General features: G+C 60.8%; 55 protein-coding genes and 4 pseudogenes. 33 read left to right on the forward strand and 26 right to left on the reverse strand.

Annotation, left to right across the window (positions count from 1 at the left end; all coding sequences use genetic code 11):
- The 3 genes from ILFOPFJJ_RS25470 to ILFOPFJJ_RS25480 all read left to right on the forward strand — a co-directional run.
- Positions 1 to 238 (forward strand): substrate-binding domain-containing protein (locus ILFOPFJJ_RS25470; protein WP_173513359.1); only part of this gene is annotated, 238 nt, incomplete at its 5' end.
- A gap of 472 nt (positions 239 to 710) precedes the next feature.
- Entirely contained in the window at positions 711 to 1,019 is a 309-nt protein-coding gene (locus tag ILFOPFJJ_RS25475) for a type II toxin-antitoxin system RelB/DinJ family antitoxin (RefSeq protein WP_173513360.1), read from the forward strand.
- Positions 1,016 to 1,309: a type II toxin-antitoxin system RelE/ParE family toxin gene (locus tag ILFOPFJJ_RS25480; RefSeq protein WP_173513361.1), complete on the forward strand. Its 294-nt coding sequence runs from the start codon at positions 1,016 to 1,018 to the stop codon at positions 1,307 to 1,309. Before ILFOPFJJ_RS25475 ends, ILFOPFJJ_RS25480 begins: the two co-directional genes overlap by 4 nt.
- Before the next feature lie 488 nt (positions 1,310 to 1,797).
- Here the strand turns inward: ILFOPFJJ_RS25480 and ILFOPFJJ_RS25485 are convergent, their stop codons facing one another.
- On the reverse strand, positions 1,798 to 1,983 hold the full coding sequence (locus tag ILFOPFJJ_RS25485) for a hypothetical protein (RefSeq protein WP_173513362.1): 186 nt from the start codon (positions 1,981 to 1,983) through the stop codon (positions 1,798 to 1,800).
- 539 nt (positions 1,984 to 2,522) lie between these two features.
- Here ILFOPFJJ_RS25485 and ILFOPFJJ_RS25490 point away from each other — a divergent pair.
- Both ILFOPFJJ_RS25490 and ILFOPFJJ_RS25495 read left to right on the forward strand, forming a co-directional pair.
- Positions 2,523 to 2,981, forward strand: coding sequence for a hypothetical protein (locus tag ILFOPFJJ_RS25490; protein WP_376741450.1), 459 nt, complete (start codon positions 2,523 to 2,525; stop codon positions 2,979 to 2,981).
- A gap of 5 nt (positions 2,982 to 2,986) precedes the next feature.
- Positions 2,987 to 3,199 (forward strand): hypothetical protein, encoded by a 213-nt coding sequence (locus ILFOPFJJ_RS25495; RefSeq protein ID WP_173513363.1) that lies wholly within the window; start codon positions 2,987 to 2,989, stop codon positions 3,197 to 3,199.
- Positions 3,200 to 3,465: 266 nt separating this feature from the next.
- Here the strand turns inward: ILFOPFJJ_RS25495 and ILFOPFJJ_RS25500 are convergent, their stop codons facing one another.
- The 7 genes and pseudogenes from ILFOPFJJ_RS25500 to groES all read right to left on the reverse strand — a co-directional run bounded on the left by ILFOPFJJ_RS25500 (position 3,466) and on the right by groES (position 10,516).
- Positions 3,466 to 3,780: a DUF982 domain-containing protein gene (locus ILFOPFJJ_RS25500; RefSeq protein WP_173513364.1), complete on the reverse strand. Its 315-nt coding sequence runs from the start codon at positions 3,778 to 3,780 to the stop codon at positions 3,466 to 3,468.
- Between the two features lie 57 nt (positions 3,781 to 3,837).
- Positions 3,838 to 4,791 (reverse strand): ABC transporter permease, encoded by a 954-nt coding sequence (locus tag ILFOPFJJ_RS25505; protein WP_173513365.1) that lies wholly within the window; start codon positions 4,789 to 4,791, stop codon positions 3,838 to 3,840.
- Positions 4,781 to 5,719, reverse strand: coding sequence for an ABC transporter ATP-binding protein (locus ILFOPFJJ_RS25510; RefSeq protein ID WP_173513366.1), 939 nt, complete (start codon positions 5,717 to 5,719; stop codon positions 4,781 to 4,783). Before ILFOPFJJ_RS25510 ends, ILFOPFJJ_RS25505 begins: the two co-directional genes overlap by 11 nt.
- Positions 5,716 to 6,903 carry an NEW3 domain-containing protein gene (locus ILFOPFJJ_RS25515; RefSeq protein WP_173513367.1) on the reverse strand — a complete coding sequence of 396 codons (1,188 nt, stop codon included), beginning with the start codon at positions 6,901 to 6,903 and terminating at the stop codon, positions 5,716 to 5,718. The genes ILFOPFJJ_RS25510 and ILFOPFJJ_RS25515 overlap by 4 nt, the downstream gene beginning before the upstream one ends.
- A 43-nt stretch (positions 6,904 to 6,946) precedes the next feature.
- Positions 6,947 to 8,290: a DegQ family serine endoprotease gene (locus tag ILFOPFJJ_RS25520; RefSeq protein ID WP_173513368.1), complete on the reverse strand. Its 1,344-nt coding sequence runs from the start codon at positions 8,288 to 8,290 to the stop codon at positions 6,947 to 6,949.
- Between the two features lie 197 nt (positions 8,291 to 8,487).
- Positions 8,488 to 10,171 (reverse strand): annotated as a pseudogene (groL, locus tag ILFOPFJJ_RS25525) (chaperonin GroEL).
- A gap of 30 nt (positions 10,172 to 10,201) precedes the next feature.
- Complete coding sequence (gene groES, locus ILFOPFJJ_RS25530; RefSeq protein WP_173513369.1) at positions 10,202 to 10,516, reverse strand: co-chaperone GroES; 315 nt, start codon at positions 10,514 to 10,516, stop codon at positions 10,202 to 10,204.
- Positions 10,517 to 10,979: 463 nt separating this feature from the next.
- Between groES and ILFOPFJJ_RS25535 the strand changes: the two genes are divergently transcribed.
- The 3 genes from ILFOPFJJ_RS25535 to ILFOPFJJ_RS25545 all read left to right on the forward strand — a co-directional run bounded on the left by ILFOPFJJ_RS25535 (position 10,980) and on the right by ILFOPFJJ_RS25545 (position 12,477).
- A complete protein-coding gene (locus ILFOPFJJ_RS25535) occupies positions 10,980 to 11,441 on the forward strand; it encodes an Hsp20 family protein (RefSeq protein WP_173513370.1) in 462 nt (153 codons plus the stop codon).
- Between the two features lie 101 nt (positions 11,442 to 11,542).
- Entirely contained in the window at positions 11,543 to 12,049 is a 507-nt protein-coding gene (locus tag ILFOPFJJ_RS25540; protein ID WP_173513594.1) for an Hsp20/alpha crystallin family protein, read from the forward strand.
- Positions 12,050 to 12,114: 65 nt separating this feature from the next.
- Complete coding sequence (locus ILFOPFJJ_RS25545; RefSeq protein ID WP_173513371.1) at positions 12,115 to 12,477, forward strand: NADH dehydrogenase ubiquinone Fe-S protein 4; 363 nt, start codon at positions 12,115 to 12,117, stop codon at positions 12,475 to 12,477.
- 227 nt (positions 12,478 to 12,704) lie between these two features.
- Here the strand turns inward: ILFOPFJJ_RS25545 and ILFOPFJJ_RS25550 are convergent, their stop codons facing one another.
- A complete protein-coding gene (locus ILFOPFJJ_RS25550) occupies positions 12,705 to 13,007 on the reverse strand; it encodes a DUF982 domain-containing protein (RefSeq protein WP_246299778.1) in 303 nt (100 codons plus the stop codon).
- A gap of 381 nt (positions 13,008 to 13,388) precedes the next feature.
- Positions 13,389 to 13,904: a PDZ domain-containing protein gene (locus tag ILFOPFJJ_RS25555; protein ID WP_246299779.1), complete on the reverse strand. Its 516-nt coding sequence runs from the start codon at positions 13,902 to 13,904 to the stop codon at positions 13,389 to 13,391.
- A gap of 353 nt (positions 13,905 to 14,257) precedes the next feature.
- On the opposite strand from ILFOPFJJ_RS25555, the gene ILFOPFJJ_RS25560 reads away from it, so the two are divergent.
- On the forward strand, positions 14,258 to 15,175 hold the full coding sequence (locus ILFOPFJJ_RS25560; RefSeq protein WP_173513373.1) for a DnaJ C-terminal domain-containing protein: 918 nt from the start codon (positions 14,258 to 14,260) through the stop codon (positions 15,173 to 15,175).
- A complete protein-coding gene (locus ILFOPFJJ_RS25565) occupies positions 15,172 to 15,510 on the forward strand; it encodes a chaperone modulator CbpM (RefSeq protein ID WP_173513374.1) in 339 nt (112 codons plus the stop codon). The genes ILFOPFJJ_RS25560 and ILFOPFJJ_RS25565 overlap by 4 nt, the downstream gene beginning before the upstream one ends.
- Positions 15,511 to 15,528: 18 nt before the next feature.
- Here the strand turns inward: ILFOPFJJ_RS25565 and ILFOPFJJ_RS25570 are convergent, their stop codons facing one another.
- Positions 15,529 to 15,759: a hypothetical protein gene (locus ILFOPFJJ_RS25570; RefSeq protein ID WP_173513375.1), complete on the reverse strand. Its 231-nt coding sequence runs from the start codon at positions 15,757 to 15,759 to the stop codon at positions 15,529 to 15,531.
- Positions 15,760 to 15,854: 95 nt separating this feature from the next.
- The gene (locus ILFOPFJJ_RS25575) at positions 15,855 to 16,217 is read right to left on the reverse strand and encodes an SPW repeat protein (RefSeq protein WP_173513376.1); all 363 of its coding nucleotides are present in this window, start codon (positions 16,215 to 16,217) and stop codon (positions 15,855 to 15,857) included.
- A gap of 324 nt (positions 16,218 to 16,541) precedes the next feature.
- Here ILFOPFJJ_RS25575 and ILFOPFJJ_RS36270 point away from each other — a divergent pair.
- Positions 16,542 to 16,646, forward strand: a pseudogene (locus ILFOPFJJ_RS36270) (Hsp20/alpha crystallin family protein); the annotation flags it as partial.
- A complete protein-coding gene (locus ILFOPFJJ_RS25580) occupies positions 16,610 to 16,903 on the forward strand; it encodes an Hsp20/alpha crystallin family protein (protein WP_312032736.1) in 294 nt (97 codons plus the stop codon). The pseudogene ILFOPFJJ_RS36270 and the gene ILFOPFJJ_RS25580, both read left to right, overlap by 37 nt.
- A gap of 347 nt (positions 16,904 to 17,250) precedes the next feature.
- Here the strand turns inward: ILFOPFJJ_RS25580 and ftsH are convergent, their stop codons facing one another.
- The gene (gene ftsH, locus ILFOPFJJ_RS25585) at positions 17,251 to 19,086 is read right to left on the reverse strand and encodes an ATP-dependent zinc metalloprotease FtsH (protein WP_173513377.1); all 1,836 of its coding nucleotides are present in this window, start codon (positions 19,084 to 19,086) and stop codon (positions 17,251 to 17,253) included.
- A gap of 590 nt (positions 19,087 to 19,676) precedes the next feature.
- On the reverse strand, positions 19,677 to 21,071 hold the full coding sequence (locus ILFOPFJJ_RS25590) for a sensor histidine kinase (RefSeq protein WP_173513378.1): 1,395 nt from the start codon (positions 21,069 to 21,071) through the stop codon (positions 19,677 to 19,679).
- A 401-nt stretch (positions 21,072 to 21,472) separates the two neighbouring features.
- Between ILFOPFJJ_RS25590 and ILFOPFJJ_RS25595 the strand changes: the two are divergent.
- From ILFOPFJJ_RS25595 to ILFOPFJJ_RS25605, 3 genes and pseudogenes are all read left to right on the forward strand, one after another.
- Positions 21,473 to 22,167 (forward strand): annotated as a pseudogene (locus ILFOPFJJ_RS25595) (molybdate ABC transporter substrate-binding protein).
- Positions 22,168 to 22,302: 135 nt separating this feature from the next.
- On the forward strand, positions 22,303 to 22,659 hold the full coding sequence (locus ILFOPFJJ_RS25600) for an SPASM domain-containing protein (RefSeq protein WP_376741451.1): 357 nt from the start codon (positions 22,303 to 22,305) through the stop codon (positions 22,657 to 22,659).
- A 220-nt stretch (positions 22,660 to 22,879) separates the two neighbouring features.
- Positions 22,880 to 23,872 (forward strand): PQQ-dependent sugar dehydrogenase, encoded by a 993-nt coding sequence (locus tag ILFOPFJJ_RS25605; RefSeq protein ID WP_173513379.1) that lies wholly within the window; start codon positions 22,880 to 22,882, stop codon positions 23,870 to 23,872.
- 94 nt (positions 23,873 to 23,966) lie between these two features.
- Here ILFOPFJJ_RS25605 and ILFOPFJJ_RS25610 read toward each other — a convergent pair whose 3' ends face one another.
- Positions 23,967 to 26,036 carry an ATP-dependent helicase gene (locus tag ILFOPFJJ_RS25610; protein WP_173513380.1) on the reverse strand — a complete coding sequence of 690 codons (2,070 nt, stop codon included), beginning with the start codon at positions 26,034 to 26,036 and terminating at the stop codon, positions 23,967 to 23,969.
- A gap of 354 nt (positions 26,037 to 26,390) precedes the next feature.
- On the opposite strand from ILFOPFJJ_RS25610, the gene fixL reads away from it, so the two are divergent.
- The 7 genes from fixL (at position 26,391) to ILFOPFJJ_RS35210 (ending at position 32,103) form a co-directional block, all read left to right on the forward strand.
- A complete protein-coding gene (fixL, locus tag ILFOPFJJ_RS25615) occupies positions 26,391 to 27,908 on the forward strand; it encodes an oxygen sensor histidine kinase FixL (RefSeq protein ID WP_173513381.1) in 1,518 nt (505 codons plus the stop codon).
- Positions 27,901 to 28,515, forward strand: a complete 615-nt coding sequence (gene fixJ, locus ILFOPFJJ_RS25620) for a response regulator FixJ (protein WP_173513382.1) — start codon at positions 27,901 to 27,903, stop codon at positions 28,513 to 28,515. Before fixL ends, fixJ begins: the two co-directional genes overlap by 8 nt.
- A gap of 103 nt (positions 28,516 to 28,618) precedes the next feature.
- Positions 28,619 to 28,960 (forward strand): transcriptional regulator, encoded by a 342-nt coding sequence (locus tag ILFOPFJJ_RS25625; protein ID WP_376741452.1) that lies wholly within the window; start codon positions 28,619 to 28,621, stop codon positions 28,958 to 28,960.
- Positions 28,961 to 29,096: 136 nt separating this feature from the next.
- A complete protein-coding gene (locus ILFOPFJJ_RS25630) occupies positions 29,097 to 29,735 on the forward strand; it encodes a helix-turn-helix domain-containing protein (protein WP_173513383.1) in 639 nt (212 codons plus the stop codon).
- A 202-nt stretch (positions 29,736 to 29,937) separates the two neighbouring features.
- The gene (gene ric / locus ILFOPFJJ_RS25635) at positions 29,938 to 30,612 is read left to right on the forward strand and encodes an iron-sulfur cluster repair di-iron protein (RefSeq protein WP_173513384.1); all 675 of its coding nucleotides are present in this window, start codon (positions 29,938 to 29,940) and stop codon (positions 30,610 to 30,612) included.
- The gene (locus tag ILFOPFJJ_RS25640) at positions 30,609 to 31,979 is read left to right on the forward strand and encodes an NnrS family protein (protein ID WP_246299780.1); all 1,371 of its coding nucleotides are present in this window, start codon (positions 30,609 to 30,611) and stop codon (positions 31,977 to 31,979) included. The genes ric and ILFOPFJJ_RS25640 overlap by 4 nt, the downstream gene beginning before the upstream one ends.
- Complete coding sequence (locus ILFOPFJJ_RS35210) at positions 31,879 to 32,103, forward strand: DUF6522 family protein (protein ID WP_246299781.1); 225 nt, start codon at positions 31,879 to 31,881, stop codon at positions 32,101 to 32,103. The genes ILFOPFJJ_RS25640 and ILFOPFJJ_RS35210 overlap by 101 nt, the downstream gene beginning before the upstream one ends.
- Before the next feature lie 97 nt (positions 32,104 to 32,200).
- Here ILFOPFJJ_RS35210 and ILFOPFJJ_RS25645 read toward each other — a convergent pair whose 3' ends face one another.
- Positions 32,201 to 32,386, reverse strand: a complete 186-nt coding sequence (locus ILFOPFJJ_RS25645) for a hypothetical protein (protein WP_173513385.1) — start codon at positions 32,384 to 32,386, stop codon at positions 32,201 to 32,203.
- Positions 32,387 to 32,952: 566 nt separating this feature from the next.
- Here ILFOPFJJ_RS25645 and ILFOPFJJ_RS25650 point away from each other — a divergent pair.
- Complete coding sequence (locus ILFOPFJJ_RS25650) at positions 32,953 to 33,156, forward strand: hypothetical protein (protein WP_173513386.1); 204 nt, start codon at positions 32,953 to 32,955, stop codon at positions 33,154 to 33,156.
- Between the two features lie 91 nt (positions 33,157 to 33,247).
- Here the strand turns inward: ILFOPFJJ_RS25650 and ILFOPFJJ_RS25655 are convergent, their stop codons facing one another.
- The 6 genes from ILFOPFJJ_RS25655 to ILFOPFJJ_RS25680 are packed head-to-tail and all read right to left on the reverse strand — an operon-like array spanning position 33,248 to position 39,753.
- Positions 33,248 to 34,237, reverse strand: a complete 990-nt coding sequence (locus ILFOPFJJ_RS25655) for a TIGR03885 family FMN-dependent LLM class oxidoreductase (RefSeq protein ID WP_173513387.1) — start codon at positions 34,235 to 34,237, stop codon at positions 33,248 to 33,250.
- A gap of 1 nt (position 34,238) precedes the next feature.
- On the reverse strand, positions 34,239 to 35,873 hold the full coding sequence (locus ILFOPFJJ_RS25660) for an alpha-amylase family protein (protein WP_173513388.1): 1,635 nt from the start codon (positions 35,871 to 35,873) through the stop codon (positions 34,239 to 34,241).
- On the reverse strand, positions 35,870 to 36,268 hold the full coding sequence (locus ILFOPFJJ_RS25665; RefSeq protein WP_173513389.1) for a sensory rhodopsin transducer: 399 nt from the start codon (positions 36,266 to 36,268) through the stop codon (positions 35,870 to 35,872). Before ILFOPFJJ_RS25665 ends, ILFOPFJJ_RS25660 begins: the two co-directional genes overlap by 4 nt.
- Positions 36,269 to 36,276: 8 nt before the next feature.
- Positions 36,277 to 37,506, reverse strand: a complete 1,230-nt coding sequence (locus tag ILFOPFJJ_RS25670; RefSeq protein WP_173513390.1) for a D-arabinono-1,4-lactone oxidase — start codon at positions 37,504 to 37,506, stop codon at positions 36,277 to 36,279.
- Between the two features lies 1 nt (position 37,507).
- Entirely contained in the window at positions 37,508 to 37,885 is a 378-nt protein-coding gene (locus tag ILFOPFJJ_RS25675) for a sensory rhodopsin transducer (RefSeq protein ID WP_173513391.1), read from the reverse strand.
- A gap of 53 nt (positions 37,886 to 37,938) precedes the next feature.
- Positions 37,939 to 39,753, reverse strand: a complete 1,815-nt coding sequence (locus tag ILFOPFJJ_RS25680; protein ID WP_173513392.1) for a thiamine pyrophosphate-binding protein — start codon at positions 39,751 to 39,753, stop codon at positions 37,939 to 37,941.
- Between the two features lie 121 nt (positions 39,754 to 39,874).
- Here ILFOPFJJ_RS25680 and ILFOPFJJ_RS25685 point away from each other — a divergent pair.
- Positions 39,875 to 41,522 (forward strand): annotated as a pseudogene (locus ILFOPFJJ_RS25685) (phospholipase D-like domain-containing protein).
- On the opposite strand, the gene ILFOPFJJ_RS25690 reads toward ILFOPFJJ_RS25685, so the two are convergent.
- Complete coding sequence (locus ILFOPFJJ_RS25690) at positions 41,420 to 42,358, reverse strand: lysylphosphatidylglycerol synthase domain-containing protein (RefSeq protein WP_173513393.1); 939 nt, start codon at positions 42,356 to 42,358, stop codon at positions 41,420 to 41,422. The pseudogene ILFOPFJJ_RS25685 and the gene ILFOPFJJ_RS25690 sit on opposite strands and share 103 nt — an antisense overlap.
- Before the next feature lie 84 nt (positions 42,359 to 42,442).
- Between ILFOPFJJ_RS25690 and ILFOPFJJ_RS25695 the strand changes: the two genes are divergently transcribed.
- Positions 42,443 to 43,216: an endonuclease/exonuclease/phosphatase family protein gene (locus ILFOPFJJ_RS25695; protein WP_173513394.1), complete on the forward strand. Its 774-nt coding sequence runs from the start codon at positions 42,443 to 42,445 to the stop codon at positions 43,214 to 43,216.
- A 76-nt stretch (positions 43,217 to 43,292) separates the two neighbouring features.
- Here the strand turns inward: ILFOPFJJ_RS25695 and ILFOPFJJ_RS25700 are convergent, their stop codons facing one another.
- Together ILFOPFJJ_RS25700 and ILFOPFJJ_RS25705 are read right to left on the reverse strand one after the other, a co-directional pair.
- Entirely contained in the window at positions 43,293 to 43,682 is a 390-nt protein-coding gene (locus ILFOPFJJ_RS25700; RefSeq protein ID WP_246299782.1) for a hypothetical protein, read from the reverse strand.
- Between the two features lie 368 nt (positions 43,683 to 44,050).
- The gene (locus ILFOPFJJ_RS25705; RefSeq protein ID WP_173513395.1) at positions 44,051 to 45,085 is read right to left on the reverse strand and encodes a glycoside hydrolase family 25 protein; all 1,035 of its coding nucleotides are present in this window, start codon (positions 45,083 to 45,085) and stop codon (positions 44,051 to 44,053) included.
- A gap of 317 nt (positions 45,086 to 45,402) precedes the next feature.
- Between ILFOPFJJ_RS25705 and ILFOPFJJ_RS25710 the strand changes: the two genes are divergently transcribed.
- Positions 45,403 to 45,951, forward strand: a complete 549-nt coding sequence (locus ILFOPFJJ_RS25710) for an iron transporter (protein WP_173513396.1) — start codon at positions 45,403 to 45,405, stop codon at positions 45,949 to 45,951.
- A gap of 298 nt (positions 45,952 to 46,249) precedes the next feature.
- Positions 46,250 to 47,650, forward strand: coding sequence for a 4Fe-4S binding protein (locus ILFOPFJJ_RS25715; protein ID WP_173513397.1), 1,401 nt, complete (start codon positions 46,250 to 46,252; stop codon positions 47,648 to 47,650).
- Between the two features lie 20 nt (positions 47,651 to 47,670).
- Here ILFOPFJJ_RS25715 and ILFOPFJJ_RS25720 read toward each other — a convergent pair whose 3' ends face one another.
- Positions 47,671 to 48,732 carry a LacI family DNA-binding transcriptional regulator gene (locus ILFOPFJJ_RS25720; protein ID WP_173513398.1) on the reverse strand — a complete coding sequence of 354 codons (1,062 nt, stop codon included), beginning with the start codon at positions 48,730 to 48,732 and terminating at the stop codon, positions 47,671 to 47,673.
- A gap of 323 nt (positions 48,733 to 49,055) precedes the next feature.
- Here ILFOPFJJ_RS25720 and ILFOPFJJ_RS25725 point away from each other — a divergent pair, with 323 nt between their 5' ends.
- From ILFOPFJJ_RS25725 to ILFOPFJJ_RS25750, 6 genes are all read left to right on the forward strand, one after another.
- Positions 49,056 to 50,312: an amino acid ABC transporter substrate-binding protein gene (locus ILFOPFJJ_RS25725; protein ID WP_246299784.1), complete on the forward strand. Its 1,257-nt coding sequence runs from the start codon at positions 49,056 to 49,058 to the stop codon at positions 50,310 to 50,312.
- A gap of 73 nt (positions 50,313 to 50,385) precedes the next feature.
- Complete coding sequence (locus ILFOPFJJ_RS25730; RefSeq protein ID WP_173513400.1) at positions 50,386 to 51,132, forward strand: ABC transporter ATP-binding protein; 747 nt, start codon at positions 50,386 to 50,388, stop codon at positions 51,130 to 51,132.
- A complete protein-coding gene (locus ILFOPFJJ_RS25735; protein WP_173513401.1) occupies positions 51,132 to 51,860 on the forward strand; it encodes an ABC transporter ATP-binding protein in 729 nt (242 codons plus the stop codon). The genes ILFOPFJJ_RS25730 and ILFOPFJJ_RS25735 overlap by 1 nt, the downstream gene beginning before the upstream one ends.
- 10 nt (positions 51,861 to 51,870) lie before the next feature.
- Positions 51,871 to 52,749, forward strand: a complete 879-nt coding sequence (locus ILFOPFJJ_RS25740; RefSeq protein WP_173513402.1) for a branched-chain amino acid ABC transporter permease — start codon at positions 51,871 to 51,873, stop codon at positions 52,747 to 52,749.
- Entirely contained in the window at positions 52,749 to 53,792 is a 1,044-nt protein-coding gene (locus ILFOPFJJ_RS25745; RefSeq protein ID WP_173513403.1) for a branched-chain amino acid ABC transporter permease, read from the forward strand. Before ILFOPFJJ_RS25740 ends, ILFOPFJJ_RS25745 begins: the two co-directional genes overlap by 1 nt.
- Before the next feature lie 75 nt (positions 53,793 to 53,867).
- Positions 53,868 to 54,641 carry a glutathione S-transferase family protein gene (locus tag ILFOPFJJ_RS25750; protein WP_173513404.1) on the forward strand — a complete coding sequence of 258 codons (774 nt, stop codon included), beginning with the start codon at positions 53,868 to 53,870 and terminating at the stop codon, positions 54,639 to 54,641.
- Positions 54,642 to 54,650: the final 9 nt, after the last annotated feature.

Here is a 54,650-nt window from a genome sequence, read left to right on the forward strand (position 1 = left end):
CTCGCGCCTGAAGAGTGGTGAAGTCGATGCCTTCATTGGCAGCGAAATCTACTACTCCATGGCCGAACAGAACGGCGCCAAGGATCTGATCAATCTGCAGGACTACAATTTTCCGATCGCAGGTTCCGGGGTGAACGTCGACCGCGCCTGGCTCGCCGACCACCGCGAGGAGACGGTGAACTTCCTCAAGGCGATGATCGAAGCCTATGCACTGATGAAGAAAGACCGCGAACCCTGATCCGCCCATCGCTATGCGACCTACGTCATGGAGGGCGCGGCTGTGACGCGGGCCGCATCGCAACGCGAATCTTAGGCCAGGCGCTCGCACGGCTCGTGTTGGCGCACAGAAGTCGTTGCGTCAAACCAATGCGATGGCCGCTTTCGGTCCGAGGTAACAACTGCCTCTATGACCGGCAAGAGGGCGCAAACCTGCGGTCCCCGCGCAACGAATGGCAGTCCGCTTCGGGCTAAATCGAGATCGCCTGCGACGCCAAAGTCCGCGGCGGTCGAAGGGAGCCGTACTTCACGAGCCGCGTGCACGGCTTGTTGCGAGGATGTTCACGTTCTGGGCCAACGAGATCGCATAATGTATCAACAGGAACCCACGTTGCGGGCCCGAGTTCGCATGAAAGCGGGACGCGACGGAGTGCGCTGCGGCTCTGGATTCTGTCATGCATGTGCATTACATTGCCCGTGAAGGAGATTAGCGCATGGCTTCAAATGCACTTGTTCAGACTCGGATCGATGCCGACGTCAAAGAGCGCGCCACGGCAGTTCTGGAAAACATGGGCCTGACAGTTTCGGACGCCGTTCGAATTCTGTTAACCCGGACAGCGAATGAAGGCGCCCTGCCGCTGGAGCTTGTCTCCCACAGCGAAGCTCACGACGCCTGGTTCCGCGCGAAGGTATTGCAGGCTCTCGAGGACACGCGCCCTGATCTCGATGACGCCGAGGCCGATGCGCGCTTTCGCGAGCGCCGGGAGGCCGCCTTGCGTAAAGCAGGGGCGGGTGACCGATGAGGCTTGTCTGGGCGCAATACGCGCTCGACGATCGCGAGACCATCTTCAGTTACATTGAACGAGAAAATCCGAGTGCTGCGGTCCACGTGGACGAAGAGATCGTCCGCGCCGTACGCCGTCTTCTTGACTTTCCGGAAAGTGGTCGCCCTGGCCGGATTGCCGGGACTCGAGAGCTTGTTATCCCGCGTACACCTTTCATTGCAGCCTACACTGTGATGGCCGACAAGATTCGCGTTTTGCGTGTTTTGCACGGCGCCCAGATGTGGCCCGTCGAGTTCAATGACGAATAGACGCAATCCGGCACAAGTTTCGAGGGGTCTCAAGTTCTATTCCCTTCAAGGCGAGGGATTCAGAGTTTCCGAAGGCGCCAGTCCATCGGTGCGCCACTGATCGTCTGGAATCGCGTGGGACAGGGGTCGTTCAGCTACCCGTTCGGAACGAGCGACTTGCGTCCAGAAGCGGTCATTCGCACGGGGTCGATGGCTTGCAGACTTGCGGCCGTTTGCCGTCCGGCAGCCTTCAGGCGTCGCAACCGCGAAAGCGGACACAGCCGCGGCAGCACAGGGGCTTGGTCTGGTCGCAATCGGGTCGACAGTGCTGGGAGCAGCCGAACGTAGCGTTGCTCCTACGCACAATGGAAGAGATGCCACGGCCAACCCGCTGGGTGAATTTTGACAGGCGTATTCGCAGGAGCGCTACGGACGCCGAGGACCATGCGGAACCTCTCTCCAGACTGCCCTCGCATGATCCTCATGCACTGCCCGACCTTCAACTCACCTTAGGGTTTAGCTGGGGGAACCAGAGGATTGAGCGCATTGGCAAGCTCGACGGCCATCCCTTGGTCCAGCTTCCCGAGGACGATACCGTTTACGTTAGCGGTCCGTCCGGTGTGCATGTCGTGGACCGACCATTGCTTCCCTTTGACCTGCATCGGGGTATAGCGGGGGTTGATACGGATCCGCATGGATTTTCCTTTCGGTTGCCTGAGGAGAGTATGAGGGATCACCTTGGCGAGCGGTACCCGGCCACACGCATAGCTGCCATTCAAGGCTTTCCCTTAGGCCACGTTAGGGCTCCCCGTCTGGTGGCATCCGCGAGGTTGAGCAGATCGAGCACGTCATCGGCTTCTTCAGCGGTTAGCCGCATCGCGAGACTATCGTCCAGCACAGCGGGCAGCCCGGTGAACACGTCAATGACAGTGCAGGTCCCGTCTACTTCTCGCCTTAAGTCGTATCTCCGGGTGATCATGGCGGACAGCTTAGGAACACCAGGAATGTTTGGAATAAATTTATGAGCGGGGGATCGGATTGGCGGCTCGCGCGATGGTCCCCTTGCCCCTTCAATCTCCTAACAGTCGCGCCCTCCGCCTTCCTTCAGGTCATCATTGAGGCCACAGAAACAGACTACGCCGTTGGTTTTGTTGAACAACGTAGGGGTTGACGATCCCACAAGTCATGAGACGAGCGATAGGGGCTCTTGAGGTGCATTGAAGGAGCTTTGACGTTGGAATGTTCCGGCGTCTGTCCTTGGCTTTCGCCGACAACGGCGCACAAGAGGTGCACGATCGGCATCGATCGCGCAGAAAGACAAGCCGAAGCGCAGGACCTACAGGAGGACGAGCGTGCAGACGTCAAGAACCGCGACGACGATCGGCCGATCGAAGAAAAGGACAAGGCGCCCGCGAATGTGGATGCTGCTGCTGCCGACCAGCGGATCGAAGCTCGCGAGCAACGTGATCAGCAGCCGATCGACAACGGCACGCGCGCAGCTCACGAGTTGGCGTCCACGGTCGATGCTACAAATCGCCTACAAGATCGGCTAGATAAGGATAAGAAATCCTCTCAGCGCAGCGGAGAAACGACGCGGACAGATCCCGCCCAACAGCATATTGCTCGTCTGGACGAGCTGGAGCGGGAACAAATGCAACAGAGGGAACGCGACCGCGATGACCGGGACCGTTAAAGGACATGCTGAACGATAATAGGCAACAGTACGTCATCCAGAGCAATGATCCCAAAGGCGACGAATGGTTCGGCAAATTCTTCGGCGCCGTCGTTTTGTTCGTGTTGTTCCTTGCCGTCTTACGATATGTCCATGAATCTGTCATGGCCTGGTACCGCGACACGATGATCTGGCTGAACGCCGCCGCGAGCTATGTGGCAGACTTCTGGCCCTTCTGAAGCTCCCGTTCTTTTTTCGAGATCGGCGTCAATCGCGCCGATCTTTTCGCCGGACCTGACTGCTTCGGGTCGCGCCATGCGGTCTACTAGGTGCCCGTCCAACCACCGTTGTATGGCGGAAACCGGCCATATCCCCGTCGTGTGAACGTTGCCTTGGCGCTTAGGGTGTCATTTCGCCCCCTTCCGGAATCGACCCCATGCTGCTTGGGGCCTCCGCCCTCCAGAGACGGCGGTGGTCGGCGTCGACCCTCCTTCGATAACGGGGGTCAGTTTGCAGCCGCCGGCCTGCGATACGGCGTCGACTGCGTCGGTCTGTTCGCGCCGATGATCGTGCCGGCGTCGGGCGCGAGGAGATTGGCCCTTCGCGCGCAGGCAACAAGCGCCGTGCGAGCGATCTCGGCATCAATCTCGCCCGCAAGTGCCGCTTTGCAGGCATCGAGCGCGATGGCGTGGGTCGGATTCCGCTTTGACGGCGGCCATTCATTCAGCCAGGTGTAGGCCTCTCTGACGCCGCGGATCTCGGCCGGAAATCCGAGACCCACAAAGACTGACACTGGGTGTCGAAAATGAGCTTGCTCCATCGTTCTCCTCCATTCACGCGACGTCAACCCTGTGGGTGGCGAAGCGCCCGGTAACTGTCATGCCCTGACCTCCTGACGCTGGAAGACGACGTAGGCCAGGGTGAACAGCAGGATCATCGCAGCAACCAGTCCCGCGAGCTGCGGCCATACGACCAGCAGGCTTTGCACGGTCGGTAGCGGTGCGCCGGCGATCGCGCCTTGGACCTGATCGAAGAACAAGGGGCCCACCGATCGCGCCGCGGGGTTTAAGAGCATCCCGGTGATTTCGCCGTAAAGGGTCTGAGGCGAGAACCTGCTGACGGCCTGCTGCGTTTCGAACTGCGTGACCACAGTCATCGGATCGAGCCGATCAATAGGGGCCAGCACGCTTGCAAGCAGCGGCGCGACCATGTCCCAGAACACCGCGAACACTAGCCAGACCGACAAGGCGGCCAACGCCGAGGTCGCCGGCGAGCGGATCAAGGTCGAGGATGCGATCGCCAGTGCCAGCCAGACACCAGCATAGGTAAGCGTCGCTGCCAGATAGGCGACACCCCGCACGATGTCGGCGGCCGACGGAGGCAGACCGAGGAACAGGATGCCAAGGCCCGTCATGAGCAGCCAGAGCGTCAGAAGCGCGATTGCGATGACAAGCAAACCGCCCAGGAACTTTCCGAACAGCACCGCATCGCGGTAGATCGGCTGCGCCAGGAGCCGGCTCATCGTTCGCCGGGCGTATTCGCCGTTGACCGCGTCGAAACCCAACGCAATCGCCATCAACGGCAACAGAAAGCCAAGCAGGGCGGCGAAGGATGGAAGCGGTTCGCGCGTCTCCGTCAACAGCTTCAGGAACAGGAAAGGATCCTCGGCAGTGGTTTCGGTGATGCGCCCAATCGCGCCATAGACGGCGCCGATTGCGGTGAGCAGCACGAGCAGCATGATCAGATGCATTCGCGCGCTGGTCATATGATCGGCCGCTTCCTTGAACGCGATCGTTGCCGTGCCTTTAAAGGGTGAGCCTTCACGTGTCATGGACAACCTCCCCGAAATACCGATTATAGGCTTGGTCGAGCCGAGCGCGGCGCAGGTCCAAATTCTTCAGGGAACCGCCAGCATCGACGACGAGGCGGGCGAGCTCCGGGCGGACATCGCGTTCGGCTTCGACCAGCCAATGACCCCGGCGGCCAGCCACGATCGACTTCACGCCCTCGGCCGACGTGCCTAGTTCGGAAAGGTCGATGCCATCGGCCTCGACATCGATGATGAAGGCGCCTCCACCGATCTTATCGGCGAGCTCTTCGATGGTGCCGAGGAAACCGATCCTGCCGTTGCTGAACAACGCGATGCGATCGCAGACCGTTTGCACCACGTTGAGCATGTGCGACGATAGCAGGATCGTCATGCCGTCGCGGCTCAGCGCCCGGATCAGGTCGAGCAATTCCTGGGTGGACTGTGGATCGAGGCCGGACGTCGGTTCGTCCAGGATGGCGACGGGGCACTTGCGCATCAGAAGTTCGGCCAGGCCGAGCCGCTGACGCATGCCACGGGAGTAGGTGCCGACACGCCGGTCTGCGACCCCAGCCAGCCGCACCTTGTCGAGCGCCGCGGCAATGTTTTCCCTGGCAAGCTCGGCAGACATGCCGGCAAGGCGAGCGGTATAGGCGAGGTTTTCTCGTCCTGACATGCTGTCGTAGAATCCGACGGCGTCAGGCAGATAGCCGACCTCTCGCTTTACCTCGAGCGGCTGGCGCAGCGGGTCCTTACCAAGAATGTGCACGCTCCCCTCGGCCGGCTCGGTCAAACCCAGCAGCATCAGGATCGTGGTCGTCTTGCCGGCGCCGTTCGGTCCGAGCAAACCGACGACTTCTCCGGCACGAACCGACAAATCAACTCCGGCGACAGCCACGGCGGAGCCGTAGCGCTTCACCAGTCCTTTTGCCTCTATGACCGTCGTGCTCATCGCCGTCCATACCTCATCACCGCCAGGCCGAGGACGAGCACCGCGGTTGCGATGACGCCAAGCCCTGCCATGCCCCAAATCGTCGACGTGTTGACGGTGACGCGAAACTGAGCCGACTCGGACACCGGTCCGCCGCTCGCGCGCACCGAGACCATGTAGTCGCCTGCTATTGCCTTTTCAGAAGGGGTAATCCTGACGTTCACCTGTCTCGTAGCATCCGGCGCGATCAAATCGACGCGCTCGGGCTCGAATTCGACTTTCCAGCCCGACGGGGGGCTGGCCGACAGTTCAATGTCGGTCGCAGGCGCACTGCCATTGTTGGCGAGCGTGAACGGGAAGCTCGCCTCCTTACCGGCCTCCGCCTGCCCGGAGAGGCGTTCCTGTGGGCCAGACAGGGTAACGTCCGGCTGGCCGGTTACTTCGATACTGAGCTCGGTCGTAGCGCTGGTTCCACCACCCGCTACCTCGACCAAGACCGGATAGCGGCCGGCCGGCGCTGACCTCGGCGGCGTGATTTCCAATGTCAGGTTCTCGCTCGCCCCGGCCTCGATCGGCAAGCCGGTAATCTCTTCCGAGCCATAGCCGCGCTTGAAGCGTGACTGAAACCCCTTGGGCACATTGGCAGCTAGACTGAACAGGTTCTCTTCCGCGCCGTCATTGGTGACTTCAATCTTGAAACTGAAGGTGGAACTGGCCGTACCTCTCAGCGCCGGCAGCTCGGATATCAGCTCCAAGCCACCCTCCGCCGCCTCCGATAGTTTCACCACAAGGAGAAGCTCGGCGGTCTGGTTTGCGTATCGCGCTTTCACGTTAATCGGAACGCGCTCGCCGCTAGCGCCCTCGGGAGGCGTCAGTTCGAGGTTAACTTCCTGTGTCGCATCTGGCGCCACCATGACAGCAGAGACCTCGCGGTTGCCGCCCTTCAGCGACCATTTCCAACCATCGGGAATGCCTGTAACTTCAAGTGACGCCCGCTGCGGCGGCAGATTGGCATTGCGCAGCGTCAGCGGAATTGTTTCGGTTTCTCCCGGGCGGATCGCCAGTTCCGGATGCGGTGTCGTGAGCCAGAAGCCGGTAAGCTTGACGACTTCCTGTCGCTGGTCCTGAGCAACAGCCGGTGTGCATGCAAATGTCGCTCCAAGGGCCAATGCTGCTGCAGTGATCCATCGAGCAATTGTCCTCATCTCATTCTCCCTTCGACGTTCGATATCCATGCGCGCGGCGACCCTAACCGATCACCAGAAACAGTTTTGAGCCGCCGCGAAACAGATCGAGCGCAATCGTCCCGCCGGCGTCCTTTAACGCCGCGGCGAGCTCCGCGACGGTCGCGATCGGCTGGCGATTGACGGCAACGATCACGTCGCCCGCGCGCAAACCCGATCGCTCTGCTGCGCTTCCATCCTCAATGTTGGAGACAACCACATTACCCGCCGCATCCTGGAACTGCGCGCCCTGCAGGGAAGCGGGTATCGCCTCGGCCTCAGCATTTGCCTCGGCCGGCTCGACGCGCATTGTTACCGTTTTGGGAACCCGATCGCGCATATATTCGATTTCGACTTCCGATCCGACCGGAGCCAGGCCGACACGATTGCGGAGATCTGCCGAGCCGGTGATTTTGCGATTGTTGACGGCGAGGATGACATCGCCGGCTTGGAGCCCGGCCTGGGCCGCCGGCGAATTCTGCTCAACGCTTCCGACGACGGCGCCGGAGCTCTCCTCTATGTGGAGCGCTTCGGCCAGGTCCGGCGTCAGATCCTGAACGGAGATGCCGATCCGGCCGCGCCGCACTTCGCCATGCTCGATTAGTTGCTCCATCACTGCCGACGCCATCGCGATCGGAACCGCAAAGCCAATGCCGACATTGCCGCCGGTTGGCGCTATGATCGCGGTGTTGATGCCGACCAGCAGGCCGGCCGCAGTGACCAGCGCGCCTCCCGAGTTGCCGGGATTGATCGAGGCATCCGTCTGGATGAAGTCCTCATAGCCTTCGACATTGATGCCGCCTCGGCCAAGGGCGCTGACGATTCCGGAGGTGACGGTCTGACCAAGCCCAAACGGATTGCCGATCGCGACTACCGGGTCGCCGACACGAAGGGCACTGGAATCGCCAAACGGAAGCGCCCTCAGCTTGTCCGCGTCGATCTTCAGCAACGCTATATCGGTTGCCTCGTCGCTGCCGACCAGTTCAGCGGTGAAGCGGCGGCGGTCCTTCAGGGTTACCGCAATTTCCCCGGCGTCCGCGACAACGTGGTGATTGGTGAGGATATAACCTTCATCCGCGTCGATGATGACGCCGGAGCCGGCGCTCAGCCGCTGCTGCTGCTGCTCCGGAAGCTTGAAATAGCGGCGGAAGAAGGGATCGTTGTAGAGAGGATTGGTTGCGGCGGGAGCGCGCGATCTCACCGCGATGTTGACGACCGCCGGCGTGATCTCCTCCAGGACGTCAGCGAGGGATCGTTGAGTGGCTGCCGAAATGGCGGGCTGCGGCTGCGCCGCCGGGAACGGCGCAGGAACCATAACGAGGACGAGTGCGGCGAATACGCCAACATATTTCGACGAACGCGTGATCATTTTTTCCCCCGATTCTTCAGATCCTCCTTCGAAGCGGATAGGCGGGCCTCGGGTCCAGCCTCGTCGGAGCCTCGTCTAGGGCTCCTGCCAACCTGCTCCAAACCATATTCGAACGCCTGGCCCATCGAGGGCCGAGGCATCAGTTCACAGGTCCACCAAGGGGTCCGCGCCCGTCGGGCGCGGACCCATCGCTTTCGTCAGAAGTCCATGCCTCCAGGCGGCATCGGCGGAACCGGCGCCTCCTTCTTCGGCTTCTCGGCGACCATTGCCTCGGTGGTAATCAGCAGGCCGGCGACCGAGGCAGCATCCTGCAGCGCGGTGCGGACGACCTTGACCGGATCGATGACGCCCTGGTCGTAAAGATCACCGAATTCGTTGGTCTGGGCGTTCCAGCCGTAACCAAATTCGCTTTTCTCGCGAAGCTTGCCGACGATGATCGAGCCTTCAGCACCCGCATTTTCCGCAATCTGGCGTACCGGGGCCTCAATTGCACGGCGGACGATCTCAATGCCGTGTTTCTGATCGGCGTTCTCGGTCTGAACACCATCCAGCGCCTTGACAGCTCTCAGCAAAGCCACACCACCACCAGGCAGAACGCCCTCCTCGACCGCCGCCCGTGTGGCATGCATCGCGTCATCGACGCGGTCCTTGCGTTCCTTGACCTCGACCTCGGTCGGCATGCATCGCGTCATCGACGCGGTCCTTGCGTTCCTTGACCTCGACCTCGGTCGAGCCACCCACGCGGATCACCGCAACACCGCCGGCGAGCTTGGCGAGACGCTCCTGCAGCTTCTCGCGATCATACTCCGAGGTGGTCTCCTCGATCTGCGCCTTGATCTGGGCGACACGGCCCTGGATCTCCGCCTTCGAGCCTGCGCCGTCCACGATCGTCGTGTTTTCCTTCTCGACGACAATTTTCTTGGCGCGGCCAAGCATTTCGAGCGTCACATTCTCGAGCTTGATGCCAAGATCTTCGGAGATAGCCGTTCCGCCTGTGAGGATCGCTATATCCTCCAGCATCGCCTTGCGGCGATCGCCAAAGCCTGGGGCCTTGACGGCTGCGACCTTCAGGCCGCCGCGCAACTTGTTGACGACGAGCGTCGCCAGCGCTTCTCCTTCAACATCCTCGGCGATGATGAGGAGAGGTTTTCCGGATTGAACAGCGGCTTCAAGAACCGGGAGCAGTGCCTGCAGATTGGACAGCTTCTTCTCGTGGATGAGCACATAGGGCTCCTCCAGCTCGACGCGCATCTTGTCGGGATTGGTCACGAAATAAGGCGAGAGGTAACCGCGGTCGAACTGCATGCCTTCCACGACCTCGAGCTCCGTGACCGCGGTCTTGGCTTCCTCGACCGTGATGACGCCTTCATTGCCGACCTTCTCGACCGCCTCGGCGAGGAACCGACCAATCTCGCTGTCGCCATTCGCCGAGATCGTCCCCACCTGCGCGATCTCATCGTTTCTGGTGACTTTGCGGGCGTTCCTTCGCAGCTCCTCGACGACAGCGTCCACCGCTTTGTCTACGCCACGCTTGAGGTCCATTGGGTTCATGCCGGAGGCGACCGCTTTTGCTCCTTCCTTGACGATCGCCTGCGCGAGAACCGTTGCCGTGGTCGTGCCGTCACCGGCGATGTCACTGGTCTTCGACGCCACTTCACGCACCATCTGGGCGCCCATGTTCTCGAACTTGTCCTCGAGCTCGATCTCCTTGGCGACAGTGACGCCGTCCTTCGTGATCCGCGGAGCGCCGAACGACTTGTCGAGCACCACGTTGCGGCCCTTTGGGCCCAACGTCACCTTCACAGCATTGGCGAGAATGTCGACGCCCCGCAGCATCTTCTCGCGGGCTTCGGTGTGGAACCTCACTTCCTTGGCAGCCATTATTCTACCTCCTTCAATTCGGCCCGGCTCTCAGGCGACCTTCTTCGCCGCGGCTTCTGTCTCGATCACGCCCATCACATCGGATTCCTTCATGATCAGAAGCTCCTCGCCATTGAGCTTGATTTCTGTGCCGGACCATTTGCCGAACAGGATGCGGTCGCCGGCTCTGACGTCGAGCTCGACAAGCTTGCCGCTGTCGTCGCGCGCGCCCGGGCCGACGGCGATGACCTCTCCCTCCTGCGGCTTTTCCTTCGCCGTGTCTGGAATGATGATGCCGCCGGCCGTCTTTTCCTCGGCTTCAATGCGGCGGACCAGGATACGGTCATGCAAAGGACGGAACGTCATGTCGCTCTCCTCATCGACAAACAGGTTTTTAGAAAGTCCTCCGCGCCGCATTCATGTCGCTCTCCTCATCGACAAACAGGTTTTTAGAAAGTCCTCCGCGCCGCATACGGAGCGAATCCGACGCGGGGCGCCGAGCCTTTCGGCATCGCACACAAATCGATCTGGTTTCTGATTTTTCGAGTTTCAAGAGGGCGGCACGAATTTTTTAGCACTCGATACTGGAGAGTGCTACCGGCATGAATTCATAAAGCTATCGCGTGCTGTGCCGTTTGAGTGCTTAGATTGACAACCCTCGTCCGCGGCCTCTCCTAGACGAGACTCGGGATAGCCGCTTCGCCTCTTGACGCCACTCGATTTGATCCCCACTTCATTTTGGCCGACCGCCAAAATGGGGTCGGAGTCAGGGAGCGCCGAGCTTCTTGGCGTTCCCTCGTATCTATGTTGCTCTACGGAGGATGTAGCTATGAGAACAGACCTCGACTTTTCCCCCTTCTACAGGTCGAGCATCGGCTTCGACCGCTTCTTCGACCTGCTCGAAAACGCCAGCCTCAACGCCGACAACTGGCCGCCCTATAACATCGTCAAGCTTGGCGAAGATGCGTACCGCATTGCTATCGCGGTGGCGGGTTTCGCCGAGGACGAACTGACGATCACCCACGAGGCAAACATGCTCGTTGTCAACGGCGCGAAGTCGGAGGACGAAGAGGCACAGTACCTCCATCAAAGCCTCCCTGTAAGGCCGTTTATGCGGCGATTTGAACTCGCCGATCATGTGATCGTCGAGGGCGCAAAGCTCGAAAACGGACTGCTCGTCATCAACCTCAAGAAAGAATTACCTGAGGAGATGAAGCCGCGTCGGATCGCCATCGAAACCGAGGTGACGAAATCGGCTTCGAAGCAGATCGAAGGGGATAAGGCAGCCTAGACGGCGCACACCGCTCAAACCTCGCCTGTCGCCGGGCAGGCGAGGGGAGGGAAACTGCGCCGAACCAAGAGGAGAGAATGAAACGAAGAAAGGATGAAGCCATGAATGTACGTGACCTGATCCCGTGGAATCGTGGTAGCAGCCAGGTTCCAACCATGTACCGCGGCGACATGGATCCGTTCCTGTCGCTGCACCGCAATGTCAACCGTCTGTTCGATGAAGCCTTCCGCGGCTTCGGCCCGCCGTCGTTGTTCGGTGGCATGACGCCCTTCAATGGATCGTGGCCGACCGTGGAGGTCGAGGAGAACGACAACGAGATCCGCGTTATAGCGGAGGTTCCGGGCATCGATCCAGACGATGTCGAGGTGCTTCTGGACGATGGTGTGCTTACGCTTCGCGGCGAGAAGAAATCGGAAACCGAAGACAAGGACCGTCGCTTCAGCGAGCGCTACTATGGACGCTTCGAACGGCGGCTGGCTCTTGGTGGCGAGGTCGATGAGAACAAGGTCGCCGCAACGTTCAAGAACGGTCTTCTCGCAGTGACATTGCCGAAGACCGAAAAGGCGGGAACTAACGTCAAGCGCATTACGATCGACAGCACCAAATGATACCGACGCCAGCCGGCGCGGAATGGGCCGGCTGGCAGTTGGCGAGCGAGCAAGGGACGACGTCGATGACCGGGCCCCTGAAGCGGGACGTGCAAACGAACCGTGCTAACCGGAAGTTCGAAGAGCATGTCGACTTGCGCCCTACGATCGACATCAACGGATCGCAAATGGGCGGTGATCGTGTCGCGCGTATTTTTCTGCCGTCACGCTCGGTGATGACTTCGGCGCGCGTCTCGAGGCAACCTTGGTTGCTGGTATTCGAACAGCAAGTCCCGCCCGTTATCGACTATCTGATGGGCTACACGGGCGGGAGTGACACGCTGACTCAGGTCGAACTGCGTTTTCCATCCCGCGATGCCGCCATTGCCTACGCCGAACGACACAAACTGGATTACATCGTCGTGGACGACAGGGGGCGTGACCTGTAGTTTTCGAGTGAGGGAGCGTGCTTAGCTTCTCCATCGATGCTCGAGGGCAGGCTTCCCCTTTCAGTCCCGTCGCTTGGCGATCGGCAGAAGGCCCCCGCTGCGGCGGCCTTCATAACGCTTACCAGCTCTATCGAAACGCTTTGAGGCGATGGCTAAAGCTCTGGCGCGCCGCCGAGCAAATTCTCGCAAGTGCGGGGCACTTAAAGCGCCAGCCCACTTTAGCCGTTCTAGGCTAGCGAGCGCTGACCGCCAGCGCCCGTCTTCGTCCCGAGCGGTCCGTCCGCGAGCGTCGACATGCCCGCATCTCGGCAGGCCTCGATGAACGCCTCGCGCGCGATGGCGACTGGCGTCATTCGGTTCAGAGCACGGCGGCACGTTTGAACCGCCCGGTTGTATTTTCCGCCTCGATCGCTCGCCCAATCCTCTTCGAGGAAATCGAGCACATCGTTCACAGAAGCGAAGACCTGGGGCGCCCCGTCCTTCATGCGAACGGTGACGGGAGTCATCCAGACCAATTCCGGGTTGAGCATAGTGTCCTCCTTTCGCATTCACACCGGATGAAAAGAAGTGAATAAAATATCGGCGCGAATAAGCGGATTTCAAGCTCGCAGAAACCAACAGCCGTGCTGACAATTCATGCCCTAATTTGGCGCAAGATTTTGAACAGCTCCGCTCCAGCCTCCATGAGAGAGGAACTCGGGCGAGAGGTGGCCTGGAGGATGCCTGCCAGTTTAATTTCCTACCATAAAAGGCGCTTTGGGCAGGGCCTGTCCGTCCGGATGCTCGCAGTTCAGCAGTAGCGCCGAGGCCGCATGCAAGGTTCGTGGCGCACTCTCTTCCGTCATCTTCTCGACCGCCGAATCTCCCATCGGCTTCACTAACGCAATGCGAGAAACATCCTCCAGCGCAATCTACCCCTGACCTCCTGCAGTGCCGACGCGAGCTCGGCCGCCGTTCGTCACTGGTCGCCGGTTTACGGCGACGATCACGTCTCCGGTCTCAAGTCCGGCCCACGCTGCGGCGCTACCTTCGTCAACGCTGGCAACGACGACGTTACCACCCGGATCTTGGAAATGCGCGCCTTCGAGCGCCCCGCGGCATGGCGCCAGTGTTGTTGTGCGCGCCCTTTGGGCTCGACTTGGAGCGTGATTGTCTTGCGGCTTCGTCGATCTCGGACCGACCGGAGCGAGACCTACCCGATTGCGCAGGTCGGCCGAGCCGGAAATCGGATGTTTGTCGACCGCAACGATTACATCTCCGCCTGAAGTCCTTCCCGGGCCGCGAGGGGTGTCGCGTTCGACGCTCCCGACCACTGCGCCATGGGTTTCGCTTATGCCGAGCGCTTCGGCGATGTCCGGCGTCAGCTCCTGGATCGCGACGCCGACACGGCCTCGCCGTACCTCACCGTGCTCGATCAGTTGCTTCATCACGTCCGACGCCATGGAATCGGAACGGCAAAACCAATGCCAACATTGCCGCCGGCCGACGCGATGATGGCGGTGTTGATACCACCAGCCGCCTATCCGTCGTGACCAGAGCGCCGCCGAAGTTGCCGGGATTGATCGAGGCGTCTGTCTGGATGAAATCCTCGTAGCCTTCGACATTGATGCCGCTGCCGCGCTGGCGATGCCCGAAGTCACCGTCTCTACGCCCGCTCAAGCGGGAGGGAACCACCGGAGAGGATGGGCAAGATCGACTGGAAACCCCATATTGAGCTTGCCATAGAGGCGCGCTTTGCGACTCAAATACTCAGCGCAGGTCAAGTCGATGGAGGTCATCGGTGACTGACGATCCATATCAGATTCTGGACGTTCCGCGTACGGCCACACAGAACGACATTCGAAAGGCCTACCGCAAGCGCGCAAAGGAATTGCATCCGGACCTGCATCCCGGCGACAAGAAGGTAGAGGCTCAATTCAAGGCACTGTCGGCAGCCTACCGTCTACTGAACGATCCCGAGCAGCGCGCCCGTTTTGACCGCGGCGAGATTGATGCTTCCGGGGCGGAGCGGCCCCAGCAACGTTTCTACAGAAACTTTGCCGACGCGGATCAGGCCAGCCGGTATACGTCGGCGAGCGGCGCTGGCGAATTCGAGGATCTGTCCGATATCTTCTCCGATCTGTTCGGCCGTGGCCGGGGAGGGGGTGGTTTCCAAGCGCGGGGGCAGGACCTTCATTACCAGTTGGAGGTCGAGTTCCTGGACGCCGTCAACGGCGCCCGGCGCCGCATCACCCTTCCCGACGGGAATACGCTCGACTTGAACATTCCGCCCGGCACGCGTGATGGCAGCACGCTGCGGCTGAGAGATAAGGGAGCGCCAGGAATTGGCGGCGGGCCGCGCGGAGATACGTTTATCGAAATCAGTGTCCGTTCTCATCCGGTTTTCCAGCGCAAGGGCGACGACATCGAGGTCGATCTGCCAATTACCCTCTACGAAGCGGTGCTCGGGGCAAAGATCGAGGTGCCGACCGTCTCCGGACGGATATCGATGACCGTGCCGAAAGGGTCGAACACCGGCGATGTCCTGCGTCTCAGGGGGAAGGGCGTGAAGACTGGACATGGCCCCGCTGGCGATCAGCGTGTCAAGCTGCAGGTGGTTTTGCCCGACAAGGTAGATCCGGCTCTCGAGGCTCTCATGGAAACCTGGCGCCGGGCGCATCCCTATGATCCGCGCGATACGCTAAGGAGGGCCTCATGAGACTGACAGAGGGGCAGGTTCTCGAACTCTTCCGCACTCTCACGGCCAGACAGTTGCGCCAGTGGGTGCGTCGCGGCTGGATCGTTCCGTCCCAAGTAGAGAGCGGACCGCTCTTCGATGATGTCGACATCGCTCGAATTCGCCTGGTTTGTGAACTCCGGGACGACATGAACGTCAATGATGACGCCGTGCCGATCATCCTCGCGCTGTTGGATCAGCTCTACGGGTTGAGGCGAGAGCTCAGAACGATTGCCAGCGCCCTGCGGGGTCAGTCCGATGAGGTCCGTCAGGATGTCAGGCGGGCCCTTTCGGTCATCGTGACGCGACAACCATAGTGAAGTTGGCATCGTCCTTCACTGATCCGCCTTCCGAATTTGTCCATGTTGCGTCGGCAACTTGCCCGGTGCCCCGGCCGTGGTGCCGAGCCCTGAAGGCGGTTCACTTGCCGGAAACGACTCGATCCCGGCGAGCAAAACCGGATCGACGATCTCGTCCGATTCGCTCGGAACGGGCGTCGCCTCGCCGCATATGCTCCTGCGAGACTCGCCGGCGACCGCGAGCGAGCTTTGTACCGCGTGCGTCATGTTCAGCTCCATACTCAGTCTTGCAGATATGCCAGAGGGTCTGCTGGGAGAATGCCCGCCGCCGGGGCGGCGGGCATGAGAGCCGGGCCAAACGGTTAGGCAGGAGCATGTGGGTTCTGCCGTTCGTCCCACAGTGCCCAAGCCGATATCGCCGCAACGAGCAGGCCCAGGACCACGTGTGTCCACATGGCATTCACATTCGCGGCGAAGTCGAGCAGCCACGGCGAGACCACCAGCCAGATCCCGATCACCATATTTGCCCATTCCTCCCACTCCGAGAACGCAGTCAACGTGGCGAGCGCCAAAACACCGATGACGACACCAACGATCCACGCGTTCCAAGCGGCCATGAACTCACCAGCGAAGCCCCTGACCCACGGCGAGACGAAAAGGGCGACCGCGAGGACGAGGTTCATCCAGTCCTGCGGCTTTTTTCTTTCCATCAGCGTTGCCATCACAACCTCCACGGATGACGAAGTTGAACGAAGTTGCGCCTACTCAAGCAGGCGCAAAAATTAGATAATTAGCGGAAAATTGCTTTCAATACCGGATGTCGGAGGGATGAACGATTGCCTTGCGAGCGCGGGTCGCCATTTTCCTCGACCGTGCCCGCTTCCTGCGAGACGTTCGTGAATTGTCAAGCAAGGGAGTTCAGCCATGGGTCAAACCACACCTCACAAACAACCCGTCAAAGTCGAGAAATCGGCTCCGGCCGAGCGGGCCATTTTCCCTGTTCGAAAATCTTCGTCGAGAGATTGCCCGAACGCATGCGCGCGTTCGGTATGCCGGCATTCGAGAGAGCCGCCTCGCATATGTCTCCGGTGGTCGACGTGATCGAGTCGGACAAGGAATACAAGATCACCGCCGAGATGCCTGGAATGGACGCGAACGAGGTCGAAGTGAAGGTCGCAAACGGCCTGCTTTCGATCAGCGGCGAAAAAAGGAGGAAAAGGAGGAACGCGAGAAGGATCGCTTTGTCTCGGAGCGCCGCTACGGCGCCTTCCAGCGGGCCTTCCAGTTGCCGCCCGGCGTCGATGCCGACAAGATCGACGCCACCTTCGCGAAAGGTGTCCTGACGGTGCACCTGCCGAAGACCGCTGAAGCGATGAGCAACGAGAAGAAGATCACGGTCAATGCAGCGTAAGCGTTGCTCTGAGGCCTCACTGGCACGCCCTCGACGTCAGGACACTGAGCCCCGCGCGGCGGCTTCCGCTGCGCGCGGCCTCCAGCCGGTCGAGAACGGCTGCTGCGACGGGTTGTTTTGCTGCGCGCCCCCTTGAGCGTGAACCATGTGTCTGGAGGGCCTGTGAAACCGCTGGAGTTGCAGTCTGAGCGCCCCAGAAAGAACAGGAACGCAGGCCCTGAATCCCATCAGGGCGAGGGAACAAAATCGCCGGTTCCTGGCTGGACAGGTCATTCCTGACGAGGCGAGGAAATCGACGCTTTCGAAATAGCGGCACAGGCGGAAAACTGCACCGCTTCCTCATCCGGCTAAGCTGGTCGGGCAATCCGGTGTGTGCCCGCGTGCTCGCCCGCTAACTCCCGCAATTCGTCTTCTGTGATCGTCTCGCGTTCCAGCAGGAGCTTGGCAGATCGCTCCAGCAGCGGACGCCGCTCTTTGAGCAGCGACACAGTGCGCTCGAAGGTTTCGCCTACGATCGTGCGCACCTGCTCGTCAAGAATGGCCGCGGTCGCTTCGGAATAGTCGCGCTCGCTCGAGCCATAGAGCGGCTCGGGTGTCAGGAGCGAGCGCCGATCCCGCTCGAGCGCCACGTGGCCTAGTTCTTCAGTCATGCCGTAGCGCGCGACAATGGCGCGGGCTATGTCGGTGACCTTGACCAGGTCGTCGGCGGCGCCGGTCGAGAGATGACCGAAGACGATCCATTCGGCGGCGCGACCGCCGAGCAGCACCGCCATCTTGTTTTCGAGCTCTTCCTTGGTCATCAGGAATCGGTCCTCTGTTGGGCGCTGAATCGTGTAGCCAAGCGAACCGATGCCGCGCGGAATGATCGAGACCTTGTGCACCGCATCGAGGCCGGGCAAGCTCATGGCCATCAAGGCATGCCCCATCTCGTGATAGGCAACGATCTCGCGTTCCCTCGGATTGAGCAGGCGGTTGCGCTTCTCCAGTCCCGCGATGATCCGCTCGATGGCATTGTTAAAGTCCTCCATGGTTACCGCATCGGCTTTGCGCCGCGTGGCGAGGAGGGCAGCCTCATTGACGAGATTGGCTAGGTCCGCGCCGGTGAAGCCGGGCGTGAGTGCGGCGATCTGCTCCGGCTGGACATCCGTCGCAAGCTTCGCCTTCTTGAGGTGCACGTTGAGGATCTGGATGCGGCCCTGCTTATCAGGCCGGTCGACAAGCACCTGGCGATCGAAGCGCCCGGCTCTGAGCAGCGCCGGGTCGAGAATTTCCGGCCGGTTGGTCGCGGCAAGCAGGATAAGGCCGACCGAGGAATCGAAGCCGTCGAGTTCCACCAACAGCTGGTTCAAGGTCTGCTCCTTCTCGTCGTGTCCACCGGCGATTGGGCCGATGCCCCGCGCACGGCCGAGTGCATCCAACTCATCGATAAAGACGATCGCCGGCGCCTTCCCGCGGGCCTGCTCAAAAAGATCGCGGACCCGAGCCGCGCCGACACCCACGAACATTTCGACGAACTCGGAACCCGAGATCGAAAAGAAGGGCACCCCGGCTTCACCAGCGACCGCTTTCGCAAGCAGTGTCTTGCCTGTGCCGGGCGGCCCAACCAGCAGAATGCCCTTCGGCATGCGGCCGCCGAGCCGGCCATAGCTCTTCGGGTCCTTCAGGAAGTCGACAATTTCCTTCAGCTCGTCTTTGGCTTCGTCGACGCCCGCAACGTCCTTGAACGTCACCCCGGTGTCCTTCTGCACATAAATTTTGGCTTTCGATTTGCCGATCTGCATCAGCCCACCGCCGACGCCGGCACCGAAGCGCCTCAGAACGAGCATCCAAATGCCGACGAAGATCACCGCTGGCAGGACCCATGAGAGGATGTCTCGCAGGAAGGTGCTTTCGATCCGGCCGGTCACGATGACGCCATGCTCCTGCATCTGCCGGGCAAGGTCCGGCTCGACGCGTGTGGTTATGAACATGGGCTTGCCGTCCTGCGGCGTCTTGAAACGTCCCTGGATGAACTGATCTGAGACCGCGACCTCTGCGATCTTGCCTTCGTCGAGATAAGATTCGAACTGGCTATAGGGGATCTGGGCCACCTGTGTAGCGGTCGCGAAGATGTATTGGAAAGCCATCAATGCGAAAAAGGCCGCGACCCAGTACCAGATGTTAAACTTCATCTGCTTGTTCATTTTGGTGCCCCTTGTGGCCGGCAGCGTCTTTCGCATCAGAGGGTTCGATACCGAAAGAAACCCAAAGCGCCGTCCCGGCAAGGAAACGCCGCCCGCTTGCCGGCGGTTCCCTCGAACTTCCTGCTTGCGCAGAAGCCGTGGCTTGTGCCGCTGTTCGGTACCCGGGCCTCGGTAGGCCTGAGGAAAATCTCGGGGCCGTGTCCGTGACGCTCGCGGGCGACCTCAAGGAGATCGCACGGGAGCAGCCGCAATCAATATTGCAGGCGCTCGCTACCTGGAAGAGATGCTCGGCGCTCCGGCCTGTGAAGGTGCAAGCCTTTCCGGTTTGGTCAGAGGCCCTTCGAGCTCTTTTCCAGGCTGTCCGGAACATTATTTGTTCGGTCACTTGCGGCGAGCCCGACCGAGCCAACCGTGGGCGAACAGACCTCGGTGTGCTTAAGGGATTGAAACTCACCCTTCGGCGGCCGCAACCAAGTCAGACGTTCATCGCCTTCACTGCAGATGACAGCTTTGGGGTCGTTCTTTGCATTCCCGTGAATAAGAAGGCACGTCATCCCCTTGGTGTCATTGAAGCAAGCAGCAGGCGAAACCTAATCCTGCAGCTTGAATTCAGCAGCGAACTCGGCGCCGTCAGGATGGAGCGTCAATTCGGACGTGCCGTCCAGGGAATGGCTAAACACTCTCTCCAACACTTGCGAGCCGTAGCCCTTGCGAGCGGGGGCGGTATCGATGTCGCGGCCGTTCTCTCGCCAGCGAAAACTGATTAATGTTCCATTGCCCTTTCTTCGGTGTGCCGTCCAAGTTACCTTCAACCGGCCTTCGGGCGTGGCCCAGGCACCGTGTTTTACCGCATTGGTGGCCAGTTCATGGATCGCCATGGCGAACGCTTGTGTAGTTTCACGCGATAGCGTGACGACTGGGCCGTCGAGTTGGTAGTTTTTTCCCTCATGGCCGCCCTGGGCTTCCAACTCAAGGCGCAGAACTTCAGCCATGCGGACATCGTGCTCAGGTGCGCGCATCAGCAGGTCCTGGGTCCTGGAGAGGGAGCCCAGGCGAGTTGCAAACCTGTCGCGAAACTCATCAAGAGATTGACTTTCGTGCAAACTGCGATTTGCCAGCGCGTTCACGCTCGAAAGGACGTTCTTCACCCGGTGATGCAGCTCGCCCATCAACGTCTGTTGCTGCGCCTCCATTCGACGTTGTTCGGTGACATCACGTATCGCCAGCAGGATCAGGTCGAGATGATCGAGACGGCGGCCATTGAGGAGCATAATGCGCCGTCCGATCGTTTCGAAGTCGTGCTCTACCTCGACATCATCAAAGGCATTGTTGTCGGGAAGAACGTCCTCCAGGAGCTCCCTCAGTTTCGGAATGTCCCATTGCCGATTTCCAAGTTCGTACACCAGCCGGCCTTCGGTGTGGGCCGGGGAGACCTGAAACAGATCATAGAAGGTCTGGTTCGCCCTGATGACTTTCAGATCCCAGCCGAGCACCAGGAGTCCTTCGCGAACGCTATCGATCAGCTTTTCCAGGAACTCTCGATGTCCTTCGAGTTCGAATTGGGTCTGCTCGGCTTGCGTTCGATCAGAGACTGTCAGCAGGATCAGTTCCGGACGCCCGTCATCGTCGGTTATTCTTCGTGCGTTCAGGATCATCACTCGCCTGCCGATATCGGGAAACTTGTGCTCGATCCGGTAGCCTTTCACCGTCGTGCGCTCGGGCAGGACCTGCTCCAGCAGCCTCCGCAATTCGGGTATGTCCCATTGCCCATTGCCCAGCCGGTATATCGGCTGGCCGCGGGTCTCTTCGGCTGTGACGCCGAAGGTTTCGCAGTATGCGGAGTTGACGTCGGCAATGGTGAGATTGGAAGTGAGGATCAGCAGCGGCTGATCAAGCGTCTCGACGATCGCTTCGGCAAGCCCCGCCAACCCGAAGCGCTGCCTTGCGTCACCCGCACTTCCCGCGCTGTCGCTCCCATCGATCATACGAACAATGTGGCACCTATTCCGCGAGAGTCTAGATATTTGTGGGAGCACTAAGATCTTGCGGGCTTGCCAGAGCTCGTGTGCTGCTTTGGCAGTAAGGACCGGAAATTCCGACCTCTACCTGACTGGCCGCTCAGGGCCGGCACCGGAACTCTCAGCGTTATGGGCGAATGGCAGCAACGGGTGGAAGGAGTTCATTCGTCTCGCTCAACGGAATGAGCAGGGTGCGCCATGAGAGGTCAGTTCAGGCTGGAGTCGCGGAGCCCGGCGTTCCTACGCCGTGACTCGTGATCACGCTGTTTCCGCCGATCTGCGAACGAGCCTCTGCATTCCCAGCACGACGCTGAATAGGCTATATACGCAATGTGAGGACGTCGTTTCGACCGATTTCAGGCTAAGCCATGAATCAGGAAATCCGACTTTTTGGCGCTGTTGCGGTCCGACCCGCCATCCTGGCTCTCATATCTCGGTCTTCGAAGCGGCGACAGGATACACCGTCGCGGTCAAGTTCGAGCTCAATCCGACCGTAAAGAAGCAAATTGAAGCCGGGGAGCCTTTTGACCTCGTCATCATCAATCCGCATATGGTTCACGATCTGACCGCCCTGAGAAAGATCAAGAGGGGGAGCCAGGTAGCGTTTGGCCGAATAGCAATGGGCGTGGCAGCCAAGGCAGGCAGTCGACCGCTCGACATAAGGTCCGTGGAAGCGTTCGAACACGCATTGAAGAACGCCAGATCAATCGCCTACGCCGTTGACGGAACCAGCGGCGGCTATTTCTCCGGTTTGCTGGAGCGCCTGGGAATAGCGGACGAGGTCAAGCCCAGGCTGGTCGGCATACGAGGAGGGAAGACAGCTCTGGCTGTAGCCCGTGGGAAAGCCGAGTTGGCGGTCGTTCCCGTGAGCTCAATTCTCGCCGCTGCTCCCGATGTCATGCTTGTCGGCCGGTTTCCGGCGGAACTCCAAAGTTACATCGACTTCGCAATTGGCATCAGCGCCGATTCAAGGGACACAGAGGCTGCCAAGCAACTGTCCGCGTTCCTGATGTCGGCTGAGGTCGATGGCACCTTGGCGGCAAAGGGCGTCGAGCGCCGCTAAGGGCATCCTTGATAAGCCGCGATCGGCTCACGGGCCATGGCAACCTCGTGCTAGTGCCAAGCGTCCGCTCTGGGGCCGGAAGCGGTCTCCTCACAGCTATTCGGCCGGCATGTCGTTTGGCATTTAATCGTAAGAATGCGCCCGTTGCGGCAGGTCGGGTCTTCCTCACTTTGTGTGGTGGCGATTTTGGTCGAGAGGCAGCATGCGTGCCCTTTCGAGAATGTGCGCGAAGCCGCGCTCGCCACGATCTGGTACGAAAGTGACGCATTCAACGCCTATCGCGGCGAGGACTGGATGCCGGACCTGTGCCGGAGTTGCGAGCGCAAGAAGGTGGACTTCGGCGGCTGCCGTTGCCAGGCGATGGCGCTTGCCGGCGACGCCAGCGCAACCGATCCGGTGTGCATCCGCTCGCCGCTTCGCGATCGCCTGACGCGCGACGCGGATAAGCTTTCGACTACGCCAGCGGCGACGTTAACCTATCGCGGTCGTTAAACGCTCTTGGGCCTCCGGCGCCTTTTGGGCGATTGATCCGGTCCGGCAAGCCATACAAAGAGCACAGCTCCACAAGCAACGTGCCAGCGTCCTTTGCGCGTCTGATAAGACGCGCGGCGCTGTAGGAGATCACTTCGCCGTGAGACTTCGGCTCCGGCTTGAAACAAGAATGAGCCGCACCAATTCCCCAGCAAATTCAGCTTGTATTCGGAGGGTGCCGATGGACCTCTTTTCCCGTAAAGCCGGATTTCTCGCGCTCGCGTCGGCCGCCATGCTCGCCTCCGGCCTGGCCCTTGGCCCGGCGCGAGCCGAACTGCTCGCCCGCGTTCCCGCCGCGCGCGAAATGGCAGTCTGCGGCGACGTGTTGTTTGTCGGAACGAAAGGTTCCTCGGTTTATGCCGTGCCGTTGTCCGGCGGCCGCGCCCGGCGGGTTGCCTCCGGATTCTCCGCTGCGAACGGAGTCGCATGCTCCGGCGGTCGTTTGTTCGTCGCTTCGCGGGACAGCATAACGGCGTTCGATATCGGGCGTGGGGGTGCTCTCTCCGGCAGGCGCGATATTCGCCGAGACTTGCCGAATTCGGGAGCCCATAGCTTTCGCTATATCGCCGTTGGCCCTGATTCCCGGCTCTATGTCTCGTTCGGATCGCCTTGCAACATTTGCTCGCCGCGCGGCCTGCAGGGCACGATCGTCAGCATGAAGCAGGACGGGTCCGACCTTCGACGAGTCGCCTGGGGTGTGCGCAATTCGGTTGGCTTCGACTGGCGCGGCGGCACCATGTTCTTTACCGATAACGGCGCCGACGGAATGGGCGACGATGTTCCGCCCGACGAGTTGAACGCGCTTAGGCCGGGCGGCTTTTACGGCTTTCCCTATTTCGGAGGCCGGGTCCGGCTCGAAGGGTTTGAGGACGCCCGGCCACCCGCTCGGCAGATTTCCCCGGCGTTCAACTTTCAGGCGCATGTCGCCGCCCTGGGGATCCATTTCTTCCGCAGCCTCGGCGGTGACGCTCTGGTCGCCCAGCACGGCAGTTGGGACAGGTCGGTTCCCGTCGGGTATCAGGTCGTGCGGGTGCGCTTCCAGGGCGGTCGCCCGGTCTCGGCGGCGACCTTTGTCAGAGATGTCGGGCGTCCCGTGGACGTCAAGGAAGCGCCGGACGGTTCCGTCCTCGTATCCGACGACGCCGGAGGTGCGATTCACATATTCAGGCGATGACGCCCGATGATGCCTTCAGGACTCGTTGGCGGCTTGGTTGCCCGGATGAGCGCTTCGAGATAGCCGGTCCAGGAGGGCGGACCGCGGGCTTGCTCTATCGCCACATGCCACGCATGCGGGCTCCAACATCGACCCGGACCTTTCGTGTTTCTCGCTCACCGGGAGCCGACGGTTTGGCGACCGGCCAGGCGGAGCATTCGAAGAACTGCAAAAGCGTTGCCGGAATGAAGCGACTTCTCGACGCATAGACGTGGCGATCACCCTGGGCATTCTGCCCATGCGTGAAAAACCGCTGCGGCGTGACAAGATGCAGGCTGTCCTTGGCGCGGGTCATCGCGACATAAAGGAGGCGTCGCTCCTCCTCGATCTCGGCCGTCGAGCCCACGCCGAGATCGGAGGGAATGCAGCCGTCGACGCAGTTCAAGATGAAGACCGACTTCCATTCCTGGCCCTTGGCCGAATGGATCGTCGACAGGATAAGATAATCCTCGTCGAGAAGCGGCACGCCGGATTGATCACTGGTGGCATCCGGTGGATCGAGAGTGAGTTCGGTCAGGAACCGTTCCCGCGATGGATAACCGCCTGCAATCTGCTCGAGCTGCAGGAGATCGGCCATGCGCACCTCCGCATCCTCATGAATGCGATTAAGGTGCGGTTCGTACCAGTTGCGCGCTTCACCGATTTCGGCCGGCCATGCGGTCTTTCTGCTGCGCACGCGCTGGAGCATGTCGACAAAGGTAACCCAGTCATCTCCCGAGCGCGGCGGAGCGGGAATTTCGGCGAGCGCCGTCAAGGGTTCGGGGTCGGCGGCCATTGCATCGAGCACCCGGCCTGCCGTCTGTGGACCGACGCCGGGCAAGAGTTGCATCAGCCGGAAGCCGGCCACGCGATCGCGGGGGTTCTGGGCAAAGCGCAGGACCGCCAGCAGGTCCTTCACATGCGCGCTGTCGAGGAATTTGAGGCCGCCGAACTTGACGAAGGGGATGTTGCGCCGGGTAAGCTCCACCTCCAGGGCGCCGCTGTGATGGGAGGTGCGGAACAGTACCGCCTGCTGTTTCAAGAGCGTGCCGCCTTCGCGATTTTCCAGTACCTGCTCGACGATATAGTTGGCCTGGTCGGCTTCATCGCGAACCGTCACCAGCCGTGGCCGCTCGGCGGACTGGCGCTCGGTCCAGAGATTCTTCGTAAAACGCTCGCGGGCGAGTTCGATGACACTGTTGGCGGCAGCCAGGATCGGCTGCGTCGAGCGGTAGTTCCGGTCAAGCGTGATGATGTCGGCCGCCGGAGAGAAGGTTTGTGGAAAATCGAGAATGTTGCGTACGGTCGCGGCACGGAAGGAGTAGATCGATTGTGCATCGTCGCCGACGACGGTCAGGCCGTGGCCATTCGGTTTGAGTGCCGTCAGGATCGTCGCCTGCAAGCGGTTCGTGTCCTGGTACTCGTCGACGAACACATGGTCGAAGCGATTGCCGATTTCTTCGGCAATCACGGGCTCGCTTACCATCTGCGCCCAGTAGAGCAGGAGGTCGTCGTAATCGAGGACGTTCTGCGCCTGCTTGGCCTCGACATAGGAAGCGAAGAGTTCGCGCAACTGTTTTTCCCATGCCATGCACCACGGAAAGGAGCCGCGCAGCACCGCATCGAGCGTCTGCTCCGAGTTCACTGTGCGCGAATAGATTGCAAGGCAGGTGCCTTTCGTCGGAAAGCGGCTTTCCGTCTTGGAAAACCCAAGCTCGTGCCGGACGAGATTCATCAGGTCGGCTGAGTCTTCCCTGTCATGGATGGTGAAGTCCGGATCGATGCCGATCTCCGGGGCATGATCGCGCAGCAATCTCGCCCCGATGCCGTGAAACGTGCCTGCCCAGGCGAGTGCGTCAGCAACGATGGCGGCCTTCTCGCCAAGTACCTGCCGACAGATGCGCTCCACTCGCCGGCTCATCTCGGCTGCCGCGCGTCGCGAAAATGTCATCAGGAGAACCCGGCGCGGATCAGCGCCATTGACGATCAGATGGGCGACGCGGTGCGCCAGCGTGTTGGTTTTGCCGGAACCGGCACCGGCGATGATCAGGAGCGGTCCACCAATTTTCCCGTCTGGCAGGCCGCCGCCATGCTCGACCGCATTGCGCTGCTGATCGTTCAGTTTCTCAAGATACGCCGTGCTCATCGGCCCCCGCTTTTATCGCTCCGATTTTCACGGGCGAATCCCTACCATCCCTTCAATAGCGCATTCGACCGTTCCTCCTGAAGGAGCCTCCCTCCGGTTGACCGATTCGCGACGCAAACGGGAACGAATAATGAACCTAACAGCCGATCCAGCCGTTGCAAAGCCAAGTGGGCGCCGTTTCAGCGGACAAAATCCATACGCCGCCTTTCGCGATCGTGGGGGCATGTTCCACAGGGCGGGGTGGCCGATCGCGCCGGTATGGTCTATGGAAGGTCACGCGAGCCCGCGGCCAAGACCGTCTTGCCGGGACGCTTGGCACAGCATGCAATTCATCCCTCTGGTTGGATAACGGGAATGCACTCACGTGGCATGGTCGAGAGGATGCGGTTCGGGCAGTCGCTGATCAGGTGGCGGGTCGATGGCCTCTCGGCCTATGTTTTCGCAGCTGCGGCCGTCATCGGTCTTTTTGCCTTGAGATTGGCGCTCAGGGAACTCATCGGCGACACCGTTACTCTCTCTTCGTTCATTCCCGCACTCCTGCTCGTCGCAATGATCGGCGGCCTTAAACCGATAGCCTTCGCGCTCGGGCTGTCGCTACTTGCTGCAATATCGGTTCAGTGGATCGAGAATGCGCCCGGACCGAGCGTTGGCGAAATGGTCGTCTTCGCGTCGACAGTGCTCCTGATCGTGGCTCTCGGGGAATTGGTCCAGGCGGCAAGACGCGCCATCGACCGGACGGAAGCTGCCGTACAGGCCCGCGATGCGCACCTCAGATCGATATTGGATACGGTTCCGGACGCCACCGTGGTCAGTTCCACGAATGGCACCATTGTATCCTTCAACGCCGCCGCCGTTCGGCAGTTCGGATATGTCGAAGAAGAGGTCATTGGTCAGAACCTGCGCATATTGATGCCGGAACCCTACCGTCATGAGCACGACGGATATATGCAGCGGTACCTGACTACCGGCGAGAAGCGCATCATCGGAATCGACCGGGTCGTCGTCGGACGGCGGAAGGACGGATCGACATTTCCGATGAAGCTTGCAGTCGGGGAGATGAAATCAGGCGGAGAACGGTTCTTCACCGGCTTCATCAGGGACTTGACGGAGCGGGAAGAGTCGGCCGCGCGGCTTGAACAGATCCAGGCTGAACTGGCGAGACTGGCCCGTCTTAACGAGATGGGTGAAATGGCTTCGACGCTTGCGCACGAGCTGAACCAACCGCTGTCGGCGATCGCAAACTACGCCCATGGCTGCACAAGGCTCTTGCGTGACATGGATGCCAATGTGGCAACGAGGATGCGTGGCGCGCTGGAAGAGATCGCTGGCCAATCCCTGCGCGCTGGTCAGATCATCAAACACCTCCGGGAATTCGTCACGAAAGGCGAAACGGAAAAGGCACCCGAAGACATCCGCAAACTGGTGGAGGAAGCCGGCGCGCTGGCTCTGGTCGGCTCCCGCGAGAGCGGCGTCAGAACGGTATTCGAATATGTGCCCGGTGCCGAAATGGTGATGGTCGATCGCATCCAGGTGCAACAGGTGCTCATCAATCTGATGCGCAACGCGATCGAGGCGATGCGCCACGTCCAGCACCGTGAACTTACAGTTCGAACGTTGCCGGCGGATCCGGGCGAGATTGCCGTCGTCGTGGAAGACACGGGCGGAGGCATTCCTGAGGAAATTGCCGGCCAGCTTTTCAGGCCGTTCGTCACGACAAAGGCAAGTGGAATGGGCATAGGCCTTTCGATCTCGAAACGCATCGTCGAAGCGCATGGCGGTGAAATGACCGTCTCGAAAAATGCCGCCGGAGGGGCTACTTTCCGGTTCACGCTTCCCGCCTATGTGGAAGAACGGATCAATGGAAATGACTGATTACACCGTTCATATTGTCGACGACGAAGAGCCGGTCAGGAAGTCGCTCGCGTTCATGCTGACGATGAACGGCTATGCTGTGAAAATTCATCAATCTGCTGCCTCCTTTCTTTCATTCGCACCGAATGTCCGCAACGGAATTCTCGTAACCGACCTCAGAATGCCGGAGATGTCCGGCGTTGATCTCATCCGCCGTCTCGGAGATCTGAAAATGAGGATACCGTCCATCGTGATCACCGGACACGGCGATGTTCCGATGGCGGTCGAGGCGATGAAAGCGGGAGCATTGGACTTTATCGAAAAACCCTTCGAAGACTCGGTGATCATCGAGGCGATCGAAAGGGCATCCGAACAGCTGAGCGTTCCGGAAGCTGACGTCGATGAAATCCGCGATATTCAGGAACGCCTTCACACGCTGAGCGAGAGGGAGCGCCAGGTGCTCTCCGCGGTGGTGGCAGGCTTGCCGAACAAATCGATCGCCTATGACCTGGACATCAGTCCCCGCACGGTCGAGGTGCACCGCGCCAACGTCATGGGCAAGATGAAGGCAAAGAGCCTTCCGCACCTCGTTCGTATGGCGCTCGCGGCGGGCTTCGGGCCCTCGTAATCGTACAGTGTTGATCTCGCGCAATGCGCCGCCTGCTCGCGGCCTTTAAATGGCGGCTCATCGGCGGGCATGTGCACGCCAGTTTGCGCGGGACTGTAAGTTGTTGGCTGACAGAAGCATTGTCGTCATTGCACCGGACCAGGGTCTCCGGCGGTCCCTGGCGTTCGCGCTCGAGGTCGAAGGATATTCGGCCGAGTCATACGACGCCTTGTGGAAGGCCGAGGGTTCGTCGAGGGCTTCGCTTTGCACGATCGTCGATGACGAAATATTGAAATCCGAGGCGCAGGCCGCGCAAGCCCTGCAGCGTCTAGGAGGACGCGTCATCCTGCTCGTCGATGGAATGTCGCCACTTCAAGAGCATGACGGCACCATCATCTTAACGAAGCCGATCAGCGGCTCTGATCTTCTGGGCGTCGTGAACAGCCTGGCCGCGATTGCGAAATAGTCGGGCGGGCAGAAGCGGCGCACTCCGTCCCCCGCTCTACGTACTCGGCCTAAGTAGTTTCCCTTAGTGATCTAACCGAATTTATCGCCGGTGCCCGAATTGGCAATCTCCCTCCGAAACGATCAGGGGACAAGAGATGTACGCCGCTTCCCAACCTACAGAACAGAGCTTTCCGCAATCCGACAGCATCGCAACCGCCGGGATTCCTGGACCCCATCTTGTTGCGACTTACAGGTCCGGCCAAGAGATCTACGCCGAGGGCGACGCGGTTGAAAAATGCTACCAGGTCGCCACCGGAGCGGTGCGGGTATACCGCCTGCTCTCGGACGGTCGGCGACAGGTCGTATCCTTTCACCTCGCAGGGGAAATGTTCGGCTTCGACGCGGGCGCAACTCGTCGCTTTTTTGCCGAGGCGATCACAGAAACAAGACTGGCGGTTTTCGGCCGGCGTCCGATGCAGGAGCATTCGCGGGAGCTTCTCGCTCTTGCCTTGGCCGGCATGGCGCGCGCCCAGGAGCACCTTCTGGTAATCGGCAGGCAATGTGCGGTGGAACGTATCGCCGCATTCCTACTGGACCTGTCAAACCGTCAGGGGGGCATCCGGCAACTGAGATTGCCGATGTCACGGCAAGACATCGCCGACTATCTCGGCCTCACGATCGAGACGGTATCGCGGGTCATGACCAAACTGAAAGATCGCAGTGTCATAGCGCTGCGCGACGCAAGAACCGTCGATATCAAAAGGCCGGATGCGCTTCGTTCGCTTTGCAACTGATCCATGCGATCCCGGTGATCACTCGAGACGCTCGGTCGTCGAGCCCGAAAAGCTTGCAGCTGTTTGCGTGAGGACAAAGACGGGCAGGCTCAACTTCTGCACAAGCGGATTAGATGCCGCGATCATGGACGCAAGAACCGGCTCCATCGCCTTGATGGCTTTGAAGTGATTCCGGCAAGCAACACCTGTCAAGGAACAGATCATGACCGGAATAAGCCTCGACGACACAGTCGCGACGATCGCAGCAGAGTTGCCTGGAGCGGCGGAACTCTTCCGCCGTCATGACATCAGCTTCTGTTGCGGTGGCAACGTGCGGCTCTCGGAAGCCGCCGTAAAAGCCGGCCTCGCTCCATCGGAGCTTCTTTCGGAACTGGAGGCTCTCGTAAAGGCGGCAGGACGAGATGCACCCGAAGAGACATCGGATCTCATCGGCCATATCCTCGACAGATATCACCAAACGCACCGCGCGGAGCTCACCTGGCTGATCCCGCTCGCCCAGAAGGTGGAGCGGGTGCACGGAGGGCACCCGTCGGCACCGATCGGCCTTTCCCAGGTCCTGGAGCGTCTGCGCGACGAACTCGAGAGCCACATGATGAAGGAAGAGCAGATCCTTTTCCCGACCATGCAGAGTGGCGGCGGCGTGGGGATCGCGCATCCGATCGCGCAGATGCGGCGTGAGCATGAGGAGGAGGTGGAACACCTACGGACCATCGAGCACGTAACCCATGGGCTTTCGCTGCCGCCAGGTGCCTGCGGCTCGTGGACTGCGCTTTATACGGGTTTACGCAAGTTCGCCGACGATCTGGTGACGCACATGCATCTCGAGAACGCCGTGCTGTTTCCGCGCTTCGAACCTCAATCCCGGGGGGCCGGTTGACACAAGCCGTTTCTGGTTTGCGATCCATCTGGCAGGCGCCATACCGGCCCCTGTTTCTGCTCGCCGGGCTGTGGGCGCTTGTCGCTCCAATCGTCTGGATTTTCCCGGAAGACATTGCGCCGGACAGGGGCGCGTGGCACAGCCGCGAGCTTTCGTTCGGCATGGCTGGCGCTGCGGCGGGCGGCTATCTCCTGACAGCGCTGCCAGCCTGGACGAAGAAGGGCCCGGTTCCGCCCGGCTTCACCATCGTCGCCTCCTGTCTTTGGTGCGTCGCCCGTTTGACGGCGGCGCTCCCGGAGCATTTGCCGTTCATCGCAGAAGCAATCGGGGCATCCGCCTATTTCGCGTTCCTGACTGCGGTATTGGCGCACGGAGTCGGCTCCTCAGGAGCCTGGCATCGCCTCTGGGCGCCGCTCGCCACGGCCGCGCTTTGCATGAATGCCGTGCTCTCCCTCTATGATGGTCTCAGTCCGGCGAGCCGTGCACCGCTGCTTTATATCGTCTTGATAACCTTGATCGGCGGCCGCGCCACGTCTGCTTTCACACGCCGGTGGCTAGGCGCTCGGCATCTCCACCATCGCGATCGGCCGACGCTTTCGTACTTGGCGATCGCGGCCATTCTCGTCGCCGCTTACTTCAGTGGTACCCGTCAGCAGATATCATCGGGTCTCCTGATGACGTTTTCGGGCACTTTGCTGCTAATGCAAATGAAGGAGTGGCAAAGCTTCAGGACCCGGCGCTATCCGGCCTTGTTCATCCTGCACATCGCCTTCGCCTGGACCCCGGCAGCGCTCATTCTAAGCGGCCTTGCAGCCATTTTTCCCGACTGGATCTCGCCCACCGCAGCCCTGCATGCACTGACCATGGGCGCGATGGGGACAATGATGGCTGCCTTCATGATGCGGTCGGCCATGATTCGCGATGGAGAGACCCTTGTCCTCAATCGGACCATGGCTTGTGCCTTCTCGCTCATATCTCTCTCAGCGCTGCTGCGTATTCTCGGGGGCTGGATGAGCGGGACGTATCTCGATCCTATTGTCGCTGCCGCGATCTGCTGGATGACGGCCTGGGCGCTTTTCTTGGCTTGCTATTTGCCGGCAATGAGCGGAGCTGTTCCCAAGCCTGTGTTCAGTGCCGCAATCGGCAGCGAGGTTGTGCTCAGCAGTGGGATCACGACCTCTGGGGGCGAGGCGATGATAGCGGTAAACCAAGCTCGCAAGGAAGCAAGCCATGTACGTAGAGCGATATCAAAATGGGGACTTCATCTTGGACTCCGCCGAACTCGCCGTTCGTTTCGGCCTGTCCAAGGACGACTTGCGCCGGAACTTCAGGAAGGGTCTGGTAACGAGCATGGTCGAGCGCGGTGAGGGCGAGGATGCGGGCACCTGCCGTCTAAGCGTGAAGCTTGGAAATCGCATATGGCGCGCAATCCTGAACAGCGAAGATCGGGTTGTAAGCGAAGAAATGACTTTTCGACGCCCAGATCGATAAGGTCGGATTTGCGTGAGAGCCCTGTGACGAAAGCTTCCTTTCGCACGGCGTGAAACCATGTTCCACGACACCGAATTGATCACACTTCTGCCTGCTTTCAGCGGGCCTCGCCTTCATCGATGACCTGAGGCGTGTAAACGGCCGTCTGTGTTCCTTGGTCCAGTAACGCGCCGCCAATCGCCAAGTAGGTGAAAATGGCGCATATCGCGAGGAGTAAGACGCCGATCAGGAAGGTGGGTGCCGCACGTCCTTCGGGAGCATTGTAGTCGTCTCGGTCGAACATTTTTCTCTCCCATTATCTTTAAAGGAGAACGTGTTCGTCCTTGACGAGTTCCCTCGCGGCCGGGATGGCGCGCCGATCGAAGGCCGTCAGGTTGCGGGTATCGCTTAAAAGAAAAAGCCCCGCTCGGTGGCGGGGCAAGTGACGCACCCAGTTGGCTCATGGATGCGGGGAAGATGTAGCCCCGATGGGAAGCTACGGCGCGACGCTAACCCTGCGTCGCGCCGCACGGAAGGTCTGATTCCGCGATTCCGGTACGCCTTCGCAAATATACTGACGCGTGGTTTGAGCGAATTACGCGGATGCGTGCTCTGGCGCTGCGCCGCTGCGGCCGCACGGAACCGGGCGTATGCTCGCGGGTTTGATCGAAGCACAGGACGGGAAGCGAACGAGGAATTCATGGCCAGCAGCGAAAAGCTGGAGCCGCGACATCCGTGAACGCTGTCCGGGAATCCGAACATGGCCGAGGAAAAGACGTCAATCTTCGCGTCCGGTGCCGGAGGCTTCGCCGGGCTGGAAAGCCGGGCACGGACCGCCTCTCGACCGAACGTGAGAAGGAGTTCTTGGAAATGGGAACCAGCGATCGCAACGACGGCAGGATAGAGACGAAGGCCCTCATCGCCGCCGCCATCAATGAAGTCGAAAGACAGGCAGGCGAAAATCCCTCCAGGTTGCGTGTTCAGCGAACGGGCGACAAGCTCTCCATCAATGGAGAATTCGATATGGCCGCACTCGTGATGGTGGTCGTCGGCTCGATGGTGGGCACCCCCTAGATCATTTCAACAGTGAACGCGAAAATTGCGCATGCCCGTCGGGGGAATGCGGTGCGGTAGTGATGCCCTGCAAAACAGTGGACCATCGTCGTTATCCGCGACCCGCCCGATCACGCGCGCTGACGCGCGGCAGAACCGATGCGCCGAAGGCTTCGATGAACTCGAGCTGATTGCGGCCGACGTTGTGAAGGTAGATCTCGTCGAAGCCAGCCGCTATATCCTCTTCGATCCAGGCGACGTGCCGCGCAAGATCCGAGGATATTCTGACGTAGGCGTCGAGATCTTCCGGCCGGACGCTCCTCGTCGCGGTCTCGATGTCGCCGGGGGTCCGCAGCGTTTCCGACTGGAACGCGCTGATCGCATTGCTCCTCCATTGGTCAAACGCGTTCTGCCTCGCCTCGTCGTCGCTACGCGCATACGAAATGTGCACCTGGAGATAGAGCGGCTTGCCGGCGCCGCCGCCGCGCCTGAAGGCCTCGACGATTGCGGCGAGCTTGTCTGGCGCCTGGTTGACGGTGATCAGGCCGTCCGCCCATTCTCCCGCCCATTCCGCAGTTTCACTCGTCAAGGCCGCGGCAATCAACGACGGTGCGTGATCGGGTAGGGTGTAAAGCCGCGCCTCGGATACGGCGATGGGTGCGTCTCGCGTGACCGTGCGCCCGGCCCAGAGCTCTCGAATGACGTCGACGGCCTCGCGGAGCCTGGCTTTTCGCTCCGCCTTGTCGGGCCAAACCCCGCCAACGACATGCTCGTTCAGGGCTTCGCCGCTGCCGAGCGCGAGCCAGGCGAGGCGTCGCGGAAACATCTGGGCGAGCGTCGCCCCGGCCTGGGCCGTTATCGCCGGGTGGTACCGCCAGCCGCAAGGAACGGTAACGAGACCGAGGGATCGCTGCGTCGCCTGAAGAGTTGCGCCAAGCCACGCCCAGGCGAAACCGCTTTGGCCCTGGCGCTCGCTCCAGGGCGCCAGATGGTCGGAGGACATGAGACAATCGAACCCCGCTTGTTCTGCCGCCTGCGCCCAGCTCAACAGGTCGCGGGGGGTGAATTGCTCATGAGACGCGTGATATCCGATCTTCGCCATCTCAATCCTTCCTTCCCGAATGCAGCCATGTGTAGCCGAAGCGATCGAGGTCGATCGTCAGATGCTGCCCGGCAAGCTCGACCTCCCGATCGCTGAGGATATCGGTCAGCTTGGCGTCGATGGCACCAGGCAGTTCGAGTTCTGCCCGCCGCCGTTTGTCCGACAGATTGTGCAGCGCCACGAGCAGTTCAGTGCCGTCGGAATAAGCCAGAGCGAACAGCGCGGCATCTCCCGCGGGCAGCAGAACCGGCCGGCCCTTATGAAAGAGATCGTGGCGTCGGCGCGCGAGGATCATCGTCTTGACACGGTTCAGAAGCGAATGCGGGTCGCTGCGCTGACGTTCGACATTGATCCGCTTGTAAGAGAATGGCCCTTGGGAGACAGTCGGCTGAACGAGGTTTGCATGCGCTGACGTGGAAAACCCGGCGTTTGCCTCGTCGCTCCACTGCATCGGAACGCGCACGGTCTCGCGGCCGGGCCGGGAAAGGTCATCGCCAAGACCGATTTCATCGCCGTAGACAAAAACCGGGACGCCCGGTGACGACAGAAGCAGGCTGAAGGCGAGTTCGATTCGCGCCTGCTCTCCTTTGAACATCGGCGCAAGGCGCCGCCTTATGCCTCGACCGTAGATCCTCATATCCTCATCGCGGGCAAACGCAGCGTAGGTTTCCTGCCGAACGGCCTCCGACTGACGCGCCACATTGAGTTCGTCGAGGTTGCGGAGGAAGTTTGCCCAGCCGCAGTGGGGCGGCGGTTCCGGCGCAACCGAGAGCGCCTGGCAGATGACATCGGAACTCTGCCGCGCAAGACCCGCGACAAAGGCGCCACTCAGAATGAAGTTGAACAGGAGGTCGAGCTTTCCCTCGCCGAAATATTCGCGAAGCTTTTCCGGCGCCAGGTCCGCTTCGCCCAACAGGAGCCCGCCAGGGCGCCTGGCGTCGACCAGCGCGCGCATTTCTCGCAGAAAGCCATGGGGGTCCCGCGGATCCGCGTGTTCGATACCCGTTTCGCCGATCACGAAAGGCGCGGCATCCACGCGAAATCCATCGACGCCCATCGAAAGCCAATAGTCGACGACCCGGAGCATTTCGTCGCGCACCGCCGTATTGGCAATGTTCAGATCCGGCTGGAAATGTCTGAATTTATGGAAGTAGTAGGCTTGGGCGAGTTCATCATAGCTCCAGACGCTGTCTTCCTCGCCGGGGAAAGCGGTTTTGTTGTCCGGATCAACGGGGGGCGGATTCTCGGACCAGACGTAGTAGTTGCGGTAGCGGGATCTGGGATCACGGCGTGCCGCCTGGAACCACGGATGCTCATTGGACGTGTGATTGGCGACGAGATCGATGATGACACGAATGCCCTGTTCGCCGGCCGTGTGCTGAAAGTCGAGGAAATCGTCGAGCGTGCCAAGCGGCGTGTCGATGGACAAATAGTCGCTGACATCATAGCCGTTGTCGGCGAATGGGGACTTGAAAAACGGTAAAAGCCAGACGCAGTTGATGCCGAGCTCGTTTAAATAGGGCACCCGCTCTCTCAGGCCGACGAAGTCGCCTATTCCGTCGCCGTTGCCGTCGGCGAATCTGCGCACGTCGATGCCGTAGATGACGGCGCTCGCGAACCATGGTGCGTCTTTCATCGATGTCTCCTTCGTGAAGAAGTCCGCGCCGCATAAGCCGCGGTCGCCACGGCGTTGCGCGCTCGTGTGCCGCCGTCGAGGCGGGTGAACTGGACCACGACGGGCACATCCGCATCGATGACGGCGCCGAAGGCCTCGTCCAGCGGGAGGGCCTCGGGAAAGATCAGATCGTTGAAGCGGATGTGGCGGACCCGTCTTGGCGCGATATCCAGTTCGTAGGGCCCGACCGCCGGACGGTCCGCATAATGGATGTGCATGCGTATCCTCGCCGCGCTGTCGGAGCAGTTGAGCACGGCGAGCTCGTCGCGGCTGGTGAATTCGGGCTCGGGGCCGTTGCTTTCGAGAGGAATGTGTCCTCCGGCTATCGCCCATCGCTTTTTGCCGAATGCTTGCATGCATCCTCCTAACAGCCCAGAAGCCCGCGCAGGTAAGGCGTCAGAAAGCGCCCCTCGGGGTCCATCTCCTGTCGAAGGGCGAGGAAACGATCCCACATCGGGTAAAGAGCCCTGAGCTCGGGTGCTCGCAGGCTGTGCTTCTTCGCCCAATGTGGCCGGCCGCCGTGGTCACGCAGGATCGGTTCAAGATCGAGAAAGAAGTCCCAGTAGGGCAGGGACGCGTTCTGGTGAAGCGATATGCTTACGGAATCCCGCCCGTGCGCTTCGCTGAGCCATGTGTCGTCGCCCTTGATGTAGCGGTAGAGCAGACGCCAGCCGACCGAACGGCGCCATCTTTCCTTGATCCGCCCGCGCAACGTCCTGAGGCAAGTCGGTCCCGCCTCGGCAGGGACGCAATACTCCATCTCCTCGAAACGGTAGGGCAGATCACTGTGCTGCGGAATGACCTCGTGTGGGCTGCCGATTTCATCCTTGGCCAGCCGGGCGAAGGCGCTGTAATCCTTCTCCTCGCCGGGCGGGTTGATGCAACGGAGCTTCACCTCGTCGGAACGGGGGTACCAATAGAAATCGAAATTCCTGTTCTCTCGGGCAAGCTGCTCGAGTGCCTCCATGCAGGGCTCGAAGGCCAGACACCATTCCTGGCGGTGCAGGTCGTGCAGCGGGTCGAGCTGGAGCGTGGCCCAGGTAAGAATGCCGAGCGTTCCGAAGGAAACACGAAATGCCCGCAGAAAATCCGGCTCCTCTTCAATCCCGAATGTCCTGATCTCTCCTCTGGCTGTGACGAGGCGGCCGCCAATCAGCATCATCGACAGATTATAGAGTCCTCGGCCGGACCCATGAGTGCCGGTTCCGATCGCGCCGCCGACGGTCTGGGTTGCCACGTCGCCGAAATTCGAGAGCGTCAAGCCGGCGGCCTCAAGTTCCTTGCTCAAGTGCGTGAGCTCAGAACCGCTGCCGACCGTGGCCAGATGGCGTCGCGCATCATGCTCGCGCAGACCGCGGATATGGTCGAGGGAAACGAGGATATCGTCCGTGACGAAAAGCGCGCTCGACGAATGGGCGGACCCGATCGGCCTTATGGTGCGGCCCTGCCTCGCGGCCGCACGCACGAGTGCCGCGACGTCCTCCTCGCTGCCGGGCACCTCCACGCGCGACGGCCGAAACCGCAGGCCGCCCGACCAGTTGTGAAAATCCTGGTCCAGGTTTTCCGAAGTGGCACTCCACGGTGTGTTTGGCATCCTATTCCTGGCAATAGGCGATGGTGCTCAAGAGAGCGTGATCCGGCCGGCGGGAGTCGAGCCGCGTCTGCTGCACGATGATCGGCACGTCGGACTCGATGACGCAAGCATAGGGCGTATCTCGCGGCACACGTTCCGGATCATCGAGATCGTTGAAGCGCAGATGCACGGTTCGACGGGGCGCAATGGCAAGGCGATAGGGACCGGCCGGTTCCCTGTCGGAAAAGAACACTGTGATTTCGATATTGGCCGGAATTTCGCCGGCGTTCAGAATGCACGCGCTTTCATGCGAGACGAGCGCGGGGTCGTCGCTAGCGCTGGAGGAAGGAATATACCCGTCGGCGATTGCCCATCGCCTGCTGCCCATCGCCTGCATCATCCTCAATCCTTAATACAAACTTGTGTCGACGCTCGCTCGAGGCCAGGCGGCTTCTACGGAATGCCCGGCAAGTCCGCCGTGTTCTCGTCCGGCGCCTGCTGCGTCCCCTGCGGGTTTTGATCGGCTGCGGCATTGCCCAGCGGAGAGTGCTTGAGATTTTCTTCGATCTTCTCGTGGCCCGGGGTTTCGGGCAGGGCGGCACGGAAATTGCGGGCGTAATCTTCCGGCATCTTCGGCGGCATCAGCGGCTCGTAGCGATCGACCAGCGCCTGAATGACCACCGGGCCTTCGACGGCGAACGCCTGGTCCATGATCTCTTCCAACCCGTCGAAAGACTGGATCGTGAAGCCGCGGGCACCCATGGCTTCAGCAGCGGCGGCGAAATCGATCGGAGGCAATTCGCAGGCGAATTGCGGATTGCCGAGAAACATCATCTGTTCCCAGGCGATCTGGTTCAACATGTCGTTTCGGATTACCAATAGTTTCAGAGGGATCCGGTGATGAATTGCCGTTGAGAGTTCTCCGAGCTGCATGGCGAAGCCGCCGTCGCCGACCACCGCATAGACCGGGCGGCCCGGCAGCGCGATGCCCGCGGCGATCGCATAGGGCAGGGCCGAGGCCATCGAAGCGAGAGCGCCCGATACCGAGAACATGTGGTCTGCGCCCAGATCGATATGGCGAGCGGTGAGTTCGGTGTTTTGCCCGGAGTCGCACACAAGAACACCGTTTGCGGCGATGCGCTTGCCGAAGGCACCGACTACCGGCTGCGGCTTCAGGGGAGAGCTCTTGTCTTCTTCCATAGACCTCAGTTCCCGCCGCCAAACCTGAGTGGCCTCCTGGGCTCGCTCGAGGAACGATCGGTCCGACTTCCGTTTGAGCCTCTTGTTGAGCATCCGCAGCGTCTCGTTTGCCTCGCCGACCAGGCCGACTTCCACCGGGTAACGCAGCCCGATGCGCTGCGGGTCGTGATCGATCTGGATACCGGCAGCCGCATTCGGCGCCGGATAGTATTCGATATAAGGGAAAGTCGAGCCGACGATCAGCAACGTATCGCATTGCTGCATGATGTCCTGCGATGGCGCCGTGCCGAGTATCCCGATGCCGCCGGTCGTGAGCGGATCGCCGTCGGGCAACACGGCCTTGCCCAGCAAAGCCTTCGCGACGGGCGCGCCAAGCAGGTCCGCCGTCTCGCGCAGTGCGTCTCTCGCCTCCAGGGCGCCGCGGCCTGCGAGGATTGCGACCTTCTTGCCTGCATTCAGAAGATCCGCCGCTCTTGAAAGATCGCTTTCGAGCGGGACGAGCCTACCGGCGAAATTGCGGCTCGGCATGTGTCCCGGGCGATTACGGCGTGAGCGCCCGCCGTCGGCCATTCGCTCCTGTACATCGTTGGCGATCGAAAGATGCGCCACCCCACGTTTCGAGAGCGCCGACCGGCAGGCAAGGTTGGCGAGATTTTCCATATGCGCGGCGTCGTTGACCTGCGCATTGTAGACCGCGACGTTGTCGAAGACGCGGGTCAGATCGACGTCCTGCTGCGAAAAGGTCTCGATCAGGTCGTGATACTGCATGCCGGTGATTGCCAATACCGGCATCTGGTCCAGCTTCGCGTCATAGAGCCCGGTCAAGAGGTTTGTGCCGCCGGGGCCCGACGTGGCGAGGCAAACACCGAGCCTGCCGGTGAATTTGGCATAGGCGCATGCCATGAAGGCGGCGGATTGCTCGTGGCGGACAGAAACGAAGCGGATGCGATCCTGCCGCCTTCTGAGCGCCTCCATGATGCCGTTGATGCCGTCTCCGGGCAGGCCGAACACGACGTCGACTTTCCATTCAATCAGTGTGTCGATGAGAATGTCGGCAGCGTTCGGCATTGTTTGCCCCTCCTCCGCTAGCAGCAAGAACGTGATTTTGCGGGTGTTCGGTTGAAGGTTCGGACCCTTCTAATCTCGCCCCCAGGGAAATGTTCCACCGGCAAGGCCTTGTCCCGTGGCAATGCCGGGGGAACAAATCGCGCTTGAAAAGTATTCATTTTCAGTCGCCACGCACCGGGATGGAAAGATTGGTCTGGAAAAGCGTGTTTACCGGAAGCCCCGCCGGCAGATGGCGTGGGGCACGCCGACCGATCATCAAGGAAGACGAGAATGTCTGGCGCAGTGCGCCGGCGCGGCGGCTGGCCTTCCTCATCGATGCAGCCGCCTATTATGCCTGTCTCGAGCGCACGCTCGGGCAGGCGGAAGAGCAGATCTGGATCACCGGATGGGACTTTGATCCGCGCATCAAATTGCGGCCCGCCGATCCACATGCCGAGGCGCTCGGTACCATGCTTGAACGCCTCGCCGCGCAACGACCAAACCTCAAGATCCGCATTCTCGTATGGGCAATGGGGCCGATCTATTCGGGAAAGTCGCTGCGGCTGTTTCGCAAACAGAAATGGGCTTCGCATCAGCAGATCGAGCTTAGGTTTGCGAGCCATCGCGCGCTGCGCGGATCGCATCACCAGAAGCTCGTCTGCATCGACGACAGCATCGCCTTCGTTGGTGGCATCGACCTTACTGCCCGGCGCTGGGATCAGCCGGAGCACGCGGCCGAGAGCAAGCTGCGTCGCGATCCGGACGGTAAACCCTACGATCCGGTGCACGATATCCAGGTCGTGTTCGAGGGTGAGGCAAGCCGCGCGATAGGGGACCTCTGCCGCGCCCGCTGGAAGTCGTCCGTCGGCGAAGAAGTGGAGGCTCCCTGTTCGAAGGCTGTGGCGTGGCCGACCCGCACGACGCCGGTCCTGGAGGATTGCCCGGTTGCAATCGCCCGCACCGAGCCTGCCTCCGACGAACGACGAGGGCGGCAAGAGGCGCTGCGGCTTACACTTGATGCCTTGCGCAGCGCACGCCGCCACATCTACATCGAGAGCCAATATTTCGCCTCGCGAAAAATAGGCCACGCGCTTTGTGAGCGACTGCGGGAGCCGGAGGGACCGGAAATAGTGGTCATCACCACGCACAGCTCGCACGGTTTCCTGGAACGCATCTTCATGGGTGGAAATCGCGACCGCCTCACTCGATTGCTGAAGCAGGCCGACCGTTACGGCAGGATGCGGGTCGGCTACCCTGTGGTGCCTACGGCCGACGGATCCGAACAGGAGGTGATGATCCATTCCAAGGTGGTGGCGATCGACGACCGATTTCTTCGGGTCGGTTCGTCCAACCTCAATCATCGTTCGGAAAGTCTCGACACGGAGTGCGACGTCGCCGTCGAAGCGGCCAGCGAGCAACACCGAGCCGCACTCGCCAGGATCCGCAACAGACTTCTGGCAGAACATCTCGACGTCGAAGCAAGTGAGGTCGAAGACACGTTACGAGAGACAAGCTCCCTCGTGGCCGTCTTCGACAGGCTGAACGCGCGCCGGCGCGGCATACGTCCCTTCGATGGTGTCGACGACGGCGGTGCGACCAGTCTTGTCTGGGGCACCGGGCTCGTCGATCCGCGCAGACCGATCAGGCCGTTCTATCGCCTGCATGTACTGCTGAGACGCTGGGGTGGTCAGGTCTTCGCCTTGTTCGCAAGGCTTCTTCCGTCATCCTGGCGGCCAAACTCAGCGATCGACAGCGAAATCAAGCCAAGTGGCAGCGGCAGGAAGAAATAGATAGCCCGGAAGGCGATCAGCGCGCCGACATTCGCCGTCTGGCCGAGCAGAAACGCAATCGTCGCTTCGAGCACGCCGATACCCCCTGGAACATGGCTGAAGAGTGCGGCCACGTTCGCACCGACATAGGCCGTCGCCGTGTCGAGGAAACTTGGGTCTCCGAAGGTGAGCAGCAACTGATGCAGGCATGCGCTGACGCAAAGGAAATTCGCCGTGCCGACAATTACCTGGCAGGCCGCGATCCGAGACGAGGGCAACTTGAAGGTCCAGCGAAAGACGCGAACCGAAGCCCGGAGAAAGTGCGCAAGCGCCACATAGCCGATAGTGGCTGCAATGCAGGTCGTGCCGAGAAGGAGTGCGGCGGTTCTGGAGAATCCAGTGATGCGCGCGGCACCGCCCGGCATGATCAGACAGCAGAGGCCGGCCAATGTGACGAGGCCGAGGCCGACGGTGATGCCGCAGAAGAGGATGACCTTTGCAACTTCTTCGGCACTCAGCCCCCAGCGCGAATAGAACCGATACCGGATGGCACCGCTGCTCAAGGCGGCCCCGCCGACATTGTGGCCGATCGAAAGACTGGTGAACGAGGCGATGGCAACCTGTGGATAGGCAAGCTCGCGCCCGACATAGCGAATGGCAAGCGCGTCGAAGAGCGTCAGGCAGAAATAGGAGAGAAAGACAAAACCGATGCCCGCCAGCAGATGTCCGGCCGGAATCTGCATGATCGAGCTGACGATCGCATCAAGGCTCTGTTGGCTGAGAGTGCGGTAGATCAGCCAGCTCGCCAGGCCAATGGCGGCGGTTATCAATAGTCTTACTAGGAGTTTCCTGAACATCTGTCCTGTTCCTGTGCGTAACCACCGGAACGAAAAGCACGTGCCGCGTGTTCCCGAATGCGGGACCACTCTCGAAATCTGATCATGCGACGGCGGATACGATTCCTCACCTATAACGTCCACAGTTGCTTCGGTATCGACCGGAAGCTTGACCCTGCTCGCATCGCCGCCGTGATCAACGAATGCCGGCCCGACATCATCGCCTTGCAGGAAGTCGACGTCGGTCGCGCGCGCAGCGGCGGAATAGATCAGGCTCACATGATCGCCACGCATCTGCAGATGGAGGCGCAGTTTCACCCGGCTCTTCATTTGGAGGACGAAAAATATGGCGATGCCGTACTGACGGCGCTACCGACGCGGCTGGTCAAGGCGGCCGCCCTGCCTTCCTCCGGCGAACCGCGAGGAGCGCTCTGGGTGGAAATCGACCTCGCCGACGTCAAGCTTCAGGTCATCGTAACCCATCTCGGGCTTCGCGGTTCTGAGCGCCTGCGCCAGGCAACGACCCTTTTGGGGCCTGGGTGGCTTGGAGCAGTGGAGGAAGGTTCCCGCGTGCTTCTGGCAGGCGACCTCAACGCGACTGCGCGTTCCACTGCCTACAGGCTGCTGGCCCGACAGCTCAGGGACGTGCAACTCCTGACCAACGCAAAGCCGCGGCCGACCTTCCCCTCGCGGTTACCGCTCCTGCGGATAGATCACGTCCTTATTGGCGAAGGAATAGGCGTGGCTGCGTGCAACGTGCACAACAGCGCCTTGGCACGCGTCGCTTCCGACCATCTTCCGCTCCTCGCAGAGCTGGATGTCGATCTTCAAACCGACGAACGGAAACACTGCGAGACGATTGAAGACAATGCGCCATGAAATCGCGCCGCAGCAAACTGGACCATTGCCGCGGAGCTCGGCGATCAAATGTCGAATGGCAGGCGCTTGACCGCGCTCACATGACCAGTTGCCCGGCCATGTCCTTGGTGAGCAATTTCTGCTCCTCGCGCACCTGCTTTGCCGTTTCGGCGGCAACATCAGAGCCGATCTCGGCAATGCGTGCCGCTTCGTCGGAATAGTCGAGAAACGCATTCTGCCAGAAGCTGCAACAAAGGTCGAAGGCCTCGTTCACATGGTCCGGCGAGGACAGGTCATCAATGAGTTTCAGATCCTGTTCGCTTCGGTTCTTCAGGAAAGCCAGCAACTCGACCTGATAACGCAGCGTCATCCTCAATGCCTCCGCCTGGAGGCGTCCCATCGAGAGAAGGTATTTTGCACCATCGGCCATCGTCGGCCAGCTTGGCGATGGAAAGGTCGTCGTAGGGCTTGCGATCATATTTGGCATCGACACGACTCCTCGTTCACAGGCTCGTCATTCGGTCGGCAAGACGGCTTCTCGATCGGTCAGCCGCATTGCCAAAAGCGCAGAAGGGATAGAGCCATGAGTTTAAGGTGAAACGCTCGGCATTTCGAAAGAAAATTAGGCCCGCCGGTTCGTTCGATCGTTGATCCGCATCAACCTACGTCGATGGTGCAGGGTCTCATGATCCCCGGTGTATACGGGCCGGGCCGCATGTGGACGTCGCAGCGTTCGAACGCTGGAGGGAAACCGCAGTCGCTTTGGGCCGACTCCGTTCGTCGCCCGATTTGCGGAACCGAGGATCGATCGTCGGTGCCGGTCGAACTGCTACCATCAGTTCGTCGCGGGCCGGTTTAGCTGGACCGCGTGGCGACCCAGCTATGCCATTCATCCTCGCTGCCGTGGAACACGTTGAGGTCGATCCTGCCGTCGACGCCGTGCGAGAGGCCGGAGCCGGAATATTGCCAGAAGAGCCATTTCCGTCCCGGATAGACCTTGGAGGGGTGGGCGGCCACCGAACGCAGCCAGAAAGGATGGTTCGGGAACGCGCCCTTCAAATTGTCGCGATAGAAATCCGGCGCGGTGTAGATGATCGGGCGCTGGCCATAGTGTCTTTCCAGTTTGTCCATGAAGACCTGCATCTTTTCGAGCACCCGCTCGCGCGAGGGGCGTCTTTTGCAGCTCGATTCACCGTTCCACTCGACGTCGATGACCGGCGGCAGGGCGCCTGCTTCTCGCGGCACGTTGCGGATGAACCAGTCGGCCTGTTCGCCGGCGGTCCGGCACCAGTAGAAGAAGTGGTAGGCGCCGCGTTTCAGCCCGGCTTCCTTGGCCCTGCGCCAGTTCTTCTTGAACATCGGATCGAGATGGTCGCCGCCGTCGGTCGCCTTGATATAGGCGAAGTTCGCCCCCTGTGTCCGCAACTTCGCCCAGTTTATGTCGCCCTGCCAGCGGGAAACGTCGACGCCGTGCACCGCAAGTTTCCTCGGCGAGCTTCTGCCGAAATTGATGGGCTTGGCATCGCGGAAGCGGTGACCGTAGATCTGCGCGCGTGTCCGTGGTGCCGCGCCGGCTGCCGGGTTTTCCGGGGTGAGCAGGGCGATCGGTCGTTCCGAAGGAACGGGCATGCCAGCTGTTCTGGCCACCGGCACGAATGCCTGCGGCTGCGGAGCGGGACCAGCCCACGCCAGCATTTCCTGTGGCGGGGCCGCTTGCGAAGCGGCCGTGCCGACATTCGCGGCAGGCATGGGACTGGGCGACCGGGCAACGGAGCTTGTCGTCTCCTGCGACGGTTGCTGAGCGGCAACCCTATCCCGATTGGAACTGAACCCGCAGCCCGACAAAACGAGGCCGGCAAGGAGAACGACTGGCACAGCTGAAAGACGCATAGGGACCCGTACGCAAGACTATCGCCGACAGCGGAAAGCGCCGTCGACCCCACTGATGGGAATTGCTAACGGAAAATTACCAAAAAAGACTGAATCCGATCTTTGCCGACGTTGGATTTTGTTCTTCTCGAGCGAGGGAACGGATCGCCCCGATCTGGTGGAATACTGCGCGACAGGCCGCCTTGCTCAACGGTCGCGTGAAAGCCGTTTCGAGCATGAGTTGTTTGCTCCAGCGCAATGATCTTCGAACATTGGGTGCATAAAAGGTGAGGGAAGTATAACGCCGACTGGCTCGTTCCCCGGAAGGAAAACAGCGAATGCAATGCCTCAGATTGTTCCCGCTTGCATCGATCGGCCTCCTGCTTGCGGGCGTCTCGTTGTCGTCCGCGGCGGAATATCGGATCGGCGAACCGTTGCTTCGCCACGGAATGGAGATCGCTGCCGTTTACCTGCAGCCGATCGAAATGGAGCCTCCCGGCATGATGATGCCGGCGGTGGAGGCCGATATCCATCTTGAGGCCGATATTCACGCTGCGGCGGACAACGGGAACGGTTTTGCGGAAGGGGACTGGTTGCCCAATCTGCACGTCGAGTACCGGTTGACCAAAGTCGACGGTGGCGAGGAAACGGCAGGTTCATTCATGCCGATGGTGGCGAGCGACGGACCCCATTACGGCGACAACGTCAAGCTCATGGGGCCGGGCAAATACAGACTTGAACTGACCATCCACTCGCAATCGCACGACGAGACCGCCCATTTCGGACGCCACGTCGACAAGGAGACCGGGGTCGCTCCATGGCCCGAGGGATTTTCCGTCGACTATGAATTCACCTATGCCGGCGTGGGGAAAAAGGGCGGTTACTAAGCCTGTCCTGCTGTGCGAACGGGGCGACCGATCTTGACGGTAGCCGCTGCCCCGGTAGCTGGGGAGGCCGCGCGCATACGCATCGCCGCGCGGCCTTTCCGCAGCCCGCCATAACGACACCAGGAGGAACCATGGCGCCATTTCTGCGCGCCTACTCGGCCTACAGCCGCTTTACTGTCGGAGAAACACCCGGCTTGGTTAGCCACCGAACGCCACTATCGGTTGCGCTTTATCGAGCCTGTCGCTCGGGCGCCAGACCGCTGCTGCGGACAAACCGGGCGAATCCGTGGAACGTCGTATGACCACGCCCGTCTTCCTGTTGCGGCCGCAGCAAGATGTCTGGCAGCGGATCGGTGACTGGCTGGCAGAACGCCAGCGGCAAATCCGTTGGGTTCAATGGAGCGTCGTTCTTGTCTATGCGGCGCTGCTCGTCGTGCCGGTGCTTCTGCCTATGCCGGGCAACGCGGCGCATGTCTGGGACGATTTCACCCGCTTCGCGCAATTTGCGTTCTGGGGCATATGGTGGCCGATGGTGCTGCTTGCGACAGCGCTCGTCGGTCGCGTGTGGTGCGGGCTCCTTTGCCCGGAAGGGGCGATTTCTGAATTCAGCAGCCGACATGGACGCGCAGGCGGCATACCGCGCTGGGTCAAGTGGAACGGCTGGCCGACAATCGCCTTTGCCGGCACGACGCTCTACGGCCAGATGGTCAGCGTTTATCAATATCCGAAACCCGCGCTGCTGGTACTCGGCGGCTCGACGCTGGCGGCGGCTGTGGTGGGTTATCTCTATGGCAAGGAAAAGCGCGTGTGGTGCCGCTATCTCTGCCCCGCCGGCGGAGTCTTCGGCCTGCTCGCCAAACTCGCGCCGCTTCATTTCCGCGTCGATCAGGAGGTCTGGCAGCAGAGCCAACGTGTCGGGCTGAACCCAGGCGTGGTGAACTGTGCGCCGCTGGTGCCGCTGAAGACGATGCGCGGCGCGAGCGACTGCCATATGTGCGGTCGGTGCAGCGGATTCCGCGGGGCGATCCGGCTCGCCCACCGTTCGCCCTCTCATGAAATCGTGCATGTGGCGGGGGAACATCCGAAGCCGTGGGAAACGGTGCTGATCGTCTTCGGACTGATGGGGGTCGCCGTCGGCGCCTTTCATTGGACCGGGAGCCCATGGTTCAATGCGACGAAACAATGGACTGCCGAAAGGCTTGTCGAAAGCAACGTGCTGTGGCCGCTGGAGATTTCCCCGCCCTGGTGGGTGCTCACGAATTACCCCGAAAGAAACGATGTGCTGACGCTCCTCGACGGGGCGACCCTCGTTTTCTACGTGCTCACGACGGCGCTCGCCGCCGGGCTCGCGATCACATTGCTGCTCTCGATCGCGACGCTGTGCCTCGGCCGCTGGAATCCCGGACGATTTCATCACCTGGCGCAGACGCTCATCCCGATTGCAGCCGCCGGCGTCTTTCTCGGGCTATCCGCATTCTCGGTCACGCAGCTTCGCATGGACGGAATCGATCTGCCTTGGATCGACTACGCGCGCGTGGCCATGCTCATCGTTGCGAGCGGCTGGTCCGGCGCCCTGTTCTGGCACGTCACCGGCCTCTATTGCAGGGGTAAAGGCCGACGCCTGATGGCGCTTGCCAGCATCGGCCTCGCCATCGCGACCGCCAACACGGGCTGGTTCCTGTTTTTCTGGGGTTGGTAGCCGGCCGCCATCGGCACGCATCAATTCGAGCGGGCCGCACTTTGCCGTGTGTCGCCGCCAACGACCGGTGCCGTGCTCTCGCGCACGACAAGCTCGACCGGCAGCACGGTTTCGATATCGACGTTCGGCGCATCGGCATTCATCAACCGCAGCAGGATGTTTGCGGCCGCACGCCCGGCGCCGTGCTGCTGGATCCTGACGGTCGTGAGCTTGGGGCGGATGAGTTCCAGAAGCGGCATGTCGTTGAAGCCGGTGACGGAAACCTGGCGAGGACAATCGATGCCGCGTTCGCGCAGTGCCTCGATCGCCCCGAGTGCGAGACGGTCGTTGGCGCAAAGCACTGCGGTGAAGACCTCGCCCGAAGAAACCAAGGCGGTCAGGCAGCGGCGGCCCTCCTGTTCGTCGAAACGGGTGGCGGTGACGATCAGGTCCTCATCGATGGCGGCCGCAAGATCATCCGCGGCCTTTCGGAACGCGGCGAGGCGCAACTGTCCGGTCGAAAGATCCTGGGGGCCGGCGATATGTGCGATCCGCTCATGGCCGAGTTCGCGGAGATGCCGCAGCATCTGGCAGATGCCGGCGTCCTCGTCATTGATGACATAGGGTATGTCGGAAAACTCCACCTTGCGGTTGAGGGTAACGACCGGAAGCCCGTCCTGCGCCGCCTTGGCGATCGAAGGGTCGCTTCGCAGGACCGCCGCATGGATAATGCCATCGACGCCGCGATCGCGCAGAACATCCAGCAGGCGGGCCTCCCGGTCCCTGTCGCTGTCGGTATTGACGATGATCGAGGCGTAACCGAGCGGCTCGAGCACGCTTTCTATGCCGCGCAGGATCGGTGGGAAAATGAGATTGGTGATATCGGGGATCATCACCCCGACGCTCATCGTCCGGTTGGTCCTGAGACCCGCCGCGATCCTGTTCGGCCGATAACCGAGTGCGTCCGCGGCCGCCTGGATGCGTTTGACGACCTCTTCCGTGATGTTCTTGCGCTCGACCGGATCGAGCGCCCGCGAAACGGTCGAGACATGGACACCCGTCTCGCGTGCTATATCCTTGAGGGTAATTCTTTTTTTCAGCATTTCCTGGGCCCCGACATGGGACGCCATTCTACAAGGAGGCGACGAATAAGCAATCGATTGCACAATCTTCCTTGACGCTTGATAAACGTCATGTTACCCCTTCTGCGCAATCGTTTGCACGCGGATTGCCTTGAGTGACGCAATCTCGGGTGGCGGGCCACATCGGCGGTCTCGCGGGAGAGAGGAGTTCCCGCAGAGGAATGAGCCGTGTGTTGCCGGCTTTCTTTTTGGCGACGCGTGCAATCGATTGCGTGCAGTTTCGTGATGGAGAAGGAGGAGCATCAGTGAGACTTGGAAGAACTCGAAGAACTCTCGGAAGGTTTTTGGCGGTAACGACCGCCCTGGCTCTTGCGACGGCTGCGCAAGCGCAAACGCTGAAAATCGGCGCGTCCTTGCCGATTACCGGTGGCCTGTCGGTCAGTGGCGAGAAGCACAAGCGCGGATATGAACTCTGCACCAAGCTGATCAACGAAGCGGGGGGCATTCTTGGCCGTCAGGTCGAACTTGTGGTCAGCGACAACCGCTCGGACCCGGCGACCGCAATCAACCAGTATGAGCGTTTCATCAATGTCGACAAGGTCGATGCCGTTTATGGCACCTTCTCCAGTCGGCTGACCTTTCCGGTCGGCAGCATTCTTTCCAAATACAACATGGTTCACGCCGTTCCCTCCGGCGGCGCCTTGCGCATCTACGAGCAGGGATATCGGAACCTTTTCTATTTCCAGGTCAGCGCGGCGGAATACACCGGCAGGGACGTAGTCGCCGTGATCAAGGACCTCATCGCTGCTGGCCAAGGCCCGAAGACCGCGGCAATCGTTTCGGCCGACGACTTCTTCGCCAATGCAATTGCGGCGGGCCTGCTTGGCGAGAAGGTCAAGGACCCGGCAACCGACAAGGAGATTGCCGATCTCGCACCCGGCTATCTCGCAGACGCCGGCATCGAGGTTGTCATGCAGGAGAAATGGCCGGAGGAAGGTTTCAACGACTGGCTGAACCTCGCCAATTCGATCAAGCGCTCCGGCGCCGAGATGATCATAGGCCTTACCGCGTCGGCGGAAGAGGCGGTTCAACTCACTCGCAGCCTGAAAACCGTCGGCGCGACGCCGAAGCTCGTCTATCTGAGCCAGGGCGCACAGACGGAATTTATCGAGGGTGTTGGTGAGAATGCGGCCAATGGCGTGATGATCCACACCACCTGGCATAAGGACGTGCCTTTCGAAAGCACTCTTGCCGGCAAGCCCTTCAGCAATGCCGATTTCGTCAAGACCTTCGAGGCGGAATACGGCGTGGAGCCGGATGAAGACAGCGCCATCCCATTCGCCGTCTGCCAGGGGATCGAGCAGGCGATCAGCGGCGCCGGCACCACGGACAACGCCAAGATGGGCGAGTGGCTGCATGCGCGCACGAAGGAGGAACCGGTTCGCACTGTACTTGGCCGTTTCTCGTGGGATGAGCGCGGCCTCGCCAAGGACAAGTCGCACATCATGACGCAGTGGCAGGATGGCAAGCTGAACTTTGTCTATCCGACCGGCGAGTTCGAAGGCGTCGTTCCATTCAGCTATCCCAAGGCTGGCTTCTAAGCGTGTCCGGATGTGGCCAAGAACCCGCATCCGGACGGCAAGAAATCGTCTCGAGGAAATGGAGGTCGGGCCTATGCTCGAAGTGAAGAATCTTTGCAAGCATTATGGGGGCATCAAGGCCGTCGACGGTGCGACATTCACCGTTGAAAGGGGCTCGATCACAGCCCTGATCGGACCGAACGGTGCCGGCAAGACGACAGCCTTCAACTGTATCAGCCGCACGGTCACGCCGACATCCGGCGAGGTCTGGCTCGACGGCGTGCGGATCGATCAATTGCGGCCGCACAAGATCACATCAAAGGGCCTCAGCCGCACCTTCCAGATCTCCCGCAACCTCTCGGACATGACGGTCATCGAGAACGTCATCGTGCAGTCGCGGGTCGATGGCATCCGCGGCCTGCTGCGACCGGCCATGAGCGCGGAAGAGAAGGACAAGGCGATGACGATCCTCGACTTCCTCGGCATCACCCGCATCGCCTACGAAGACGGCCACAATCTCTCCTACGGCCAGAAGAAGCTGATGGATCTGGCGGCACTTTTGATGTCGGATCCGAAGATCATCCTGCTCGACGAGCCGGCCGGCGGCGTAAACCCCTCCTTGATGGAAGAGATCATCGGCCACATCCGCGCGCTCAACGAGAAGGGCCTCACGGTTCTTATCGTTGAGCACAACATGGACCTGATCATGCGGCTCTCCCACAAGGTGGTGGTCATGGCGCAGGGCCGCGTGATCTGCGAGGGCCCGCCGGAGGTGGTGCGCAAGGACCCGCACGTGCTCGATGCCTATCTCGGCGGTGTTCTCGAAGAGGAGGCTGCCTGATGACCGAGCTGCTTCAAGTGACCGACATCACGGCGGGCTATGGCGACGGACCGGCGATCCTCGATGGCGCGCATCTTACCGTCGAGCCCGGCAAGGTCCATTGCATCATCGGGCCGAATGGCGCAGGCAAGTCCACGCTGCTCAAGTCCATCTGCGGCATGCTGACGATCCGCAAGGGCGATGTGGTTTTCAAGGGCAAGCGCCTCAATGGCATGCGTCCTGACCAGATTCTGCGCGAGGGCGTCTGCTTCGTGCCCCAGGAGCGGGCGCTGTTTCCCAAGATGACCGTGCGCGAAAACCTGCGCATGGGCGGCTTCATCCTCGATGACCAAAGGGAGCTCGAGCGTCGGATCGGCGAAATCCTCGAGCGCTTTCCCATCCTGCGCGAGCGCGCAGACCAGCATGCCGGGACGATGTCGGGCGGCCAGCAGCAGACGCTCGCCATGGCCCGCACGCTCATCATCAAACCGGCAATCGTCATGCTCGACGAGCCGTCGCTCGGGCTCGCGCCGAAAGTGATCCAGGAGATGTTCGACATCATGAAGATGATGTCGGCCGAAGGCGTGACGGTTCTTCTGGTCGAACAGAACGCGCTTATGGGCCTCAAGAATTCCGATTGGGGCGTCGTACTCGATCTGGGCCGGACGCTGTTCGAAGGGCCGGCCGCCGACGTGCTCGCCGATCCGCGCATCCAGGAACTCTACCTTGGCGGCAAGAAGGCCGCCTGAAGGGGGAAACATGGCAGACATACTCCAGATATTGATCCTCGGCCTGGCGCTTGGCGGCGTCATCGCCCTGATGGGATCCGGCCTCTCGCTCGTCTTCGGCGTCATGCGCATCGTCAATCTCGCGCATCCGTCGCTGATAATCGCCGGTGCCTATATCGCCTACTGGGCCTTCAAAGTCCTTGGCATCGATCCGATCGTGATGCTGCCGGTGTCGGCGGCCATCTTGGCGGCGGTCGGCGTCCTCCTCTACCGCCTGATGTTCGAGAAGGAGACGAAGAGCGCAAAATACTCGGAGATGACGGTGCTTCTCACCTTCGCGCTGGCGATGATGGCGGAGGGTGTGCTCGGCGGCCTGTTCACCAACACCCAGCGCGTGACCTCGCCCGATTACGCGACTGATGCCTTCTTCATCGGCGACGTCTTCATTCCGAAGGGGCAGCTCTATGCAGGGGTGTTGTCGCTCGCGATCATCGCCGCGCTCACGCTTTTCCTGAAATATTCGCGCCTCGGTTATGCAATCCGCGCCACCACGCAGAACCGCGAGGCGGCAGAGCTCCTGGGCGTCAATGTCAACTTCATCAGCATTCTCGCCTTCGCGATCGGCATCGGTCTCGCCGGCGCTGCCGGCTCACTTGTCAGCTTCGTCTTCAGCTTCTTTCCGGCCAAGCACTGGGAGTGGATCGCGATGCTGATGTCGGTGGTCGTGCTCGGCGGCATGGGCAGCATCCTGGGGACAGTCGTCGCTGCACTGCTGCTGTCAGTCGTGGCCGCCTTCGTCGGCACGTGGATCGGCGCCACCTGGTCGACGATGACTTTCTTCCTCGCCCTTTTCCTCATCCTGCTGATCCGGCCCCAGGGGCTGTTCGGCGAAAAACCGGAGATGGCATGATGACCGTTACTCTTCAGCAATCCAGCGCCAGTTCCGTCCTCAAGGCACGTCGTGCACATAACGAGAAACTCGCCCGCAAGGCCGACCAGACAAGAGCCACATGGTTTCCCCTGGCGCTGTTGGCGATCCTCGTCGCGCTGCCGCTCCTGCAATTCGTAGGCAACTACAACTACGTGCTTCACCTCGTGCTGTTCACCGCCTCCTATGTGGCGATGGCTTCGGGATGGAACATCCTCGGCGGCTTCGCTGGCTACGTCTCGCTGGGTCACAGCGTGTTCTTCGGCGTCGGTGGCTACTTCGCCGGCATGCTGCTGGCGCGCTATGGCATCTCGACTATCATCACGGCGCCTCTTGCCGGTCTCGTCGCGGCTGTTCTCGGCTACTTGATCGGCCTGATCACGCTCAAGGTACGCGGACCAAGTTTCATCATCTCGTCGATCGCGCTTCTGATGATCGCGCGCATCCTGTTCGACAACTGGGAATTCGTCGGCGGCGCCAATGGCCTGACCCTGCCGACCAATGACCTGCCAGTGCAGTGGGCAAAGCTTCCCTATTATTACGCGATGATCGCAATCGCGGCCTTCACGGTCTGGGCGACCTATCGCATCAAGCATTCGAAGTTCGGTCTAGGTTTAAGGGCGATCTCGAAAGACGAGATCAAGGCGGAAAGCGCCGGCATCGACACGCGCTTCTATAAGGTCATGGCTTTCGCATTCTCAGCTTTCTTCGTTGGCATGACCGGCGCGGTCTGGGGCGAATATCTCACCTATCTTCGCCCGAATATTTTTCTCTTGATCCTCGTTTCGGCAAACCTCGTGCTGATGTCGATACTTGGAGGGAAGGGCACGATTGCAGGGCCTGTGGTCGGCGCCATCCTGATCGTCGCGCTGAACGAATTCTTCGTCGCCACGATGGGCGCCTCTGAGATCAACATTCTCGGAACCGGCCTGGTGATGGCGGTGGGCCTTATATTCTTCCCCTTGGGGCTGATCGGCACGCTGGCGAAGAAAGGCAAGCTGCCACGCGTGCTCAACTGGGATTAAGCGCCGGCGCCGCCGGAGCGACCGTTCCTGAACATTACGGATTGAGCCTTGCCCGAACGGCGAGAGGAGGATGTCATGTCTGAATACGCACTTTACAACGCACCCCAGTCCACCTGCAGTCAACGGGTGCGCTATGTGCTCCACGCCAAGGGCAGGACCTTCGAGGAGCACAAGCTGGACCTTTTCAGGGGCGACCAGCTGAAGCCTGAATACCTTGCCATCAATCCGAACGGGTTGGTTCCCGCGCTCGTGCATCAAGGTGCGGCGGTGATCGATTCCTCGGTGATCATGGAATATCTCGAAGACGTCGTTGCCGATTTCGCGCCACTGCGTCCGCGTGACCCGCTCGCGGTCGCACGGATGCGGGCAATGATGCGCTATATCGACGAAGTGCCCACGCCGGCCGTGCGCGTGCCGTCCTATAACTTGGCCTTCCTGCCCCATTATCAGGCCATGACGGAGGAGGAGTTCCTGGCGGTCTGCGAGAGCAAGCCGCTGCGCCGCGAGTTCCTGATGAAAATGGGGCGCACCGGCTTTCCGCAATCGGAAATGGACGAGGCGCTTGCGCGTCTTCGACGCGGCATCGACCGCATGGCACGTTGGCTCAACGAAAGCGGCGGACCATGGCTGATGGGCGACGATCTTTCTTTGGCGGACATCGCCATCATGCCGGTCATCGTGCGGATGGATGACATCAATCTCGGCCGCCTGTGGGCCGATGCTCCCGAGATCGCCGCCTGGCTCGATCGCATCCGCGCGACCGAAGCCTTTCCCAAGACCTATTACCACGGCTCGCTGCTCACGGAGAAATATCCACATCTCCAGGCCTTGAAGGCAGCGGCCGCCTGAACGCCGGCA

The sequence above is a fragment of the Sinorhizobium psoraleae genome, assembly GCF_013283645.1.
Classification (GTDB): Bacteria; Pseudomonadota; Alphaproteobacteria; order Rhizobiales; family Rhizobiaceae; genus Sinorhizobium; species Sinorhizobium psoraleae.

Excerpts from the sequence above, each read along its gene's own strand:
- ILFOPFJJ_RS25510 (WP_173513366.1), bottom strand. The coding sequence starts at position 5,719 with ATGAGCACGACGGTCATAGAGGCAAAAGGACTGGTGAAGCGCTACGGC.
- ILFOPFJJ_RS25650 (WP_173513386.1), top strand. The coding sequence starts at position 32,953 with ATGGGAACCAGCGATCGCAACGACGGCAGGATAGAGACGAAGGCCCTC.
- ILFOPFJJ_RS25495 (WP_173513363.1), top strand. The coding sequence starts at position 2,987 with ATGCTGAACGATAATAGGCAACAGTACGTCATCCAGAGCAATGATCCC.
- ILFOPFJJ_RS25500 (WP_173513364.1), bottom strand. The coding sequence starts at position 3,780 with ATGGAGCAAGCTCATTTTCGACACCCAGTGTCAGTCTTTGTGGGTCTC.
- ILFOPFJJ_RS25695 (WP_173513394.1), top strand. The coding sequence starts at position 42,443 with ATGCGACGGCGGATACGATTCCTCACCTATAACGTCCACAGTTGCTTC.
- ILFOPFJJ_RS25680 (WP_173513392.1), bottom strand. The coding sequence starts at position 39,753 with ATGCCGAACGCTGCCGACATTCTCATCGACACACTGATTGAATGGAAA.
- ILFOPFJJ_RS25705 (WP_173513395.1), bottom strand. The coding sequence starts at position 45,085 with ATGCGTCTTTCAGCTGTGCCAGTCGTTCTCCTTGCCGGCCTCGTTTTG.
- ILFOPFJJ_RS25735 (WP_173513401.1), top strand. The coding sequence starts at position 51,132 with ATGACCGAGCTGCTTCAAGTGACCGACATCACGGCGGGCTATGGCGAC.
- ILFOPFJJ_RS25630 (WP_173513383.1), top strand. The coding sequence starts at position 29,097 with ATGTACGCCGCTTCCCAACCTACAGAACAGAGCTTTCCGCAATCCGAC.
- ILFOPFJJ_RS25570 (WP_173513375.1), bottom strand. The coding sequence starts at position 15,759 with ATGACGCACGCGGTACAAAGCTCGCTCGCGGTCGCCGGCGAGTCTCGC.
- ftsH (WP_173513377.1), bottom strand. The coding sequence starts at position 19,086 with ATGAACAAGCAGATGAAGTTTAACATCTGGTACTGGGTCGCGGCCTTT.
- ILFOPFJJ_RS25660 (WP_173513388.1), bottom strand. The coding sequence starts at position 35,873 with ATGAAAGACGCACCATGGTTCGCGAGCGCCGTCATCTACGGCATCGAC.
- ric (WP_173513384.1), top strand. The coding sequence starts at position 29,938 with ATGACCGGAATAAGCCTCGACGACACAGTCGCGACGATCGCAGCAGAG.
- ILFOPFJJ_RS25555 (WP_246299779.1), bottom strand. The coding sequence starts at position 13,904 with ATGAAGCAACTGATCGAGCACGGTGAGGTACGGCGAGGCCGTGTCGGC.
- ILFOPFJJ_RS25610 (WP_173513380.1), bottom strand. The coding sequence starts at position 26,036 with ATGAGCACGGCGTATCTTGAGAAACTGAACGATCAGCAGCGCAATGCG.
- fixJ (WP_173513382.1), top strand. The coding sequence starts at position 27,901 with ATGACTGATTACACCGTTCATATTGTCGACGACGAAGAGCCGGTCAGG.
- ILFOPFJJ_RS25520 (WP_173513368.1), bottom strand. The coding sequence starts at position 8,290 with ATGATCACGCGTTCGTCGAAATATGTTGGCGTATTCGCCGCACTCGTC.
- ILFOPFJJ_RS25485 (WP_173513362.1), bottom strand. The coding sequence starts at position 1,983 with ATGCGGATCCGTATCAACCCCCGCTATACCCCGATGCAGGTCAAAGGG.
- ILFOPFJJ_RS25475 (WP_173513360.1), top strand. The coding sequence starts at position 711 with ATGGCTTCAAATGCACTTGTTCAGACTCGGATCGATGCCGACGTCAAA.
- ILFOPFJJ_RS25730 (WP_173513400.1), top strand. The coding sequence starts at position 50,386 with ATGCTCGAAGTGAAGAATCTTTGCAAGCATTATGGGGGCATCAAGGCC.
- ILFOPFJJ_RS25480 (WP_173513361.1), top strand. The coding sequence starts at position 1,016 with ATGAGGCTTGTCTGGGCGCAATACGCGCTCGACGATCGCGAGACCATC.
- ILFOPFJJ_RS25515 (WP_173513367.1), bottom strand. The coding sequence starts at position 6,903 with ATGAGGACAATTGCTCGATGGATCACTGCAGCAGCATTGGCCCTTGGA.
- ILFOPFJJ_RS25535 (WP_173513370.1), top strand. The coding sequence starts at position 10,980 with ATGAGAACAGACCTCGACTTTTCCCCCTTCTACAGGTCGAGCATCGGC.
- ILFOPFJJ_RS25740 (WP_173513402.1), top strand. The coding sequence starts at position 51,871 with ATGGCAGACATACTCCAGATATTGATCCTCGGCCTGGCGCTTGGCGGC.
- ILFOPFJJ_RS25645 (WP_173513385.1), bottom strand. The coding sequence starts at position 32,386 with ATGTTCGACCGAGACGACTACAATGCTCCCGAAGGACGTGCGGCACCC.
- ILFOPFJJ_RS25540 (WP_173513594.1), top strand. The coding sequence starts at position 11,543 with ATGAATGTACGTGACCTGATCCCGTGGAATCGTGGTAGCAGCCAGGTT.
- ILFOPFJJ_RS25690 (WP_173513393.1), bottom strand. The coding sequence starts at position 42,358 with ATGTTCAGGAAACTCCTAGTAAGACTATTGATAACCGCCGCCATTGGC.
- ILFOPFJJ_RS25675 (WP_173513391.1), bottom strand. The coding sequence starts at position 37,885 with ATGATGCAGGCGATGGGCAGCAGGCGATGGGCAATCGCCGACGGGTAT.
- ILFOPFJJ_RS25700 (WP_246299782.1), bottom strand. The coding sequence starts at position 43,682 with ATGCCAAATATGATCGCAAGCCCTACGACGACCTTTCCATCGCCAAGC.
- ILFOPFJJ_RS25550 (WP_246299778.1), bottom strand. The coding sequence starts at position 13,007 with ATGCTCAACCCGGAATTGGTCTGGATGACTCCCGTCACCGTTCGCATG.
- ILFOPFJJ_RS25745 (WP_173513403.1), top strand. The coding sequence starts at position 52,749 with ATGACCGTTACTCTTCAGCAATCCAGCGCCAGTTCCGTCCTCAAGGCA.
- fixL (WP_173513381.1), top strand. The coding sequence starts at position 26,391 with ATGCACTCACGTGGCATGGTCGAGAGGATGCGGTTCGGGCAGTCGCTG.
- ILFOPFJJ_RS25590 (WP_173513378.1), bottom strand. The coding sequence starts at position 21,071 with ATGATCGATGGGAGCGACAGCGCGGGAAGTGCGGGTGACGCAAGGCAG.
- ILFOPFJJ_RS25665 (WP_173513389.1), bottom strand. The coding sequence starts at position 36,268 with ATGCAAGCATTCGGCAAAAAGCGATGGGCGATAGCCGGAGGACACATT.
- ILFOPFJJ_RS25720 (WP_173513398.1), bottom strand. The coding sequence starts at position 48,732 with ATGCTGAAAAAAAGAATTACCCTCAAGGATATAGCACGCGAGACGGGT.
- ILFOPFJJ_RS25600 (WP_376741451.1), top strand. The coding sequence starts at position 22,303 with ATGCGCCCGTTGCGGCAGGTCGGGTCTTCCTCACTTTGTGTGGTGGCG.
- groES (WP_173513369.1), bottom strand. The coding sequence starts at position 10,516 with ATGACGTTCCGTCCTTTGCATGACCGTATCCTGGTCCGCCGCATTGAA.
- ILFOPFJJ_RS25670 (WP_173513390.1), bottom strand. The coding sequence starts at position 37,506 with ATGCCAAACACACCGTGGAGTGCCACTTCGGAAAACCTGGACCAGGAT.
- ILFOPFJJ_RS25545 (WP_173513371.1), top strand. The coding sequence starts at position 12,115 with ATGACCGGGCCCCTGAAGCGGGACGTGCAAACGAACCGTGCTAACCGG.
- ILFOPFJJ_RS25505 (WP_173513365.1), bottom strand. The coding sequence starts at position 4,791 with ATGACACGTGAAGGCTCACCCTTTAAAGGCACGGCAACGATCGCGTTC.
- ILFOPFJJ_RS25715 (WP_173513397.1), top strand. The coding sequence starts at position 46,250 with ATGACCACGCCCGTCTTCCTGTTGCGGCCGCAGCAAGATGTCTGGCAG.
- ILFOPFJJ_RS25750 (WP_173513404.1), top strand. The coding sequence starts at position 53,868 with ATGTCTGAATACGCACTTTACAACGCACCCCAGTCCACCTGCAGTCAA.
- ILFOPFJJ_RS25565 (WP_173513374.1), top strand. The coding sequence starts at position 15,172 with ATGAGACTGACAGAGGGGCAGGTTCTCGAACTCTTCCGCACTCTCACG.
- ILFOPFJJ_RS25655 (WP_173513387.1), bottom strand. The coding sequence starts at position 34,237 with ATGGCGAAGATCGGATATCACGCGTCTCATGAGCAATTCACCCCCCGC.
- ILFOPFJJ_RS25605 (WP_173513379.1), top strand. The coding sequence starts at position 22,880 with ATGGACCTCTTTTCCCGTAAAGCCGGATTTCTCGCGCTCGCGTCGGCC.
- ILFOPFJJ_RS25710 (WP_173513396.1), top strand. The coding sequence starts at position 45,403 with ATGCAATGCCTCAGATTGTTCCCGCTTGCATCGATCGGCCTCCTGCTT.